Annotated in this window: 59 protein-coding genes and 1 tRNA gene (1 of these 60 only partly in view); 46 read left to right on the plus strand and 14 right to left on the minus strand. The window is 62.1% G+C overall.

The features are described 5' to 3' along the window. The 5 genes from B9N88_RS33395 to B9N88_RS26405 form a co-directional block, all read right to left on the minus strand. The coding region (locus B9N88_RS33395; RefSeq protein ID WP_371918179.1) for a helix-turn-helix domain-containing protein at positions 1–129 on the minus strand (129 nt) is incomplete at its 3' end. 135 nt (positions 130–264) lie between these two features. After that, entirely contained in the window at positions 265–669 is a 405-nt protein-coding gene (locus tag B9N88_RS26390) for an META domain-containing protein (protein WP_027607328.1), read from the minus strand. Next, positions 666–1,106 (minus strand): hypothetical protein, encoded by a 441-nt coding sequence (locus B9N88_RS26395; RefSeq protein WP_027607327.1) that lies wholly within the window; start codon positions 1,104–1,106, stop codon positions 666–668. The genes B9N88_RS26390 and B9N88_RS26395 overlap by 4 nt, the downstream gene beginning before the upstream one ends. A 71-nt stretch (positions 1,107–1,177) precedes the next feature. Continuing rightward, on the minus strand, positions 1,178–2,167 hold the full coding sequence (locus B9N88_RS26400; protein ID WP_027607326.1) for a 2-hydroxyacid dehydrogenase: 990 nt from the start codon (positions 2,165–2,167) through the stop codon (positions 1,178–1,180). Between the two features lie 23 nt (positions 2,168–2,190). Continuing rightward, positions 2,191–4,944: a response regulator gene (locus B9N88_RS26405; RefSeq protein WP_027607325.1), complete on the minus strand. Its 2,754-nt coding sequence runs from the start codon at positions 4,942–4,944 to the stop codon at positions 2,191–2,193. A 205-nt stretch (positions 4,945–5,149) separates the two neighbouring features. On the opposite strand from B9N88_RS26405, the gene B9N88_RS26410 reads away from it, so the two are divergent. Continuing rightward, positions 5,150–5,878: a response regulator transcription factor gene (locus B9N88_RS26410; RefSeq protein ID WP_027607324.1), complete on the plus strand. Its 729-nt coding sequence runs from the start codon at positions 5,150–5,152 to the stop codon at positions 5,876–5,878. After that, the gene (locus B9N88_RS26415) at positions 5,868–7,235 is read left to right on the plus strand and encodes a sensor histidine kinase (protein ID WP_043293730.1); all 1,368 of its coding nucleotides are present in this window, start codon (positions 5,868–5,870) and stop codon (positions 7,233–7,235) included. The genes B9N88_RS26410 and B9N88_RS26415 overlap by 11 nt, the downstream gene beginning before the upstream one ends. Positions 7,236–7,238: 3 nt before the next feature. Here the strand turns inward: B9N88_RS26415 and B9N88_RS26420 are convergent, their stop codons facing one another. Continuing rightward, positions 7,239–7,754 carry a DUF2062 domain-containing protein gene (locus B9N88_RS26420; RefSeq protein ID WP_027607322.1) on the minus strand — a complete coding sequence of 172 codons (516 nt, stop codon included), beginning with the start codon at positions 7,752–7,754 and terminating at the stop codon, positions 7,239–7,241. Positions 7,755–7,889: 135 nt separating this feature from the next. Between B9N88_RS26420 and B9N88_RS26425 the strand changes: the two genes are divergently transcribed. The 8 genes from B9N88_RS26425 to murB all read left to right on the plus strand — a co-directional run bounded on the left by B9N88_RS26425 (position 7,890) and on the right by murB (position 14,745). Next, positions 7,890–10,115, plus strand: a complete 2,226-nt coding sequence (locus B9N88_RS26425) for a ComEC/Rec2 family competence protein (RefSeq protein ID WP_027607321.1) — start codon at positions 7,890–7,892, stop codon at positions 10,113–10,115. 109 nt (positions 10,116–10,224) lie between these two features. Continuing rightward, complete coding sequence (locus B9N88_RS26430) at positions 10,225–10,860, plus strand: MotA/TolQ/ExbB proton channel family protein (protein WP_027607320.1); 636 nt, start codon at positions 10,225–10,227, stop codon at positions 10,858–10,860. Further along, positions 10,857–11,285 carry an ExbD/TolR family protein gene (locus B9N88_RS26435; RefSeq protein ID WP_027607319.1) on the plus strand — a complete coding sequence of 143 codons (429 nt, stop codon included), beginning with the start codon at positions 10,857–10,859 and terminating at the stop codon, positions 11,283–11,285. The genes B9N88_RS26430 and B9N88_RS26435 overlap by 4 nt, the downstream gene beginning before the upstream one ends. Next, entirely contained in the window at positions 11,285–12,295 is a 1,011-nt protein-coding gene (gene lpxK, locus B9N88_RS26440; protein ID WP_027607318.1) for a tetraacyldisaccharide 4'-kinase, read from the plus strand. Before B9N88_RS26435 ends, lpxK begins: the two co-directional genes overlap by 1 nt. 23 nt (positions 12,296–12,318) lie before the next feature. After that, the gene (locus tag B9N88_RS26445; RefSeq protein ID WP_003174668.1) at positions 12,319–12,504 is read left to right on the plus strand and encodes a Trm112 family protein; all 186 of its coding nucleotides are present in this window, start codon (positions 12,319–12,321) and stop codon (positions 12,502–12,504) included. Continuing rightward, on the plus strand, positions 12,501–13,265 hold the full coding sequence (kdsB, locus tag B9N88_RS26450; protein WP_027607317.1) for a 3-deoxy-manno-octulosonate cytidylyltransferase: 765 nt from the start codon (positions 12,501–12,503) through the stop codon (positions 13,263–13,265). The genes B9N88_RS26445 and kdsB overlap by 4 nt, the downstream gene beginning before the upstream one ends. Beyond that, complete coding sequence (locus B9N88_RS26455) at positions 13,265–13,729, plus strand: low molecular weight protein-tyrosine-phosphatase (protein ID WP_027607316.1); 465 nt, start codon at positions 13,265–13,267, stop codon at positions 13,727–13,729. The genes kdsB and B9N88_RS26455 overlap by 1 nt, the downstream gene beginning before the upstream one ends. Continuing rightward, positions 13,726–14,745: a UDP-N-acetylmuramate dehydrogenase gene (gene murB / locus B9N88_RS26460; RefSeq protein ID WP_027607315.1), complete on the plus strand. Its 1,020-nt coding sequence runs from the start codon at positions 13,726–13,728 to the stop codon at positions 14,743–14,745. The genes B9N88_RS26455 and murB overlap by 4 nt, the downstream gene beginning before the upstream one ends. Before the next feature lie 63 nt (positions 14,746–14,808). Here the strand turns inward: murB and B9N88_RS26465 are convergent, their stop codons facing one another. Next, positions 14,809–15,480 (minus strand): Bax inhibitor-1/YccA family protein, encoded by a 672-nt coding sequence (locus B9N88_RS26465; protein ID WP_027607314.1) that lies wholly within the window; start codon positions 15,478–15,480, stop codon positions 14,809–14,811. Positions 15,481–15,632: 152 nt separating this feature from the next. Between B9N88_RS26465 and B9N88_RS26470 the strand changes: the two genes are divergently transcribed. The 8 genes from B9N88_RS26470 (at position 15,633) to B9N88_RS26505 (ending at position 20,486) form a co-directional block, all read left to right on the plus strand. Further along, positions 15,633–15,723: transfer RNA gene (locus B9N88_RS26470), tRNA-Ser, on the plus strand. 102 nt (positions 15,724–15,825) lie between these two features. After that, positions 15,826–16,023: a hypothetical protein gene (locus tag B9N88_RS26475; RefSeq protein WP_139202111.1), complete on the plus strand. Its 198-nt coding sequence runs from the start codon at positions 15,826–15,828 to the stop codon at positions 16,021–16,023. Next, entirely contained in the window at positions 16,020–16,583 is a 564-nt protein-coding gene (locus B9N88_RS33020) for a hypothetical protein (RefSeq protein WP_223841603.1), read from the plus strand. The genes B9N88_RS26475 and B9N88_RS33020 overlap by 4 nt, the downstream gene beginning before the upstream one ends. A 312-nt stretch (positions 16,584–16,895) precedes the next feature. Continuing rightward, the gene (locus B9N88_RS26485; protein WP_027607311.1) at positions 16,896–17,792 is read left to right on the plus strand and encodes a hypothetical protein; all 897 of its coding nucleotides are present in this window, start codon (positions 16,896–16,898) and stop codon (positions 17,790–17,792) included. A gap of 30 nt (positions 17,793–17,822) precedes the next feature. Next, positions 17,823–18,107, plus strand: coding sequence for a hypothetical protein (locus B9N88_RS26490; RefSeq protein WP_027607310.1), 285 nt, complete (start codon positions 17,823–17,825; stop codon positions 18,105–18,107). A gap of 101 nt (positions 18,108–18,208) precedes the next feature. Next, entirely contained in the window at positions 18,209–18,841 is a 633-nt protein-coding gene (locus B9N88_RS26495; RefSeq protein ID WP_027607309.1) for a hypothetical protein, read from the plus strand. A gap of 501 nt (positions 18,842–19,342) precedes the next feature. Next, on the plus strand, positions 19,343–20,092 hold the full coding sequence (locus tag B9N88_RS26500; protein ID WP_027607308.1) for a hypothetical protein: 750 nt from the start codon (positions 19,343–19,345) through the stop codon (positions 20,090–20,092). A 124-nt stretch (positions 20,093–20,216) separates the two neighbouring features. After that, complete coding sequence (locus B9N88_RS26505; RefSeq protein WP_027607307.1) at positions 20,217–20,486, plus strand: hypothetical protein; 270 nt, start codon at positions 20,217–20,219, stop codon at positions 20,484–20,486. A 253-nt stretch (positions 20,487–20,739) separates the two neighbouring features. Here the strand turns inward: B9N88_RS26505 and B9N88_RS32715 are convergent, their stop codons facing one another. From B9N88_RS32715 to B9N88_RS32720, 3 genes are all read right to left on the minus strand, one after another. Then, complete coding sequence (locus B9N88_RS32715) at positions 20,740–21,246, minus strand: hypothetical protein (RefSeq protein WP_027607306.1); 507 nt, start codon at positions 21,244–21,246, stop codon at positions 20,740–20,742. A 64-nt stretch (positions 21,247–21,310) separates the two neighbouring features. Continuing rightward, positions 21,311–21,937, minus strand: coding sequence for a helix-turn-helix domain-containing protein (locus B9N88_RS26515; protein ID WP_027607305.1), 627 nt, complete (start codon positions 21,935–21,937; stop codon positions 21,311–21,313). Positions 21,938–21,941: 4 nt separating this feature from the next. Continuing rightward, positions 21,942–22,100 (minus strand): hypothetical protein, encoded by a 159-nt coding sequence (locus B9N88_RS32720; RefSeq protein WP_162844266.1) that lies wholly within the window; start codon positions 22,098–22,100, stop codon positions 21,942–21,944. Between the two features lie 240 nt (positions 22,101–22,340). Between B9N88_RS32720 and B9N88_RS26520 the strand changes: the two genes are divergently transcribed. From B9N88_RS26520 to B9N88_RS26530, 3 genes are all read left to right on the plus strand, one after another. Then, complete coding sequence (locus B9N88_RS26520) at positions 22,341–24,458, plus strand: TonB-dependent receptor family protein (protein WP_027607303.1); 2,118 nt, start codon at positions 22,341–22,343, stop codon at positions 24,456–24,458. Between the two features lie 131 nt (positions 24,459–24,589). Continuing rightward, positions 24,590–25,132, plus strand: a complete 543-nt coding sequence (locus tag B9N88_RS26525; RefSeq protein WP_027607302.1) for a sigma-70 family RNA polymerase sigma factor — start codon at positions 24,590–24,592, stop codon at positions 25,130–25,132. Further along, entirely contained in the window at positions 25,129–26,061 is a 933-nt protein-coding gene (locus tag B9N88_RS26530; protein WP_027607301.1) for a FecR family protein, read from the plus strand. The genes B9N88_RS26525 and B9N88_RS26530 overlap by 4 nt, the downstream gene beginning before the upstream one ends. Here B9N88_RS26530 and B9N88_RS26535 read toward each other — a convergent pair. Further along, positions 26,058–27,875 carry a sigma-54-dependent Fis family transcriptional regulator gene (locus B9N88_RS26535; protein WP_027607300.1) on the minus strand — a complete coding sequence of 606 codons (1,818 nt, stop codon included), beginning with the start codon at positions 27,873–27,875 and terminating at the stop codon, positions 26,058–26,060. The two genes, B9N88_RS26530 and B9N88_RS26535, sit on opposite strands and share 4 nt — an antisense overlap. 263 nt (positions 27,876–28,138) lie before the next feature. Between B9N88_RS26535 and B9N88_RS26540 the strand changes: the two genes are divergently transcribed. The 17 genes from B9N88_RS26540 to B9N88_RS26630 all read left to right on the plus strand — a co-directional run bounded on the left by B9N88_RS26540 (position 28,139) and on the right by B9N88_RS26630 (position 46,498). Further along, on the plus strand, positions 28,139–29,233 hold the full coding sequence (locus B9N88_RS26540; protein ID WP_027607299.1) for an ABC transporter ATP-binding protein: 1,095 nt from the start codon (positions 28,139–28,141) through the stop codon (positions 29,231–29,233). Next, the gene (locus B9N88_RS26545; protein ID WP_027607298.1) at positions 29,233–30,330 is read left to right on the plus strand and encodes an ABC transporter ATP-binding protein; all 1,098 of its coding nucleotides are present in this window, start codon (positions 29,233–29,235) and stop codon (positions 30,328–30,330) included. The genes B9N88_RS26540 and B9N88_RS26545 overlap by 1 nt, the downstream gene beginning before the upstream one ends. Next, positions 30,327–31,193, plus strand: coding sequence for a carbohydrate ABC transporter permease (locus B9N88_RS26550; RefSeq protein ID WP_025858174.1), 867 nt, complete (start codon positions 30,327–30,329; stop codon positions 31,191–31,193). Before B9N88_RS26545 ends, B9N88_RS26550 begins: the two co-directional genes overlap by 4 nt. A gap of 10 nt (positions 31,194–31,203) precedes the next feature. Next, positions 31,204–32,004, plus strand: coding sequence for a carbohydrate ABC transporter permease (locus B9N88_RS26555; RefSeq protein ID WP_003174634.1), 801 nt, complete (start codon positions 31,204–31,206; stop codon positions 32,002–32,004). Between the two features lie 10 nt (positions 32,005–32,014). Beyond that, a complete protein-coding gene (locus tag B9N88_RS26560) occupies positions 32,015–32,287 on the plus strand; it encodes a DUF2160 domain-containing protein (RefSeq protein ID WP_027607297.1) in 273 nt (90 codons plus the stop codon). A gap of 32 nt (positions 32,288–32,319) precedes the next feature. Beyond that, entirely contained in the window at positions 32,320–34,062 is a 1,743-nt protein-coding gene (locus B9N88_RS26565; RefSeq protein WP_027607296.1) for an ABC transporter substrate-binding protein, read from the plus strand. 1,574 nt (positions 34,063–35,636) lie between these two features. After that, positions 35,637–36,548 carry a methyl-accepting chemotaxis protein gene (locus B9N88_RS26580; RefSeq protein ID WP_371918180.1) on the plus strand — a complete coding sequence of 304 codons (912 nt, stop codon included), beginning with the start codon at positions 35,637–35,639 and terminating at the stop codon, positions 36,546–36,548. Positions 36,549–36,557: 9 nt separating this feature from the next. Further along, positions 36,558–36,926: a response regulator gene (locus B9N88_RS26585; RefSeq protein ID WP_027607294.1), complete on the plus strand. Its 369-nt coding sequence runs from the start codon at positions 36,558–36,560 to the stop codon at positions 36,924–36,926. A gap of 22 nt (positions 36,927–36,948) precedes the next feature. Then, on the plus strand, positions 36,949–37,236 hold the full coding sequence (locus tag B9N88_RS26590) for an STAS domain-containing protein (protein WP_027607293.1): 288 nt from the start codon (positions 36,949–36,951) through the stop codon (positions 37,234–37,236). Between the two features lie 40 nt (positions 37,237–37,276). After that, a complete protein-coding gene (locus tag B9N88_RS26595) occupies positions 37,277–39,313 on the plus strand; it encodes a chemotaxis protein CheA (protein WP_027607292.1) in 2,037 nt (678 codons plus the stop codon). Between the two features lie 29 nt (positions 39,314–39,342). Beyond that, positions 39,343–41,001 carry a methyl-accepting chemotaxis protein gene (locus B9N88_RS26600; RefSeq protein ID WP_027607291.1) on the plus strand — a complete coding sequence of 553 codons (1,659 nt, stop codon included), beginning with the start codon at positions 39,343–39,345 and terminating at the stop codon, positions 40,999–41,001. A 36-nt stretch (positions 41,002–41,037) separates the two neighbouring features. After that, positions 41,038–41,577 (plus strand): chemotaxis protein CheW, encoded by a 540-nt coding sequence (locus B9N88_RS26605; protein ID WP_027607290.1) that lies wholly within the window; start codon positions 41,038–41,040, stop codon positions 41,575–41,577. Positions 41,578–41,586: 9 nt separating this feature from the next. Then, a complete protein-coding gene (locus B9N88_RS26610; protein WP_027607289.1) occupies positions 41,587–42,396 on the plus strand; it encodes a CheR family methyltransferase in 810 nt (269 codons plus the stop codon). Further along, positions 42,393–42,923 (plus strand): chemoreceptor glutamine deamidase CheD, encoded by a 531-nt coding sequence (cheD, locus tag B9N88_RS26615; protein WP_027607288.1) that lies wholly within the window; start codon positions 42,393–42,395, stop codon positions 42,921–42,923. The genes B9N88_RS26610 and cheD overlap by 4 nt, the downstream gene beginning before the upstream one ends. After that, on the plus strand, positions 42,886–43,968 hold the full coding sequence (locus B9N88_RS26620) for a protein-glutamate methylesterase/protein-glutamine glutaminase (protein ID WP_027607287.1): 1,083 nt from the start codon (positions 42,886–42,888) through the stop codon (positions 43,966–43,968). The genes cheD and B9N88_RS26620 overlap by 38 nt, the downstream gene beginning before the upstream one ends. Before the next feature lie 200 nt (positions 43,969–44,168). Next, the gene (locus B9N88_RS26625; protein ID WP_027607286.1) at positions 44,169–45,542 is read left to right on the plus strand and encodes an iron-containing redox enzyme family protein; all 1,374 of its coding nucleotides are present in this window, start codon (positions 44,169–44,171) and stop codon (positions 45,540–45,542) included. An 11-nt stretch (positions 45,543–45,553) separates the two neighbouring features. Next, positions 45,554–46,498, plus strand: coding sequence for a class I SAM-dependent methyltransferase (locus B9N88_RS26630; RefSeq protein ID WP_027607285.1), 945 nt, complete (start codon positions 45,554–45,556; stop codon positions 46,496–46,498). 9 nt (positions 46,499–46,507) lie between these two features. On the opposite strand, the gene B9N88_RS26635 is transcribed toward B9N88_RS26630, so the two are convergent. Further along, a complete protein-coding gene (locus B9N88_RS26635; RefSeq protein WP_027607284.1) occupies positions 46,508–46,939 on the minus strand; it encodes a hypothetical protein in 432 nt (143 codons plus the stop codon). 165 nt (positions 46,940–47,104) lie between these two features. Between B9N88_RS26635 and B9N88_RS26640 the strand changes: the two genes are divergently transcribed. Next, on the plus strand, positions 47,105–48,118 hold the full coding sequence (locus B9N88_RS26640) for an ABC transporter substrate-binding protein (RefSeq protein WP_027607283.1): 1,014 nt from the start codon (positions 47,105–47,107) through the stop codon (positions 48,116–48,118). 40 nt (positions 48,119–48,158) lie between these two features. On the opposite strand, the gene B9N88_RS26645 is transcribed toward B9N88_RS26640, so the two are convergent. Next, the gene (locus tag B9N88_RS26645) at positions 48,159–49,055 is read right to left on the minus strand and encodes a LysR substrate-binding domain-containing protein (protein WP_027607282.1); all 897 of its coding nucleotides are present in this window, start codon (positions 49,053–49,055) and stop codon (positions 48,159–48,161) included. Positions 49,056–49,227: 172 nt separating this feature from the next. On the opposite strand from B9N88_RS26645, the gene B9N88_RS26650 reads away from it, so the two are divergent. From B9N88_RS26650 to B9N88_RS26680, 7 genes are all read left to right on the plus strand, one after another. Further along, positions 49,228–50,175, plus strand: coding sequence for a branched-chain amino acid ABC transporter permease (locus B9N88_RS26650; protein WP_027607281.1), 948 nt, complete (start codon positions 49,228–49,230; stop codon positions 50,173–50,175). Next, the gene (locus B9N88_RS26655) at positions 50,172–51,257 is read left to right on the plus strand and encodes a branched-chain amino acid ABC transporter permease (protein WP_027607280.1); all 1,086 of its coding nucleotides are present in this window, start codon (positions 50,172–50,174) and stop codon (positions 51,255–51,257) included. Before B9N88_RS26650 ends, B9N88_RS26655 begins: the two co-directional genes overlap by 4 nt. Continuing rightward, entirely contained in the window at positions 51,254–52,027 is a 774-nt protein-coding gene (locus B9N88_RS26660) for an ABC transporter ATP-binding protein (RefSeq protein WP_027607279.1), read from the plus strand. Before B9N88_RS26655 ends, B9N88_RS26660 begins: the two co-directional genes overlap by 4 nt. Next, positions 52,020–52,736, plus strand: coding sequence for an ABC transporter ATP-binding protein (locus tag B9N88_RS26665; RefSeq protein WP_027607278.1), 717 nt, complete (start codon positions 52,020–52,022; stop codon positions 52,734–52,736). Before B9N88_RS26660 ends, B9N88_RS26665 begins: the two co-directional genes overlap by 8 nt. 80 nt (positions 52,737–52,816) lie before the next feature. Continuing rightward, the gene (locus tag B9N88_RS26670; protein WP_027607277.1) at positions 52,817–53,956 is read left to right on the plus strand and encodes a branched-chain amino acid ABC transporter substrate-binding protein; all 1,140 of its coding nucleotides are present in this window, start codon (positions 52,817–52,819) and stop codon (positions 53,954–53,956) included. Between the two features lie 60 nt (positions 53,957–54,016). Next, complete coding sequence (locus tag B9N88_RS26675; protein ID WP_027607276.1) at positions 54,017–54,499, plus strand: L-2-amino-thiazoline-4-carboxylic acid hydrolase; 483 nt, start codon at positions 54,017–54,019, stop codon at positions 54,497–54,499. After that, positions 54,492–55,727 (plus strand): Zn-dependent hydrolase, encoded by a 1,236-nt coding sequence (locus tag B9N88_RS26680; protein ID WP_027607275.1) that lies wholly within the window; start codon positions 54,492–54,494, stop codon positions 55,725–55,727. Before B9N88_RS26675 ends, B9N88_RS26680 begins: the two co-directional genes overlap by 8 nt. A 102-nt stretch (positions 55,728–55,829) precedes the next feature. Here B9N88_RS26680 and B9N88_RS26685 read toward each other — a convergent pair whose 3' ends face one another. Further along, a protein-coding gene (locus B9N88_RS26685; RefSeq protein ID WP_027607274.1) for an AraC family transcriptional regulator crosses the window boundary here: on the minus strand, positions 55,830–55,953 show its 3' end. Its footprint extends 665 nt past the window's final position; only the last 124 of its 789 coding nucleotides appear in the window; its start codon lies beyond the right edge, outside the window — the gene reads right to left on this strand; its stop codon occupies positions 55,830–55,832.

Genomic DNA, 55,953 nt, shown 5'->3' on the forward strand with positions numbered 1-55,953 from the left:
CCACTTATCGACGGTAGGTCGGCTAACGTCAAAGCGGCGTGCCAACTGACTTTTAGTGAAGTTGCCAGAAAGCCAATCAGCTACCAGCTTGATTCTTTGATTCATGGGGGACTCTTGGTTCCAGGGCATGATCAGTTACCTCCTGATCATGCGTATTAGCCTGTAAACCATGTCCCCGGTTAGAAATGTAAACGATGTCCCCGGTTTGTACCGGGGCAAGCCCCCTCCCACATTTAAATCTCACCAACCTGTAGATCGGTGGAATCAGCCCTCTTCGAGCCACAGGCGAATCGGCTTGCCTTCGGCCGGCCAGAAGCGGGTCTGCTCGATCGGCGAGATGTCCCAGCGCTGTACGCCTTGCAGGGCCTGGAAGAAGCGCTGTTCCTGCTCCATCAGGGCCTCGGCGCAGAGCTTGCGGGTGCTGCCGAGCTTGCCGAAGCTGAGTTTGTCGCCCTCAAGGGTGTACGGCGCGAACCAGTGGTTGCAACCGCCGTTGCCGTAGGCACGCCCATCGGCGCCGAGGGTGACGGTCAGGTGTGCGTAATCCATCAACGGCCGCTCACCAATCCACTCCACCACGTAGCTGTGATCCTGCTTGAGCTTGGCCGCGTCACCGGCGCAGCCACTCAGGGCCGCACCGACGGCGGCGAGCAGAAGCAGGCCTTTCATTGCCCGGCCTTCTGGCATTTCGGGCAACGGTGCTTGTCGCCTTCGCTGGCCCAGCCCAACTCGGCAATGCGCGCGTTGGCGGCCGGTTGCAGCGGCTCCTTGGTCAGCTTGGTTTCCACCGCGAATTCAAACTCCAGCACGGTGTCGCAGCTGTCGCAGTTGACCTTCCAGGTGTGAATCTCCAGCTCGCCGAACTTCGGCCCGCGGGCCATGGCGACCCACTGGCCGGCAGGGCGGATGGAGTAGCGCGCGTCACCTTCGACGGTAAGGCGCATGGACAAGGTTTTACTGCCGCGCAGGGTGACGATCAGCACGTCGTCGTGCTTGATCGAGCCACCGTTGCCGGTGACCTGGTAACGGCCCGGCACCAGGGCACGGCATTCGATCAGGGTGTGTTGCGGGCTCAGCAAGCTGAAGCGGAAATCGTGTTCGGCCATGGATCCTCCAAATAGGCGCGGCATCCTATCACGGGTGCCTGCTGATCATGAGCCTGGTATGTGACCGCTGATCATCCTTCGACGAGGTTCTGCGCCCGGCCATCGGCCCATGCCGCAATATTGGCCAATGTGGTGCCGGCAATCGCCGCCAGGGCTTCGCGGGTAAGGAACGCCTGGTGTGCGGTGACGATCACGTTGGGGAAGGTCAGCAGGCGCGCGAGCACATCGTCTTGCAGGGGCAGGTCGGAGCGGTCCTCGAAAAACAGCTGGGCTTCCTCCTCGTACACATCCAGCCCCAGGTAGCCGAGCTGGCCGTCCTTGAGTGCTTCGATCAGCGCCGGCGTGTCGACCAGGCCGCCGCGACCGGTGTTGATCAGCATGACGCCGGGTTGCATCCGCGCCAGGGAGTGCGCATTGATCAGGTGCTTGCTGTCGGCGGTCAGCGGGCAGTGCAGGCTGATGATCTGCGCCTGGGCCAAGAGCTCAGGCAGGCTCACATAGTCAGCGCCGAGGGCCTGGACCTGCGGGTTGGGGAACGGGTCGTAGGCGAGCAGCCGGCAACCGAAGCCCGTCATGATCCTGGCGAACGTGGCGCCGATCTGGCCGGTGCCGACCACGCCGACGGTCCTGCCCACCAGGTCGAAGCCGGTGAGGCCATGCAGGCTGAAATCGCCGTCGCGGGTGCGGTTGTAGGCGCGATGCAGGCGGCGGTTGAGGGCGAGGATCAGGGCCACCGCGTGTTCGGCGATCGCATGGGGCGAATAGGCCGGGACGCGCACGATGGTCAGGCCCAGGCGTTTGGCGGCAGGCAGGTCCACATGGTTGTAGCCGGCCGAACGCAACGCGATCAACCGCGTGCCGCCCTTGGCCAGGTGTTCCAGCACCGGGGCACTGAGGTCGTCGTTGATAAAGGCGCAGACCACCTCGTGGTGTTCGGCCAGGGCGACGGTGTCGAGGTTGAGCCGGGCGGGTTGGAATTGCAGTTCCAGGCCGTGCGGCAAGGGCTCGCCGAGGAAACTGTCGCGGTCGTAGGTCTGGCTGCTGAAAAGAATCACGCGCATCAAAGGCTTCCTTTTTGATGAATTCAGGCGCTGACCCGCGCTTCACTGGCCAGCCGTGCAATGGCCATGTCCAGCTCGTCCAGCGCGGTCACGGCCTTGGCGTCGTCCTGCTTGAGCAGGGTTTCGGCGCGCTGGCAGGCGGCGCGCAGTTGCGGCACGCCACAGTAGCGGGTGGCGCCGTGCAGGCGGTGGACGCGTTCGATGAGGGCCAGGTTGTCCTTGGCCTCGCGGGCGACGTGAATGGCCTGGCGGTCGGCTTCCAGGGAGGCCAGCAGCATGGCCAGCATGTCGGCCGCCAGATCGGTCTTGCCGGCGGCCAGGCGCAGGCCTTCCTCGTGGTCCAGCACCGGCAATTGCACCCCGGGGCCCAGGCCTTCGACGGCGCGCTCCGGCACCTGGTTGCGCAGGGCCAAGCCGGTCCATTTCAGCACCACCTGGGCCAGTTGCCGTTCGCTGATGGGTTTGGTCAGGTAATCGTCCATACCGCTTTGCAGCAAGGCGCGCTTCTCGTTGGCCATGGCATGGGCGGTGAGGGCGACCACCGGCAAGGGCGTGCCATGGCGCTCGCTTTCCCACTGGCGGATCGCCTCGGTGCTCTGACGTCCGTCCATGCCCGGCATCTGCACGTCCATCAGCACCAGGTCGAAGGTGTCCTGTTTCACCGCGTCGACCGCCGCGTAGCCGCTTTCCACTGCACGGACCTGCGCGCCCATGTCTTCCAGCAGGGTCTGCACCAACAGCAGGTTTGCCGGGTTGTCATCGACACACAGTACGCGCGGCGCACGGCTGGATAGCGGCTCGCCCGGTTCACTGCGGGACGGCCGCGGGCTGATCAGGTCGGACAGGGCACGGCGCAGCTTGCGGGTACACGCCGGCTTGGCCTGCAACTGGCTGTTGGGGTTGGGTACCGACTCGTTGAACAGCATCTGTTCGGTGGTGGGGCACAGCACCAGCACTTTGCAGCCCAGGTGTTCGAGGTCCCACAGGTGCTGGTTGAGGCGCTCGGGCGGAATATCGTTGGCGGTCACCCCGAGTACCGCGAGGTCGATGGCCTGCTCGGTCTGGTGAGCGCTGGTGATGCCGTTGGTCAGGCTTTCCAGGGTATTGAACGGCGTCACTTCCAGGCCACAGTCTTCCAATTGGTGTTGCAGGGCCTGGCGCGCCAGGTCGTGGTTTTCCAGTACCGCCACGCGATGGCCCAGCAACGGCGCGCAGGGCAGGTCTTCGACGTCGTCGCGGGTCTTGGGCAGGTTCAGGCTGATCCAGAATTCAGAGCCTTCGCCCGGCGTGCTGTCGACGCCGATTTCACCGCCCATTTGTTCGATCAGGCGCTTGGAAATCACCAGGCCCAGCCCCGTGCCGCCGGGCTGGCGCGACAGTGAATTGTCGGCCTGGCTGAACGCCTGGAACAACGCCCGCACGTCCTGGCTGGACAGGCCGATGCCGGTGTCCTGCACGCTGATGCGCAGTTGCACGCTGTCTTCCTGCTCGTCCTCGATCATCGCCCGGGCCACGATGGTGCCTTCGCGGGTGAACTTGATCGCATTGCTGATCAGGTTGGTGAGGATCTGCTTGAGCCGCAGCGGGTCGCCCACCAGCGCCAGCGGCGTGTCGCGGTACACCAGGCTGACCAGTTCCAGTTGCTTGGCATGGGCGGCGGGAGCGAGGATGGTGAGGGTGTCTTGCAGCAGATCCCGCAGGTTGAACGGGATACTGTCGAGCACCAGCTTGCCGGCCTCGATCTTCGAGAAATCGAGGATTTCGTTGATGATGCCCAGCAGGTTGTCGGCGGATTTTTCGATGGTGCCCAGGTAGTCCAACTGGCGCGGGGTCAGCTCGCTTTTTTGCAGCAGGTGGGTAAAGCCGAGTATGCCGTTGAGCGGCGTGCGGATTTCATGGCTCATGTTCGCCAGGAACTCGGACTTGATGCGGCTGGCCTCCAGGGCCTCCTTGCGCGCCAGGTCCAGCTCGATGTTCTGGATCTCGATGGTTTCCAGGTTCTGGCGCACGTCTTCGGTGGCCTGGTCGATGCTGTGCTGCAATTCTTCCCGGGCATTTTGCAGGGTTTCGGCCATGCGGTTGATGCCCGATGCGAGTTGATCCAGCTCCTGGCTGCCCAAGGGTGGCAGGCGGGTTTCCAGGTTGCCGTCCTTGAGTTGGGCCACCGCTTGCTTGATCAGGCCAATCGGCGCGTTGATCGTACGGCTGATGCGCAAGGCCAGGGCCGCAGTGCAGATCAGGCCGATGGCAATCAGCAGCAGGCTGGCGAACAGGCTGCGATAGCCGCGCAGCAACATGCCGTTGTGGGACAACTCCACCTCGACCCAGCCGAGCAGGCGATCGGCTTCATCGGGGATCAAATCGCCCGCCAGGTTGCGATGGCGACCAAACACCGGCAGCAGGTAGCGCGTGGCGTCGTTGCCGGTGCGTTGCAGCAGGTGGGAGCTGTTGCCGACCGGCGGCTGGTTGAGCATGGTCGGGCCGGCGTGGGCCAGGGGCGTGCGGTCCGGCGCCAGGAATGCCACGGTGCGCACGTCCGTCTGTTCCAGGGATTGGGTGGCGATACGCTCCAGCAGGTCGGTGTTCCTGCTGCCCATGGCGGGGGCCACCAGGGGCGCCAGCTGCTCGGCGATCATTTCGCCGCGTTGCAGCAACTGGGCCTGTAACTCCGAGAGCTGCATCCAGGTGAAGTAACCCCCCAACAACAAGGCCATCAGGCTGGTCGGTAATAAGGTCAGCAACAGTACGCGGCCTTTTATCCCCATTCTTTTAAGCACGCCACTCTCCTGCTACCACACTGATATCAATCTTCCGCGCCGGCATCCGGCCCGCGCCACCTGCGCAGTGTAGCCATTTGCGCGGCCTGGAATCTTGCAAATTAATGACAGAGGGCAATCTTCGGGCCGTTGGACGCCGTGTGGCGATTGCCTGCGGCGGGGTTATCTTGAATAATCAGTGATTGAGAATGACTTGCAGACGCTAATGAATCCCGCGGCAGTTGGCCTACCCCGTATCCTCACAATTGAAGATGACCCCGTGCTGGGTGCCTATGTGCACGAGCATTTGGGGCGCTGTGGCTTCCAGGTCACCTGGTGCCAGAACGGTCAGCAGGGCCTGGAGATGGCGCGCGACCAGGCATTCGACGTGGTGTTGATGGATATTCTGCTGCCGGGCCTGGATGGCTTGTCGATCCTCACCCATTTGCGCCGGAGCCATTCGATTCCGGTGATCCTGATGTCGGCCCTGGGCGCTGAAACCGATCGCGTCAGCGGTTTTCGCCTGGGGGCCGATGATTACCTGCCCAAGCCCTTCAGCATGGTTGAGCTGCGCGTGCGTATCGAAGCCATCCTGCGTCGGGTGGCCCTGGATCGGCGCCCGTTGCCGACGCTTGCGCCCGTGCGCGAGGACACCCGCACGCTGCGTTTCGATGATGAGCTGTGCGATGTTTTTCATCAGGAGCGCTGGGCGGGCCTGACCCGTAGCGAATACCGCCTGCTGGAAACCCTGCATCGCAACGCTGAAGAAGTCCTCAGCAAAGCCTTCCTCTACCAGCACGTGTTGCAACGGGGTTATGCGCCCCATGATCGCAGCCTCGACATGCATATCAGCCAGATCCGCCGCAAGCTCAAGGCCATCGGCTACACCGAGCGTGAGGTGCGCACGGTGTGGGGCAAGGGCTATGTGCTGAGCGGTCACGACGATGGGCTTTGAGGCATCGCTGAAACGGCTGCCGGGCAGGCACTCGTTATTCTGGAAGCTCGCCTGCCTGCTGATCGCCTTCTGTTTGCTGATGATCTGGCTCAGTTGGTCCTGGGGTCGGTACATGGAGCAAAAGAACGCCTACCTGTCCGATGAGGCCAGGAGCACCTTGAGTGGTTATGCGGCAGGCGCCGAGCAGGCCTGGAACCAGGGCGGCAATGCCGGCGTCGATGCGTGGCTGCAGGCAATGGGCAAGCGCGAAAGCACGTGGGTCGGGGTGATCGGCAATGACTTGCAGTCGTTGAGCAGCTACCCGCTGACCGATACGGAAAGCCAGCGCCTGACCTTCCTGCGGGGCCTGGACTGGCCGGTCAGCCGCCACGTCAAGGGGTTGCCGTGGTTGAAGATCCCGTTTGCGGTGGATCCGGGCGCCGGTTCGCTGGTGATTGAACTGCCGCAGCGCTTTATGCCGGGGCGCTACCAACTGTTCTGGCGGGTGCTGACCAACGGCGTGATTCCCGGCCTTTTTACCTTGTTGCTGTGCATCGGCCTCTATCGGTTGCTGATCATGCCCCTCAATCAACTGCGCGAGCAGGCCAACGCATGGCGTGCCGATCAGTTGAATACGCGGATGTCCCACGACGCCACCAGCCGCCAGGACGAATTGGGCGAGCTGGGGCGCGCGTTTGATCATATGTCCGAGCGCTTGCAGGGTACGGTGATGCTGCAACAGCAGCTGTTAAGGGACATGTCCCATGAACTGCGCACGCCCTTGAGCCGTTTGCGGGTGGCCTGTGACAGTGAGCAGGATCTTGCGCGCCTGCGTGAGCGGCTGGGGCGGGAGATCGACGCCATGCAGCGCCTGGTGGAAGACAGTCTGCAACTGGCCTGGCTGGATACCGAGCGGGCGCCGCTGCCCAAAGAAGATATTCAGGTGCAGGCGCTGTGGGACATGCTGCGCGAGAACGCGTGCTTTGAAAGCGGTTGGCCGGCATCGCGGCTGCCCTGCCTTCTGGGCGCCGACAGTTGGGTGCGGGGCAACCTGAATGCCCTGGCCCAGGCCCTGGAGAATATCCTGCGCAACGCCATACGCCATTCCCCGGCGCAGGGGATCGTGTGCCTGGATGGATGCCGCGAGGGGGAGTATTGGCACCTTTGGTTGGAAGACCAGGGCGGGGGAATCGATGAGCAGGATCTGGAGCGAATCTTTGCGCCGTTTACGCGGCTGGACGGTTCGAGGCCCGGCGATGGTGGCTTCGGGCTGGGCCTGAGCATCGCGCGCAATGCCGTGCAACGCCAGGACGGCAGCCTGTGGGCGGAAAATACCGGCCAGGGCCTGCGTGTGCACCTGCGGTTGCCGGCGCGATAGGTCTCAGCCTCGGCGCTGCTTGCGCTTTTTCCATTGGTGCGCGACCCACCAGCGCCAGTACCCCATGGTCAGGCAGTAGGCCAGTGCGCCCAGCACCAGCCCCAACACCACCGAACCCAGCAGGAAGGGCTGCCACAGCGTGCTCAACTGGCCGCTGATCCATTCCCAGGTCAGGTCGTCGGGCAGGCTGCGCGGTGGCACATTCATCAGCCAGGCGCCGGTCATGTAGGTGCAGATGAACACCACCGGCATGGTGATCGGGTTGGTCAGCCATACCAGGCTGATGGCGATGGGCATATTGCCGCGCACGGTGATCGCCAGCACTGCCGCCAGCAGCATCTGCAACGGGATCGGGATAAACGCCGCGAACAAACCCACGGCCATGGCGCGTGCCACGGAGTGCCGGTTCAGGTGCCAGAGGTTCGGGTCGTGCAGCAACGTGCCAAGAAACTGTAATGACTTGTGTTCCCTGATACTGGTGGGGTCGGGCATGTACCGTTTGAATAAGCGCCGAGGCATAGGGGGTCCAGGTCAGTTCGAGGGGCAAGTATGCCCGCATTCTATAAACAGAAAATTCAGACTTTGTGACAAAACATCATAGGACACGCTGGGCCCTCGTCTAAGACTGAGTGGATCACTTGAAAAGGATGGTTCATGAAGACAGGGATGTTCGCGCTCGCGCTGGGGTTGCTTGCCTTGCGTTTTTTACCGGCGTTGCCGTCGACGGGGTGGCTGATAGCCATGTTGGTGCTGGCATTGATGCTATTGCCCTTTCGTACGTCGCCACTGGCATTTTTCCTGCTGGGCTTGAGCTGGGCCTGCATCAGTGCGCAGTGGGCGCTGGATGATCGACTACGGCCGGTGCTGGATGGCCAGACGCGATGGCTGGAAGGCCGTGTAACCGGGTTACCGCAGCAGACAGGGACGGGCGTGCGTTTTGAGCTGGCCGACAGCCAGGCGCGCAACGCCCGGTTGCCCAAGCGCATCCGGGTGTTTTGGCACGGCGGGCCGCCGGTACGCAGTGGCGAGCGCTGGCGTCTGGCCGTGACGCTGAAACGGCCTGCCGGGCTGCTCAATTTTCACGGTTTCGATCAGGAGGCCTGGCTGCTGGCCCAGCGCATTGGCGCCACCGGCTCGGTGAAGGATGGTGAGCGCCTGGCGCCGGCGCGTCATGCCTGGCGTGACACGGTCCGCCAACGCCTGATGGCGGTGGACGCCCAAGGCCGCGAGGCGGGCCTGGCGGCTTTGGTGCTGGGGGATGGCTCCGGGCTGGCGGCCGAAGACTGGCAGGTGTTGCAGGACACTGGCACGGTGCACCTGCTGGTGATTTCCGGCCAGCACATTGGCTTGCTGGCGGGGTTGATCTACGGCTTGGTCGCGCTACTTGCACGCTACGGCTGCTGGCCCCGTACCTGGCCGTGGCTGCCTTGGGCGTGCGGCCTGGCGTTTGCCGCCGCGCTGGGGTACGGCCTGCTGGCAGGGTTTGGCGTGCCGGTGCAACGGGCCTGCGTCATGGTGGGGCTGGTGTTGTTGTGGCGCCTGCGCTTTCGTCATCTGGGCTTCTGGTGGCCGTTGTTGCTGGCACTCAATGGCGTGCTGATCCTGGAGCCACTGGCCAGCCTGCAACCCGGATTCTGGCTGTCCTTCATGGCTGTCGCGGTGCTGGTCCTGGGATTTGGTGGGCGGTTGGGGCCGTGGAGTGTCTGGCAGGCATGGACACGTCCTCAGTGCTTGATTGCCGTTGGTCTGTTTCCTGTGTTGCTGGTGCTCGGCTTGCCCGTCAGCGTCAGTGCGCCGCTGGCCAACCTGGTTGCCGTGCCGTGGATCAGCCTGGTGGTGTTGCCCCTGGCCTTGCTGGGGAGCGCATTGTTGCCGCTGCCGTATGCGGGTGAGGGCTTGTTGTGGCTGGCGGGTGGGGCGCTTGACGGGTTGTTCCGGAGCTTGGCATGGCTCGCTGGGCTAATGCCTGCCTGGATACCGGCCGAGGTGCCCCTGGGTTACTGGCTGATCAGCCTGGTCGGCGCGGTGCTGTTACTGCTGCCCAGCGGCGTGCCGTTTCGGCCCCTGGGCTTGCCGCTGCTGTTGTTGGCCGTGTTTCCACCCCGCGAGCTCGTGCCCCATGGGCGGGTGGAGGTGGTGCAACTGGATGTCGGGCAAGGTCAGGCCTTGATCCTGCGTACCCGCCATCACACGTTGCTCTACGATGCCGGCCCGCGTTCGGGGACGGTTGACCTTGGTGCCCGTGTGGTAGTGCCTGCGTTGAAAAAACTCGGCGTCGGGACGCTGGATATGATGCTGCTGAGCCACGCCGACGCCGATCATGCCGGTGGGGCGTCGGCTGTGGCCCGAGGGTTGCCGATCCGGCGTGTCGTGGGCGGTGAAACCGAGGGGTTGCCCGGGTTTCTCGCCACCCAGCCCTGTGTCAGCGGCGAACGGTGGGAGTGGGACGGTGTGGCATTCGAGCTGTGGCAGTGGCCTGATGCGATTGATGGCAATCCCAAGTCCTGTGTTCTGCAGGTCCAGGCCAATGGTGAGCGGCTGCTGCTCACGGGGGATATTGATCGGGCTGCCGAGCGAGCATTTCTCGCGTCTTCGCTGGCAGTGCGCACCGATTGGCTGCAATCGCCTCACCATGGCAGCCGCAGTTCGTCGTCGTGGCCTTTTCTACAGCGGCTGGCGCCCACGTCGGTGCTGATTTCCCGTGGGCGTGGCAATGCGTTCGGCCATCCTCACCCGCAGGTAGTAGAGCGCTACCAGCGACTGGGCAGCCAGATATACGACAGTGCCGAGCAGGGCGCGGTGCGTGTGCAATTAGGGGCTTTCCAGCCACCGACTGTTGCGCGTAGTCAACGCCGTTTTTGGCGCGAAACGTTACCCTGAGCCGGCCATGCCAAAGACCGGCGCCTGGGACAGACGGGTCCATGGCCGACGAACCCCGCCGCCGAACCTATATGGTAAAGTGGCGCACTTTTTCGAGGGGACATTCACTGTGTGGGAATTGGTCAAATCTGGCGGCTGGATGATGTTGCCCATCATCCTGAGCTCCATCGCCGCACTCGGCATCGTTGCCGAACGTTTGTGGACCCTGCGCGCCAGTCGCGTCACCCCCGAGCATCTGCTGGGGCAGGTCTGGAGCTGGATCAAGAACAAGCAACTGGACAAGGACAAACTCAAGGAACTGCGCGCCAACTCGCCCCTGGGTGAGATCCTCGCCGCCGGCCTGGCCAATTCCAAGCATGGTCGCGAGATCATGAAGGAGTGCATCGAAGAGGCCGCCGCCCGGGTCATCCATGAACTTGAGCGCTATATCAACGCCCTCGGCACCATCGCAGCCATGGCGCCGTTGCTCGGCTTGCTGGGGACGGTACTGGGCATGATCGATATTTTCAGCTCGTTCATGGGCTCGGGCATGACCACCAACGCGGCCGTGCTGGCCGGCGGTATCTCCAAGGCCCTGATTACCACGGCGGCGGGCCTGATGGTCGGTATTCCTTCGGTGTTCTTCCACCGTTTCCTGCAGCGGCGCATCGATGAACTGGTGGTCGGTATGGAGCAGGAAGCCATCAAGCTGGTGGAAGTGGTGCAGGGCGACCGTGATGTGGACCTGGTTGGGGGCAAAGCGTGAAATTTCGCCGCAAGCAACGGGAAAATGTCGACATCAACCTCGCGTCGTTGATCGACGTGGTGTTTATCCTGCTGCTGTTTTTTGTCGTCACCACCACCTTCACCCGGCAGACCGAACTGCGCGTCGACCTGCCGGAAGCCGTGAGTGGTTCGCCGGCCGAAGACCAGGAAGTCAAGCAACTGGACATCGCCATCAGCGCCGACGGGGCGTTTTCGGTGAATAACCAGGTGCTGGAGAAAAACGACCTCGCCAGCCTCATGGCGGCCCTGGAGAAAGAGTCCGGCGGCGATACCAAGATGCCGTTGTCCATCAGTGCCGATGGCAAGACCCAGCACCAGGCCGTGATCACGGCGATGGACGCCGCCGGCAAGCTCGGTTTCAGCCATCTGCGCATGAGCACTGTCGAGGCGGCGAGCCAACCCTGATGGCCATGTCCGATCGTTTGCTCAAGGCCTGGTACGAGGGCCATCCGGCGCTGGCGTTGTTGCGGCCACTGGAGTCTTTGTATCGCCGGGTGGTGCAGCGCAAGCGCGCGCGGTTCCTGGCGGGAGAGGGCGAGATCTATCAATCGCCGGTGCCGGTGGTGGTGGTCGGTAATATCACCGTGGGCGGCACCGGCAAGACGCCGTTGATCCTGTGGTTGATCGAACACTGCCGACGCAGTGGCCTGCGCGTCGGTGTGGTCAGCCGCGGATATGGCGCCAAGCCGCCGCAGTTGCCATGGCGCGTCGAGGCGAGCCACAGCGCCACTGTGGCGGGCGACGAGCCTTTGCTGATCGTGCAGCGCTGCGGCGTGCCGCTGATGATCGATCCCGATCGCAGTCGTGCGGTGCAGGCCCTGCTTGCCAGCGAGACCCTCGACCTGATCCTCTCCGACGACGGGCTGCAACACTACCGCCTGGCCCGTGACCTGGAACTGGTGCTGATCGACGCCGCCCGGGGCCTGGGCAATCGCCGTTGCCTGCCGGCGGGGCCATTGCGCGAACCGGTTGAGCGTTTGCACAGTGTGGATGCGCTGCTCTACAACGGTGCCGGCTCGGATCGCGACGATGGCTTTGGGTTTCGCCTGCAACCTACCGCACTGGTCAACCTGCACAGCGGCGAGCGCCAGTCGCTGGCGTACTTTCCTGAGGGGCAGCAGGTACATGCGGTCGCCGGTATCGGTAATCCACAACGTTTCTTCAACACCCTTGAAACGCTACACTGGCAGCCGATTCCCCATGTTTTTGCCGACCACGCGCCCTACAGCGCCGAGGTCTTGAATTTTACCCCGTCATTGCCACTGGTCATGACCGAGAAGGACGCGGTGAAGTGCCGCGCCTTTGCCCAGCCCGACTGGTGGTACCTTGCGGTGGATGCGGTGCCGTCGCCGGCGTTCGTCGCCTGGTTCGACACGCAGCTGATGCGTCTGCTGCCCGCCCGTCTTTTGCCTTAAACGCTGCTATCCAGGAAACACTCATGGACACCAAACTGCTCGACATCCTCGCTTGCCCGATCTGCAAAGGCCCGCTCAAGCTCAGCGCCGATAAAACCGAGCTGATCAGCAAGGGCGCCGGCCTGGCGTACCCGATCCGTGATGGCATCCCGGTGATGCTGGAAAGCGAAGCCCGCACCCTGACCACCGACGAGCGCCTGGATAAATGACCACAGCCTTTACCGTTGTCATTCCTTCCCGCTACGCCTCGACACGCCTGCCGGGCAAGCCACTGCAACTGATCGGCAGCAAGCCGATGATCCAGCTGGTGTGGGAGCAGGCCTGCAAAAGCAGCGCTGAGCGTGTCGTGGTGGCCACTGATGACCCGCGCATCATCGAAGCCTGCAAAGGGTTCGGCGCCGAAGCGGTGCTGACCCGTGAAGATCACAACTCCGGCACCGATCGCCTGGCCGAAGTGGCCACGCAGTTGGGCCTGGCGCCCGACGCCATCGTCGTCAATGTGCAAGGTGACGAGCCGTTGATCCCGCCGGGCGTGATCGACCAGGTGGCCGCCAACCTGGCCGCCCATGGTGAAGCGCGTATGGCGACCCTGGCCGAGCCGATTGAAGACATCGACACCCTGTTCAACCCGAACGTGGTCAAGGTGGTCAGTGATGTCAACGGCCTGGCGCTGACTTTCAGCCGTTCGACCTTGCCCTGGGCGCGTGATGCCTTCGCCAGGAACCCTGACCTGTTGCCGCAAGGCGTGCCGTACCGTCGCCATATCGGCATCTACGCCTACCGTGCCGGTTTCCTGCATGACTTCGTCAGTTGGGGGCCTTGCTGGTTGGAAAACACCGAATCCCTGGAGCAGCTCCGAGCCCTCTGGCACGGTGTACGTATCCACGTGGGGGACGCCTTGGAAGCACCGCCTGCGGGTGTCGATACCCCGGAAGACCTTGAGCGCGTCCGTCGCCTGCTGGGGGCCTGATGGAGGTTCTGTTTGTCTGCCTGGGCAATATCTGCCGCTCGCCCACCGCCGAGGGCGTACTGCGCCATAAATTGCGCGAAGCCGGGCTGGCGGGGCAGGTCGATGTTGCGTCCGCCGGCACCGGCGAATGGCATGTCGGCAACCCGCCGGACCCGCGCAGCCAACGTGCGGCGCTGGTGCGCGGCTACGATTTGTCGGCCCAGCGGGCCCGGCAGGTCTCCCGCGCCGACTTTGCGCGCTACGACCTGATCCTGGCCATGGACCACAGCAACCTGCGCAACCTCAAGGCCATGCAGCCCGGCCAGGGCAAGGCGGAGCTGGACCTGTTCCTGCGCCGCTATGAGGCTGAAGTGGACGAGGTGCCGGATCCCTACTACGAAGGTGAACAAGGCTTCGAACGGGTCCTGGACCTGATCGAGCGGGCGTGCGATTTACTGGTGATCGAATTGAAGGGACGGTTATGACCTTGCAAGTGCGGACGCAGGTGTCGCTCAAGCCATTCAATAGCTTTGGCATTGATGTGCGTGCCCAACTCTTCGCCGAGGCCCGCAGTGACGCCGATGTGCGCGAGGCACTGGCCTATGCGTCGACCCAGGCGTTGCCCTTGCTGGTGATTGGCGGTGGCAGCAACTTGCTGCTGACCCAGGACATTCCTGCCCTGGTGTTGCGTATGGCCACCCAGGGCATTCGGGTGCTTCAGGATGATGGCATGCAGGTGGTGGTCGAAGCCGAAGCCGGCGAAGCCTGGCACCCGTTTGTACTGTGGACCCTGGAGCAGGGCTTCTGCGGCCTGGAAAACCTCAGCCTGATCCCCGGCACCGTCGGTGCTGCCCCCATGCAGAACATCGGTGCCTACGGCGTGGAGATCAAGGACGTCTTTGCCGGCTTGACCGCCCTCGATCGCCAGACGGGCGAGTTGCGTGACTTCAGCCTGGAAGAATGCAACTTTGCCTACCGCGACAGCCTGTTCAAGCACGAAACCGGGCGCTGGCTGATCCTGCGGGTACGCTTCGCCCTGAGTCGCGCCAGCCGCCTCAAGCTCGACTACGGCCCAGTGCAGCAGCGCCTGGCAGGGCAGGGGATCACCGAGGCGACACCGAGCGATGTCAGTCGCGCGATTTGCAGTATCCGTAGCGAAAAATTGCCCGACCCGGCAGTGCTTGGCAATGCCGGCAGCTTCTTCAAGAACCCGCTGGTGTCCAAGGCCCTGGCTGAAGAGTTACAGGCGCAGTATCCGGACCTGGTGGCTTACCCGCAGGCGGATGGGCAGATGAAGCTGGCCGCTGGCTGGCTGATCGACAAGGCCGGCTGGAAGGGCTTTCGTGACGGCGATGCCGGCGTGCATGTCCTGCAGGCGCTGGTGCTGGTCAACTATGGCGGCGCCACAGGGCACGATATTGCCAACCTGGCCCAGCGTATCCAGCGCGACATCGCCCAGCGTTTCAAGGTCGAGCTGGAAATGGAACCCAACCAGTACTAATGCAGTGAAAACAAAAATGCCCCGCATCTTTCGATACGGGGCATTTTTTATGCAACAAGTAAATCAGTCGTCGCGGCTCATGATGCCGAAGATCTGCAACAGGCTGATAAACAGGTTGTAGATCGACACATACAGGCTTACGGTCGCCATGATGTAGTTGCGCTCACCGCCGTGGATGATGGCGCTGGTCTGGAACAGGATGCACACGGAGGAGAACAGCACAAAACCCGCGCTGATCGCCAGTTGCAGGCCGCTGATCTGGAAGAACATGCCCGCCACCACCGCTGCCAGCAACACGAAGAAGCCCGCGGTGATGAAACCACCCAGGAAGCTCATGTCCTTGCGGGTGACCAGCACGTAGGCCGACAGACCACCAAACACCAGGGCGGTCATGGCAAACGCCGAGCTGACCACTTCCGCACCACCGGCCATGCCGAGGTAACGGTTGAGGATCGGGCCGAGGATAAAGCCCATGAAACCGGTCAAGGCAAACGCCGACACCAGGCCCCAGGCCGAGTCACGCAGCTTGTTGGTCAGGAAGAACAGGCCATAGAAACCGATCAGTACGACAAAGATATTCGGGTAGCCGACGTGCATCTGCTGGGCCACGAACGCCATTAAGCCGCTGAATGCGAGGGTAAGGGCGAGCAGTCCATAGGTGTTGCGCAACACGCGGCTGACTTCAAGCTGCTCAGCCTGCGCGTTACCATTCACTGCGTAATTCTGTTCGCGCATGGCGACACTCCTTCGGTTTTGAAACGTTCAGTCGCAAAGATCATAACAGACGCTCTGTAACAAGCGATGGCGAGAGTTTGACAGTGTGTTTCATTCGGGTATTATGGCGCCCGCTGAGACAGGATGGGCTATCCTAATCCTGTGATGCACAAGGGAAATTGGCAGAGTGGTTGAATGCACCGGTCTTGAAAACCGGCGAACGTTAATAGCGTTCCCAGGGTTCGAATCCCTGGTTTCCCGCCAAGATTCAAACGAAAGCCTCGCGAAAGCGGGGCTTTTGTGTTTCTGGGGTTTGGCGATCTTCTGCTTACTGTGCCCTGTAGCAGACTCGCGCAGCCAATACTGATGATTGCCGATGCAGCCCGGGACCTGAATCAAGCAATTGAAGCCACTTCCACTGGCTCATTTAATTCGTGGTTTTTCCAGCCAGCTTTTGCTCGTCATCTTTTTATTTTTTTACTACTATCGTTCATCTGCGCACTCAAGGAAGAGAGGCTGAGCGCCTTGAGGCTGGTAGAAAAATTACACTCGATCATTGAATGAGTTATTACTTTTACCCAGAACCTAACGACTCAGCCATCCGTAATTACCTCTTGGTGGAACCGATGGATAAAATGTGTGGCATCGTTGTAGTGGTAGGGCTTGCCCTCTCTGGATGCGCTACGAAAACTCCCGAAAAACCTGATGTGACTCCACCTCCTGCCGTCGTCCAGGAAGCACCGCCTGAGGTCGCACCTTCGACCCCAGAAAAGTGGACTGTGCGATACGAGGCTGCACCTGTGAACGCCAGTGCTGACGCCCCGAAAGCAGCTTCTCTGGAGTCTGCTCAGTCAGAAACAGAAACAAATTTGAACCAAAATCGCGCTGAGCAATGCCGTAAAGAACTGGATGTTTTAAAGGTCTACAACAAAGCGTCTTACGATAAATACGAGGCGCAATACCAGGCCATTGCTGCCAAGACTGCCAAATACATGGAAATTAAAGACTCATTGGGTCCCGATTTAAACTACATGGTTATGCCGGCTTATCAATTTCAAATTCGTGAGTTCTGCTTCCGAGTTAAGACCCGTCTGTCGGAGCTTGTGCTTCGCCAAGCCCGATAATGATTCCACGTCCGGGGACGTCTTTTGCCAGCTGGTGAAACAAGCGCTGCATTGTCCGAAAGATGACGAGGGTCCCAGGCGTGGTTTCCCGCCAGGACTTAAACGAAAGCCCCGCCTTAGCGGGGCTTTCGTGTTTCCGGCCCCAATGTCGCGAACGTTGTGAACCCGTTGGCATTAACCCATATGCGCAGGGAACGATGTTAATGGGCCATGTTCCAACCTGCCGTGCCAAGCCCGCCCAATGACGGCAGGGTTCAATCGTCCCCGCATAAACAGCGGTGCGCGCAACCCCATTACAAGGACGCAAGCGTTATGCAGTCATCCCCCTCCCAAGCGCCTTCCGCCACCGGCGAACTGATCGCCAGTTTCCGTCACGGCAAGGGTTTTCTGATTTTCAGTTTGATATTTGGCGTTGTGTTGTTAGGTCTCGCCGGGTTTGTGTTGTATCTGGGCACGATCCTGCCACCGGGCAATGAAGGGCCGGTCAGCCTCCAGACGTCCCGTGGCATGGCCTTCAGCTTCAGCAGCCCCCATACCTTGATTTACGCCACCAGCGCTTTGCTGGCGGTTCTCGGGCTGGGTGTATTTGCCGCTTACGCCTGGCACAGGAAACTGCGTGCGCCGCTTTACGACGTGTATGAGCATGGCATCGAGCGCATCATCAACGATCAGCGCGAATACACCGCCTTTGCCGAGATTGATGACCTGTATCTGTTCGGCTCCGGGCAAACCGTGCTGACCGGCATGATCACCAACGTGGCTTACCGTCGTAATGCCTCCGAGCCGTTTCATCGAGTGATCGAGAGCCTCAAGGGTTTTCACGATTTCCAGCAGTTGGTCCGTGAGCTGCACGTACGTGCACGTCTGCCGGGGGTGCTGGCGACGCTGGAGTCGGGTGGGGCAGTCAGGTTTAATTGCATCAGCTCCGGGCAGGTCTGGGGCAAGCGTGTCAGCGGCAACTTCCTCAAAATCACCACGACGCCGATTGTGGTGAGCCAGGATTTTCTCGAATACCAGGGGCGCAAGGTGCCGATGTCGTCGCTGCGTACCGTCGACCTTAACGCCTGGACCGAAAAGGTGGTGATCAAGGACGAGAGCGGCAAACCCGTGTTGTCGACCATCGCCACCGGCATTCTGAGCCACGACCTGTTCCTCAACACACTCGATGCCGTGTTTGCGGCTGAAGAGCAAGCACGCGAGCCGGCTTGAGCCAATCGTGTCATTCATGAGGATTAAACGATGATCTATCGCGGCGCAGGCTGGCTGACACTGTTCACGCCGGTGGCCATGGTGTTGTTGCTGATGGGGGTGTGGCCCGACCCCAGCGTCAAACCCGGCAATACCTCACTGATGCAACTGTTGATGGGGGTGGGGATTGGCTCGGCCATCAACACCGTGCTGGGCTTTGTCCTGAATCGGCAGGTGCATGAAGATGGCGTGCGCCATCACTTCTTTTTCATGCCCATGCAGTGGCCGGCGCTGGCGATCATGATTGTCTGCGCGGTGATTGCCCTGCTCAAGTAAGGCCGCCCTTAGGCGGGCGTCCAACTAACGGTTTGAGGGGAACGCGAAGGTTCCTGGCTTTTCGCCCATTATTGAACGCTGCAACCCCTGGAGCCCGTTGGATGAACCGTCAAGACCCACCTCACCTTGTCGCCACGCTTCCCGGAGCGCCAAGCGCTGCAAGCCCTGTCGCGCACCCACCCACCTGGTATTACGGCCCGGATCTACCGAGCGTTGGCGGCAGTGGTCGGGGGATCCTGGGGTTCTACATTGCGCTACTGATGCTGTTGCCGGGCTACGGGCTGGTGATGTTGCTCCTGGCCGGGCTCGGAGCGCTGCAGGGCACGCCGGCCAGCGCTGAATCGAGTTTTACGACGTCGGCGCTCATCCTGTTCATGCTCGGTACCGCAGTGCTCATCGGTGCGATGTTTGCCTGGATGGCCTCTACGCCTCATGTGGAGGCCTTTACGTTCGATGAAAACCAGCAACTGCTCAGCCTCACGGTTATCCGTCGTGGCCGCGGGCCCTACGAAGTGCGGGTGCCATTCAGCAACATCATTTACGTCTGCCCCTACGTCCTCGCCCGGTTTGATCGCCATGGGCATTTCCACCTCGTGGGTCAGGGACCCAAGGACAAGGTTTTCGAATATCGGTTGGGTGAGGGGATCTCTCTGGACGAAATGGCGTTTCATGCTGAGTGGTTGCGGGGAATGATAGGGGCGCGGATGCACGAACTGGTGAATCTGGATAAATGAAACATTCGCGTTAATACCAGACTCGTAGTGTCGGGCCGTCCGCGCTTGAAACCCGCGCGAACTCTACTGCGGCAGCAATGGCATTTAAGTTGATGGGCCCAAATACAGGGCGAAACCTGCCCCAGCCACACGCGCAGCTGATCTTAAAGGCAGTGAACCATGGCTCAGCAGAAAAGCTGAGCCACCGATAGCAGGCAAATCACCTGGACAAAAATCTGAGCTCGAATGGGATGTTTCATCTGTGCGACCCTCCTGTACAGCTGCGTGGGGAAGTGCCGTGCGCGATGTAGATCCTCCCTGGATCGCCAACAACACTCGCAACTGTTCCATTGAGTATAGGCCCTGAAACGAATCTTTCACGATTGGGCCGATTCAGTCCCCCGGCAGGCTCTGCTTACAACTATCTGCCCAGCCCATCGCACTTTTTTTCATTTATCCAATCTATCCTTGTCCCAGCCCTGCCGATTTCCCGCGTGGGCAAAAGAACCAGATCGGGTGCCGATGGATCGCACGTTACTTTTATTCAAGACTCGACGAGTGCCTCGGCCCCTGTGGCTGGCCGTGGTGTTGATACTCTGCGCCAGTGGCTGCACCCAGCAGCAGGGGCGGGACATCGCCAAGCAGTTCAGCGATGGCAAACCCGATGAATTCTTCCAGACCAGTGTCGATCGCATGGCGACCCTGGGCATGCGCGACAACTTGCAAAGCCTGTATTTGCTCATGAACAAGCTCTATTTGCGCAACCCCAACCAGTGGCGCCAGTCGGGTTATCCGGATGCGGTGAGCGCTGCGCGGGAGATCCGCCTGGCCATTGAGCAGCGCCGCTCATTGCCCGCCCTCGGGGAGCGTCGCGACCTGGCAGCGCTGAGCTACTCCTTGAGCCCTGAGTTTCAGGGCGACCGGGTCGGGGCGTTTATCTATGCCATCGGCAGTATGATCGTGACCGCCCACGGTGGGCGTACCGAGTTCTACATTACCGACTCGATCAACCCGCAGTTCGTCAGCAATGCCGCGCGCAATATCGAGAAGGCCACCTGGCTGCTCAGCAAGCGCCAGGATGCAAACGGTGTCCTGCTCCTGTTTTCCAACGAGATCTCGGAGGAGGGCAGCAACCTGAGTTTCGCCGTCGAGTTCGGCAAGATTGTTGCGCGTCTGGACCTGTTGACCCAGATGCTCGACGAACGCTACCGCCGTATTGGGCTTAACTATGCACAAAGCCTGTTGTTGATGAATTTCCTGCCGGTGCAGTAATTGGGTTGTTCGGTATGCTGTTTCTCCTTTGGATGTAGGAAGCGGCCTATCTTGCATTCCGATGCTTGAAACACCTCCCTGTGCGCAATAGCCTCGGATTTTTCTGAAAAAACGAGGCCCTACCTTGGGTAAGCGAAAAACGGCTTGGCCGACGGACCGCGAAATACGCCTGCGCTTTATCCTTTTCGCTGTGATCGACGCCGCGAGCGTTCACGGCGTCCCCTCTGAGCTGTTGCTGCCCGCGCATAAATTGCTGCGAGACTCGCCGACAGAGGCGCAGTTGCTCGCCGCCCTGGATGAAATTCTGGCCGCTGATGAAATGCATGGGTTCAGGTTGCCACCGGGGTCGGAGGCCGATGAATTGATGCAGTCGCTGGAAAAGCCCGACGGCTAGGCTCATCCGTTAGACCGTTTATTTCCTTAAGATTGGACGAGATTCCTCAATCGAATATCCATGACGTCCATATCCGCCAGGTAACGGAGATAAGTAACGCAATAGCGTCCTAATAACTGTTATTACGCCAAATACCGCTGTCTTGTTCGACTAAGCGTGCCTGGGAACACCCGTTCCTGCTGCTCTGCCGGCGTCTTGCGCAGCCTTCAGGTCTCTCTAGAATCGGCGCCAGAACCTAGCCATTTCCTGTCGATTACGGAGTTTCGAACATGATGAATGCAATGCAGATGCCGATGAACACCTCCATGCCAATGATGCCGATGATGGGCATGCCGATGATGATGGCCACCATGAAATGCGAAATGGCCGCTGACGCCATGATGTGCACCATGAAGCCGGCAGCCGGCATGGACATGGCCCAGTTCAAGACCAATGCCGAAATGATGGCGATGATGATGAACTGCGGCATGCCGATGATGATGCAGTGCGCCAACCTGTCGATGATGTGCATGTCGGCGGACGCCATGGCCATGATGACCGGCATGAACATGATGCCGATGATGGGCATGCCCATGCCCATGATGAAGTGCGTCATGGAATGCACCATGATGGCCGACGGCATGATGTGCAAAATGATGCCGATGCCGGGCATGAGCATGGACATGATGAACAACTGCTGCATGCTCATGAACAAAATGATGAACGACTGCGCCATGCCCATGATGATGAGCTGCAACGGCATGCCGATGATGTGCTGCACCTGCTGACAGGTCCCGCGCGATGAATAAACGCCCCGATAAGTCGGGGCGTTTTTTTTGCCGTGATTAATCCAGCCGCTCGGGGTAGGTGATCACCAGGAACGCCACGGCTTCGCTGTCCGCCGGGTTGCGGTAGCGGTGGGGCTGGTCGGCGTAGAACAGGATTGAATCGCCGGTGGACAGCAGGTAGCGCTCGTCATTGACGCTGACTTCCAGTACGCCTTGGGCCACCACCAGGTTTTCCTGGATGCCCGGCCCGTGGCCTTGGGAGACTTCCTCGCCGAGTGCCCGCAGGCGAATCTCGTAGAACTCGGACTGGCGTGCCGTATCGTAGGGAAACAATGCGCGGCTGATAAACGCGCCATCGGCACTCACCAGGCGCTTGCTCTGCTGCGCCGGCAACACTTCCACTCCTTCGAACGCGCGATCTTCCAGGAACGCCGCCACCGACACCTTCAAGCCCTTGGCAATTTTGCACAACACCTTGATCGACGGCACGCTGCGCCCGGATTCGATCTGCGCCAGCATTGCCCGGCTCACGCCGCAGGCGCGTGCCAGGGCGTCCAGTGACAAGTACCGTTTGCTGCGCAGGCGTTGCAGGTTATGCGCCACGCACAGGCTGATCACATCGTCATCGGTGTTGGGCTTGGGCAGCGGTTCGGGCGGTTCGGGAATCACATGCAGGAAATTCATTGGCCTACGCCCGGCGTGTATCGCTGGGCGTTGCGGCGTGGGTGGTAAACACCGCCAACCCTGCGCGCGCTGCGTACATCGCCCACATCAACTCGGCCGCAGCACGTGCCTGGCGGCGTTTGCGGTGGAGGGTAAAGTCGATGACGGTGGCGGATGCAGGCATGGGAGGCGATCTCGTAGGTGACTCGATGGCTCCACAGTAATGGGTACTGGTTATTTCTTTAAATACTGAGTTTGCATGTATTAATTCGATTTTGGACTTAAAAAATAAATCCGGTCCGACGCTGTTGTGGGAAGCGTCTGGTCCGTTATCAAGGCGTGACTTGGCGGGCATCGTTGTCTTCCCATCACTGTTCGCGTGACGGCCCAGCCTTTCACGCCCCCGAATTCCAAGGATCCGCCCATGCTGCTGCGCCCACCTCCGTTCCTGTTTGCCGCCCTGACCTTTAGCTCCCTGGTGCACGCCGAAGACCTGCAATTGGCACCGGTCGAAGTCACCACGCCCGAGGCCGGCGCCGGCGAAGTGGCCCAGGCGCAGCTCAAGAGCGTGCCCGGCGCCACCAATTACATCGACATGAGCAGCGTGCAGCAGGGGCGGGTGAGTACCAATGAAGACGTGTTCAAGTACCAGCCGGGTGTGTATGCCAAGGCGGCGAATAACGAAGGGGGGAAGCTGTCCATTCGCGGTTCGGGCTTGAACCGCAGCCCAGGAGCCCACGCCTCCGGGCTCTATGAGATGTTCGATGGCTTGCCGCTGACCGGCCCCGGCGGCACCCCTTATGAACTCAAGGACCCGCTGTGGCAAAGCCGCGTCGAGGTGCTGCGTGGCGCCAACGGTTTTGATCAAGGCGCGTTGGCCCTGGGCGGCGCGGTCAACTACGTGACCCATACCGGCTACGATGCGCCCAAGCTGCAAGTGCGCTACGAAGCCGGCAGCCGTGGCTATGCCCAGCGCGAGATCAGTTCTGGCCAGGTGCTGGGGGATGCCGACTACTACTTCAGCCTCACCGACTCGGAATCCGACGGCTACCAGCGCCAGAGCGCCGCCACCGGCAAGGGCATGGCCGCCAACTTCGGCTACCGCTTCAACCCGGACCTGGAAACCCGCTTTTATTTCCGCTACCGCGAAACCACCAACGACACCCCCGGCAAACTCACCCGCGCCCAGATCAGCCACGACCCGCGTGCCGCCAACAGTCTCAACGTTGCCCGCGATTCCAAGCGCCTGCAACCGGGTTCCACCTGGATCGCCAACAAGACCACCTTGCAGTTGGACGACAATTCGCGCCTGGAAGTCGGGCTGGCCTATCACGATTACCCGATGGACCTGCGCGAAGGCACCAACCGTCTCAAGGTGGCCTACACCGATATCAGCAGCACCCTGAATTACATCCGCCAGGACACGCTGTTCGGCCACGACAGCAAAACCACCCTCGGCCTGCGCACCACCCAGGCGATGCCCAACAACGGCACGTCGGAATACGTGCGCACGCCGGCCGGCAACACCGCAACCTATACCCCCGGCACCAAGACCCGCGACTACAGCTACCTGGGCTCCGACACCGTGCTGCATATCGGCAACGACCTGGAGCTGGTCCAGGACTTGTGGCTGACCACCGGCCTGGCCGCGATCTACACCCGCCGTGAAACCCAGGTCACCTATCCCGAAGGCCAGGCGCCGCTCAGCCAGCATGACTGGGACTACGCACCGCGCATCGGCCTGCGCTATGACTTCACTCCGCAGCTGCAGGTGTACGGCAACCTGAGCCGCTCGGTCGAGCCGCCGCATGCGTGGTCGATGATCTGGGGTTCCAACAAGTACTTTCCAGCGGGCAGCGGCCCGGCCACTGGATTACAGCGCGAAGGCGTCAGCCTGAAAAACCAGACCGCCACCACCCTGGAAATCGGTGGCCGTGGCGAAGCATGGCTCGGCCAGTGGGACCTGGCGCTGTACCGTTCCGAAGTGCGCCATGAACTGCTCACCGTGGAAACCCAGGCCCAGACCTCGACCAGCAATGCCATCGTCGCCGAATCCAACGCCAGCCCCACGGTGCACCAGGGCGTGGAACTGGGCCTGCTCAGCCCGCTGTGGGACGGTGGCCGCAGCGGTAAGCTCGACCTGCGCCAAGCCTATACCTTCAGCGACTTCCACTACCGCGACGACGACCGTTTCGGCGGCAACCGCTTGCCGGGCATCCCCCAGCACTACTATCAGGCGCAACTGCGCTATAGCCACCCGACGGGTTTCTACACCGGCCTCAATACCGAGTATTCCTCACGGGTGGCGGTGGACTACGCCAATTCCTATTACGCCGCGTCCTACACCCTTCTGGGCGCGACCTTCGGCTACGACGCACCCAAGCAGGACTGGCAAGCCTGGGTCGACCTGCGCAACCTCACCAACCGTCGCTACGCCAACACCGTCACGCCGGGCTACGACGACAAGGGCCTGGATGTCGCACGCTCAACCCCGGCCGATGGCCGCGGGATCTACACCGGTGTCTCATGGAGCTGGCGCTAAGAGGACACACAGTTACCTGCTGCATGGAGATCAACCTGTGGGAGGGGGCTTGTGCGCCCCTTGCCCCACTATCGTTTTACTGGCATTGTTTGCGCAATTGGTAACTCTTCCCATTTGAGACTCTTTTGCGCATGCATGATATTCCGGCCGCGCTGGGCGATTCAGTGCGTCAGCAGACCCTTACGGCGATGTACCGCGAGCACCACGGCTGGTTGCAGGGCTGGCTGCGCAGAAAACTGGGGTGTTCCCAGCACGCCGCCGACCTGGCCCACGATGCCTTCATCCGTGTGCTGATGCTGGCCGAGCCGCAAAATATCCAGGAACCCAGGGCCTTCCTGGCCACCACGGCGGGGCGCCTGCTGATCGATGGCGCCCGGCGTCGACGCATTGAAAAAGCCTACATGGAAGCCCTGGTGATCCAGAGCGAGGATGCCGGCATGCCCGACCCGGCCGCGATCCATGTGGCCCTGCAAGCCCTGGAACGCATCGCCGAAATGCTTGCCGGCTTGCCCGCCAAGGCTCGCGAAGCCTTCCTGTTGAGTCGCCTCGACGGGCTGACCTACAGCGAAATCGCCACGCGCCTGGAGGTGTCCGCCAGCACTGTCAAAAACTACATCTCCAGCGCCCTGGTGCACTGCTACCACAGCCTGCACGCGGCAGACCCGCTGGCATGAGTTCCGAACAGATCATCCAGCAAGCGGCGAATTGGCTGACCCGCCTGCACGACGAAGAGGTCAGCGACGCCGAGCGTCAGGCCTTCAACGCCTGGTGCCAGGCAGACCCTCGCCACGCGGTTGCCATCGACCGCATGCGCGCGCTGTGGGGCAGCCTCGATGCCTTGCCTGCACAACCCGCACGCGTGGCCCTGAACCGCGCATTTGCCCCGCGTCGCGCGCGCGGTGCCCAGGCGATGGGCGTGCTCGGCGTATTACTCTGCGGCTGGCTGGGCCTTACGCACCTGCCGGTGTGGATGGCCGACCAGCGCACCGACGTGGGCGAGCGGCGCCAGATCGCCCTTGAAGACGGCAGCCAGTTGCAACTCAACAGCAACTCGGCGGTGGACGTGAAATTCGACGGCCACCAACGGGTGATCGAACTGCTGCAAGGCGAACTCTGGGTCGACGTGGCCAAGGATGCGCAACGGCCCTTCGTGGTGCGTACCGACCAGGGCACGGCGACGGCACTGGGCACGCGTTATTTGGTCAGGCGCGCGCCAGACGGCACGACGGTGGTGACGGTGATCGAGTCCACCGTGGCGGTCAAAGGGGACAGCAGCGAAGGGGTCAAGGTCACTGCCGGCCAGCGTTCGATCCTCGACCATGGTCGCGCCCAACCGCCCCAGGCCACCGACGACACCGACCCGGACGCCTGGACCCGTGGCCTGCTCAAGGTCAACGACCAACCCCTGAGCGAAGTGCTGCAAACCCTGGCCGGCTACCGCCACGGCCTGCTGCGCTTCGACCCCCAGGCCTTGCAGAACCTGCGGGTGACGGGGGTGTTCAAGCTGGATGACACGGCGGCGGCGCTGTCGACCCTGGCGGATAACCTGCCGATCCAGGTGGAGTACTTCACCGACCTGCTGGTGGTGGTCAAGCCGCGCTAGCGTTCGTTCTGGCGCAGGCGCTTGTACAGGGTGTTGCGGCTCACGCCCAGCTCCCGCGCCAGGTGGGAAATATTCCCGCCGGCGGCCTTCAAGCGCTGGGTCAGGTCGATGCTGGCATCCAGGTGTTCACTGGCGGGCAGTGGCGCCGTCAGGTTCAAATCGACAAAAAAATCGTCCGGCAGATGCTCCGGACGGATCGGCTGTTCCTCGGCCATCGCCAGCGCCACCTGCAGCACGCTGCTCACCTGGCGCAGGTTGCCGGGCCACGGGTGCTGTTCGAACAGCGCCAGCACCTCGGCGCTGAGCCCTGCCCATTGGCTTGGCTCCCGGTGTTGCTGCCACAGCTGCTGGAACAGCGCCCGCTTGTCGCTGCGCTCGCGTAACGGCGGCAATTCAAGGGTCAGGCCGCCGATGCGGTAGTACAAGTCCTCGCGAAAGCGCCCGGCCTGGACCTGCTCGCGCAAGGCCCGGTTAGTGGCCGAGATGATGCGCAAATCCACCGGGAACAACTCGCTGCTGCCCACCGGTTGCACGCAACGCTCCTGCAATACCCGCAACAGGCGCGCTTGCGTCGGCAGCGGCATATCGCCGATTTCATCGAGGAACAGCGTGCCCTTGTCGGCCTTGCGGATCAGGCCGATGCTGCCTTTCTGGTTGGCGCCGGTGAACGCGCCTTTTTCGTAGCCGAACAGTTCCGATTCCACCAGCTCGGCGGGAATCGCCGCACAGTTCACCGCGATAAACGCCTGCTGGCTGCGGGAACTGGCCTGATGCAGGGCCTTGACGAAGACTTCCTTGCCCACCCCGGTTTCCCCGTGGATCAGCAGCGGGATGTCCTTCTCCAGCAGGCGCTCGGCCTGGTGCACGGCTTTTTCCACGCGCACATCACCAAAGTGCAAGGTCTTCAGGCCAATCGCGGCGGGCTTTGGCGCAATGGGCTCGCTGAACACGCGGGCCTGCACCGGCATCTGCTTCGGCCGCTTCAGCAGGCACTGGAAGCGATTGCGTCCGGCCGCCTGCAGCGAAAAGGGCAGGCCCTCCGGCTGATTGAGCAACTCCAGCAGCGACACCTTGAACAGACTGTCGATCATCACCCGCGACAGACTGATGCCCAGCAGGTTGTCGGCCCGGCGGTTGGCCGAGAGCACCTGGCCGCTCTCGTCAAAGATCAGCAGGCCCGCCCATTGGCTGTCGAGGTTGCTCAGGCCGGTGTTGAAGGTCAGCTGGAAGTGTTCGCCGCGAAACAGGTTGAGGATCAGCCGGTTTTCCACGGTCTGGCTCATCATCTTGACCATGCCCAGGGTGTGGGAGGGCGGCAAGTAGCTGTCGCTGGAGACATCCAGCACCGCGATGATTTCGCGCTGGGCATCGAAGATCGGCGCTGCCGAGCCGGTCATGAAGCGGTTGGCCTTGAGGAAGTGTTCGTCATGTTCGATATGCACCGCCTGGGCGCAGGCCAGCGCGGTGCCGATGGCATTGGTGCCGCTGGAACGCTCCATCCAGCTGGCGCCGGCGCTGAACCCCCGGGCCAGCTTGGGCTCGATAAAGCGCTGGGTGCCCCAGCTGGTCAGCACCTGGCCCTGGTTGTCGGCCAGCATGATCAGGCAGTTGGAATTGCTCAGGATGTTTTCGTAGTAGGGCAGGACTTCCTGGTGCGTGGTCTGCACCAGGGAATGCTGGCTTTCCAGCAATTGGCTGATGCCCTCGGCGGGCAGTTGATCGAAGCTGGGCGTGCTCTGGTGGTCCAGGCCGAAGGCGCGGCAACGGCGCCAGGATTCCTGGATAAGGGTGTCGTGAGCCAGGGGTTCGGCCATCGGGCGACCTTCTTTTTATTGTTTTGGGGTCTTGCACAATCCAGCGGATGTAACCAGATCAATCGGGTTCAAAGAGTGTTGTTCATAACTGTTCATTGTCAACCCCAGGATTGTTCAGTTGTTCAGCCTGATCTGTTCATTTCTGTTCGCTCCTGAACATCACGTTCAACCCATTTCCTTGCGGATCAAGCACCTGCCGTTTTTGGCATGAAACTCGCTCTGACGACTGGCCAGATTCATTCCAATAATAAAAAGGTCGTGTCATGTCATTGACCCTGGAACATGTCTCCCGCGTCGTCGAAGGCCAAACCTGGATCGACGACGCCAACCTGCGCTTCGAAGCCGGCTCCTTCAACGTCCTGCTGGGCCGCACCCTGTCCGGCAAGACCAGCCTGATGCGCCTGATGGCGGGCCTGGACAAGCCCGACAGCGGGCGCATCCTGATGAACGGCGTGGATGTCACCCACAAACCGGTGCGCCTGCGCAACGTGTCGATGGTGTATCAGCAGTTCATCAACTACCCGACCATGACCGTGTTCGAAAACATCGCCTCGCCGTTGCGCCAGGCCGGTGTGTCCAACGAGCTGATCCAGAGCAAGGTGCTGGAAACCGCGCGGATGCTGCGCATCGAGAAATTCCTGCAACGTCACCCGCTGGAGTTGTCCGGGGGCCAGCAGCAACGCACGGCCATGGCCCGCGCGTTGGTGAAAGATGCCGAACTGATCCTGTTCGACGAGCCGCTGGTGAACCTGGACTACAAACTGCGCGAAGAGCTGCGTCAGGAAATGCGCGAGCTGTTCAAGGCGCGGCACACCATCGCCATCTACGCCACCACCGAACCGAACGAGGCCCTGGCCCTGGGCGGCACCACCACCATTCTTCACGAAGGCCGGGTGATCCAGAGCGGCAAGGCTGCCGAGGTGTATCACCAACCACAAACGGTGTTGGCCGCCGAGCTGTTTTCCGAGCCGCCGATCAACCTGATGCCGGGACGTATCAGCGGTAACGAGGTGAGCTTCGCCAATTTCGTGCACTTCCCGCTGAACGTCGACCTGCGCCCCATCGGCGAAGGCGAATTCCGCTTTGGTGTGCGCCCCAGCCATATCAGCCTGGTGCCGAGTAACGACGACGACCTCGAACTGGCGGTGACCGTGGAAGTCGCCGAGATCAGCGGCTCGGAAACCTTCCTGCATGTGCGCAGCGAGCACTTCCTGCTGGTGCTGCACCTGCCGGGGGTACATGAGTACGACGTCGACGCGCCGATCCGTGTGTACATCCCCACCCATAAACTGTTTGTGTTCGATGGCCAGGGCCGTTTGGTCCAGGCCCCCGGGCGCCGCGTCGCGAGGGTTGCCTGATGGCCGAGATCCATTTGCAGAACCTGGCGCACAGCTACAGTCCCACACCGAGCGGCCCTGAGGACTACGCCATCCGGGCAATGAACCACGTGTGGGAGCAGGGCGGTGCCTACGCCTTGCTAGGGCCGTCGGGCTGCGGCAAGTCGACGTTGCTCAATATCATCTCCGGCCTGCTGAGCCCGTCCGAAGGGCAGGTGCTGTTCGATACCCGAGTGGTCAACGACCTCACCCCGGAAAAACGCAACATCGCCCAGGTGTTCCAGTTCCCGGTGGTGTACGACACCATGACCGTGTTCGATAACCTGGCCTTTCCCCTGCGAAACCAGGGCATGGCCGAGGCGAAAATTCACAGCAAGGTGCAGGAAATCGCCGAAGTCCTCGACCTGCAAAACCTGCTGAGCAAAAAAGCCCGCAACCTCACCGCCGACGAAAAACAGAAAGTCTCCATGGGCCGTGGCCTGGTGCGGGATGATGTGTCGGCCATCCTCTTTGACGAACCGCTGACGGTGATCGACCCGCACCTGAAGTGGAAGCTGCGGCGCAAGCTCAAGCAGATCCATGAGCAGTTCAATATCACCATGGTCTACGTCACCCATGACCAGCTTGAGGCCTCGACCTTCGCCGACAAGATCGCGGTGATGTACGGCGGGCAGATCGTGCAGTTCGGCACGCCCCGTGAGTTGTTCGAGCGGCCCAGCCACACCTTTGTCGGCTATTTCATCGGTAGCCCTGGGATGAATCTGATCGAGGTGCAGGCCGAGGCCGGTGGTGTGCGCTTTGCCAGCACGCTTCTGCCGTTGTCCGAGGCCTTGCAGCAACGCATTGCCGGCAGCGACTACAAGACGCTGCAGGTGGGGATCCGCCCGGAATTCATTCACGTATGGGACGAGTACAACCCTGACGCCCTGCAAGCCGATGTCACTCACCTCGAAGACCTCGGCACCTACAAGATCATGACCCTCAACCTTGACGGCACCACCCTCAAGGTGCGCCTGGCCGAAGACAAACCGGTGCCCGAGGGCAGGGCGTCCATCAGCTTTCCCGCGCAGTGGCTGATGGTGTATGCCGACGATTACCTGCTGGAGGTGCAGCCATGAACAAGGTGCAGAACAACAAGGCCTGGTGGCTGGTGTTGCCGGTGTTCCTGCTGGTGGCGTTCAGTGCGGTGATCCCGATGATGACGGTGGTCAACTATTCGGTGCAGGACATCTTCGACCAGTCCAGCCGCTACTTTGTCGGCGCCGACTGGTACAAACAGGTGCTGCTCGACCCGCGCCTGCACGACTCGCTGCTGCGCCAGTTCATCTACTCGGCCTGCGTGCTGCTGATCGAAATCCCCCTGGGCATCGCCATCGCCCTGACCATGCCGACCAAGGGCCGCTGGTCGTCGCTGGTGCTGATCATCCTCGCCATTCCGCTGCTGATTCCGTGGAACGTGGTGGGCACCATCTGGCAGATCTTCGGCCGCGCCGATATCGGCCTGTTGGGCTACAGCCTCAACGCCCTGGGCATCAGCTACAACTACGCGGCCAACACCATGGACGCCTGGGTCACCGTGCTGGTGATGGATGTGTGGCACTGGACCTCACTGGTGGCGCTGCTGTGTTATTCCGGGCTGCGAGCGATCCCGGATGTGTACTACCAGGCCGCACGTATCGATCGGGCTTCGGCGTGGGCGGTGTTCCGGCATATCCAGTTGCCGAAGATGAAAAGCGTGCTGCTGATCGCGGTGATGCTGCGCTTCATGGACAGCTTCATGATCTACACCGAGCCCTTCGTCCTCACGGGGGGCGGGCCGGGTAATGCCACGACGTTCCTCAGTCAGACGCTGACCCAGATGGCCGTAGGCCAATTCGACCTGGGCCCGGCGGCGGCGTTTTCCCTGGTGTACTTCCTGATCATCCTGTTGGTGTCCTGGCTGTTCTACACCGCCATGACCCACTCCGACGCCAACCGCTGAGGCCGCCAACATGAGCAAGCGCAAGGTTATTCCGCTGCTGATCTACATCCTGTTCCTGCTGGTGCCGATCTACTGGCTGCTGAACATGTCCTTCAAGAGCAACACCGAAATCCTCGGCGGCCTGACCCTGTTTCCGCAGGATTTCACCCTGGCCAACTACAAGGTGATCTTCACCGACCCGAGCTGGTACACCGGTTACCTCAACTCGCTGTACTACGTGAGCCTGAACACGGTGATTTCCCTGAGCGTGGCGTTGCCGGCAGCCTATGCCTTCTCGCGCTACCGCTTCCTGGGTGACAAGCACCTGTTCTTCTGGTTGTTGACCAACCGCATGGCGCCACCGGCGGTGTTCCTGCTGCCGTTTTTCCAGCTGTATTCGTCCATCGGCCTGTTCGACACGCACATCGCCGTGGCCTTGGCCCACTGCCTGTTCAACGTACCGCTGGCGGTGTGGATCCTGGAGGGCTTCATGTCCGGGGTGCCCAAGGAAATCGACGAAACCGCCTACATCGACGGCTATAGTTTTCCCAAGTTCTTCGTGAAGATTTTTATCCCGCTGATCGGCTCCGGCATCGGTGTGACCGCGTTTTTCTGCTTCATGTTTTCCTGGGTCGAGCTGCTGCTGGCGCGCACCCTGACCTCGGTCAACGCCAAGCCCATCGCCGCGGTGATGACCCGCACGGTGTCGGCCTCGGGTATCGATTGGGGCGTGCTGGCGGCGGCGGGGGTGTTGACCATCCTGCCCGGCATGCTGGTGATCTGGTTTGTTCGCAACCATGTGGCCAAGGGCTTTGCCCTGGGCCGGGTCTGAGGAGTCGATGATGGAATGGATGGCCTGGACCACCCCTACTGCACTGTTCTTTGGCGGCATTGCCCTGATTCTGGCGGGCATGACCACCTGGGAGCTGCGCTCGCCGAGCATTCCGCGGCGCGGCGTCCTGCCGATCAGCACCACCCGTGGTGATCGCTTGTTTATCGGTCTTCTCGGCAGCGCCTACCTGCATTTGCTGGTGATCGGCGTTACCGACTGGAGCATCTGGGTAGCGTCCGCGCTCTCCCTGGTATGGCTGTTGAGTGTGATGCGTTGGGGCTAGTGCCCTTATGAATAAACAACCAGGAGGTCTCTATGTTGAATAAGAACAATAAGCTGCGACATAGCATTTCATTGGCCGCCGTACTGGCCCTCAGCGGTTTGAGCGCTTCGGCCTGGGCTGATGCGTATGAAGATGCGGCGAAGAAATGGATCGGCAGCGAGTTCAAGCCGTCGACCCTTACGGCCGACCAGCAGCTTGAGGAGTTGAAGTGGTTTATCAAGGCCGCCGAACCGTTCCGTGGGATGAAAATCAACGTGGTATCGGAAACCCTCACCACCCACGAGTACGAATCCAAGGTGCTGGCCAAGGCCTTCAGCGAAATCACCGGCATCAAGCTGACCCACGACCTGCTGCAGGAAGGCGACGTGGTGGAGAAACTGCAAACCCAGATGCAGTCCGACAAGAATATCTATGACGGCTGGGTCAACGATTCCGATTTGATCGGTACGCACTTTCGCTATGGCAAGACCGAATCCATCACCGACCTGATGGCCAACGAAGGCAAGGCCTTCACCTCGCCCACCCTGGATATCAAGGACTTTATCGGCATCTCCTTCACCACCGCGCCGGACGGCAAGATCTACCAGTTGCCCGACCAGCAATTCGCCAACCTCTACTGGTTCCGCGCCGACTGGTTCGAGCGTCCGGAGCTGAAAGCCAAGTTCAAGGAAAAATACGGCTATGACCTCGGCGTGCCGGTGAACTGGTCGGCCTATGAAGACATCGCCAAATTCTTCAGCGAAGACGTCAAGGAAATCGACGGCAAGCGCATCTATGGGCACATGGACTACGGCAAGAAAGACCCGTCCCTGGGCTGGCGCTTCACCGATGCCTGGTTCTCCATGGCCGGCGGCGGCGACAAGGGCCTGCCCAACGGTTTGCCGGTGGACGAGTGGGGCATCCGCGTGGAGGACTGCCACCCGGTAGGCTCCAGCGTCACCCGTGGCGGCGACACCAACGGCCCGGCGGCGGTGTTCGCCACGCAGAAATACGTGGACTGGATGAAAGCCTATGCGCCACCGGAAGCGGCGGGCATGACCTTCTCCGAATCCGGCCCGGTGCCGTCCCAGGGCAACATCGCCCAGCAGATCTTCTGGTACACCGCGTTTACCGCCGACATGACCAAGCCGGGCCTGCCGGTGGTGAATGCCGACGGCACGCCGAAATGGCGCATGGCGCCGTCGCCGGTCGGGCCGTATTGGGAAAAAGGCATGAAGAAGGGGTACCAGGACGTGGGTTCCTGGACCTTCCTCAAGTCCACCCCGGAGAAACAGAAACTCGCGGCCTGGCTCTACGCGCAGTTCGTCACCTCGAAAACCGTGTCCCTGAAGAAAACCATCGTCGGCCTGACGCCGATTCGTGAGTCCGACATCAACTCCCAGGCCATGACCGACATGGCGCCGAAACTCGGTGGCCTGGTGGAGTTCTACCGCAGCCCGGCGCGGGTCGAGTGGACCCCGACCGGTACCAACGTGCCGGACTACCCACGTCTGGCGCAACTGTGGTGGAGCAATATCGCCGCCGCCGCCAGCGGCGAGAAAACCCCGCAACAGGCCCTCGACAACCTGGCCAAGGAGCAGGACGCGATCATGACGCGCCTGGAGCGCTCCAAGGTGCAACCGGTGTGCGGCCCGAAAATGAACCCCGAGCGTGACGCGCAATACTGGTTCGACCAGCCGGGCGCGCCGAAACCGAAACTGGCCAACGAGAAACCGAAAGGCGAGACCGTGGCCTATGGCGATCTGCTCAAGCAGTGGGAGGCAGCGCGTAAGTAAACGTGCCGGGGCGTCGAACACAAAACGGCACCCAGGTGCCGTTTTGTTTTGGTGCAAACATGAAGGCGCAGCTCTGTGACCGATGGCGCGCGGTGGTCAGGTAATCCTGAGTATGGGTGTCTACACAATTTTCATTGGTCTGTGGCGAGGAAGCTTGCTTCCGTGGCGGCCTTCGGGCCGACCATGTATTTGGAGTTGACCGAGTACATATCCGTTGCTGCGGTCACGGCTGCCTACGGTTCCGCTCTTACAGCGGGTCACTTTTGGAAAGACCCAAAAGTAACCAAAAGGTCTTCGCCCCAACACTCGGCACCTCGCCTAGGCTCGGTGTGCCCTCACTCCGGCTTTGGAGCGTGGGCCGCCGCGATGGGCCATCCCTGGCCCAGCGCGGCTAACCCGGCGTCCTGCCGGGTTACCCACGCTCCAAAGCCTGCGTTCGGCCAGCGTGTTTGACGGGGCGATTTGAGATCAAAAGCCGAAGCGCGGCGGCCTTAGAGCCGACCGGAGTTGGGTCTGGTGTACTCGGTTAAAAATGTGGGAGGGGCGGTGCGACGATTCGACTTGCCCCCGATAGCGCCGGGTCAGTTAAAAAATAAGTGACTGACACTCCCTCATCGGGGGCAAGTCGAATCGTCGCACCGCCCCTCCCACATTTGGATCTCCACATATCAGCTAGAACTCGGTCTGCTTTTGCTCTGCTTTTGCTCTGGCTTTTGATCTTGATCCTAGGCGCCCCGTTAACCACGCTGGCCGAACGCAGGCTTGAATCCGTGGGTAACCCGGCAGGACGCCGGGTTAGCCGTCCTGGGCCAGGGATGGCCCATGACGGCGGCCCACGGATTCAAGCCTGCGTTCGGGCATACCGAGCCTAGGCGAGGTACCGAGTGGTGGGGCAAGAGCCCTTTGGTTACTTTGGGGCTTTTCCAAAGTGACCCGCCGTAAGGGCGGAACCGTAGGCAGCCGTGACCGCAGCAACGGATATGTACTCGGTCAAACCCAACGACATGGTCGGCCCGAAGGCCGCCACGGAACCAACCGCCCTCACCACAAAGAGATTTTTCAGCCTGAAAGACAGACTCGCTAGCCAGCGCTTGCGACAACCCCCTGTTCGGTAAACCACCGCTGATCCTTCAGGAACAAGGACCCAGAATTGCCCGGCCTGTCACCCTGCGGTCATAAACCAGACGGAAGGCACTCAAGTCACCTCAAGTTGCGAGTTACAGCGCAGATAACAACTATGTCACTTACATCCGCAACAACGTTCAAGGATCGAACTCATGCCCCAGCGCCAATCCAGCCGCCTGCCTCTTCCCGTTTATCCGCGTTTTCGCTGGTTCGCTTTGATCCCGGTCGTGCCCGCCGTGTTGTGGATACTTGTGCAATCAACCTCGCCGGCCAATCTGCTGGCTTGCACGGTACTGGTGCTGATCGGCCTCGGTGCCTGTGCCTGGAGTGCGAGTTCGCAGCGCAACGCAATGCAGCAAGCGCTTGCACAGGCGGATCAGTCAGATGCGCACGCGGCGCACGACGGCATGGCCTCCCGTGCCCAGCTCGATGAGGTATTGCTGGGCGCCATGCCCATCTGGGCCAAGCAGGTGGAAAGCTCGCGCCATCAGACCGAAGAAGCGATCGTGAGCCTGGCCAACCGTTTCACCGGGATCGCCGCACGCTTGCAGGAAACGGTACAAGCCTCGCAGCACGCGGCCGGCGAACTGGACGGGCAGGCCGCCGACGGTGCGCTTGAGGTGCTGGCACGCAGTGACAGCGAGCTGAGCCAGGTGATCAATTCGCTCAAGGCCACCCAAACCAGCCGTGACCAGACCCTGGCCCAGGTCCGCAGCCTGACCGCCTACACCGGCGAACTGCGGACCATGGCCGCCGATGTGGCGGCGATCGCCGCGCAAACCAACCTGCTGGCCCTCAACGCCGCCATCGAGGCGGCGCGTGCCGGTGAGGCCGGGCGCGGTTTTGCGGTGGTGGCCGACGCGGTGCGCAGCCTGTCGAGCAAATCCAGTGAAACCGGCCAGCAGATGTCGGCCAAGGTCGACATCATCAACAACGCCATTACGCAATTGGTCCAGGCCGCGTCCAGCAGTGCCGACCAGGACAGCCATTCGGTGGCCGAGTCCGAAAACAGTATTCAAGTGGTGCTCGAACGCTTCCAGAACATCACCGGGCGCCTGGCCGAGTCCGCCGACCTGCTCAAGCAGGAAAGCTACGGCATCCGGGATGAGATGACCGAAGTGCTGGTCAACCTGCAATTCCAGGACCGGGTCAGCCAGATCCTCAGCCACGTGCGCGACAACATGCAGGCCCTGCATGAGCACCTCCTGCAGGCCAGCCAGGCCCCGGACCAGCCGGTGGCCGTCGACGCCCGCCAATGGCTGGCGCGCATGGAAGCCACCTATGCCACCGACGAGCAACGGCGCCTCCATCATGGAGAGGCGGCCGTGCAGCAGAATTCTCAAGACATCACCTTCTTTTAGGAGTACATCATGGCGAAGAGTGTATTAGTGGTCGACGACTCCAGCAGCGTGCGGCAAGTGGTCGGCATAGCCTTGAAAAGCGCCGGTTACGACGTCATCGAGGCCAGCGACGGCAAGGATGCCCTGGGCAAGCTGACCGGGCAGAAAGTGCACCTGATCATCAGCGACGTGAACATGCCCAACATGGACGGCATCACCTTCGTCAAGGAGGTCAAGAAGCTGGCCAACTACAAGTTCACCCCGATCATCATGCTCACCACCGAGTCCCAGGAATCGAAGAAGGCCGAGGGCCAGGCCGCCGGCGCCAAGGCCTGGGTGGTCAAGCCGTTCCAGCCTGCGCAGATGTTGGCAGCTGTGTCTAAACTGATCCTGCCTTGACCCCGGCGCCAGGGAGGCTCCCATGCCGATTACCACTGAAACACTCGACGACACGGCCCACGTGCGCATTGACGGCGAGCTTACGATCTACACCGTAGCGGAACTGGCGGCGGCGCTGCTGCCGCAGATGGGCGCGGCACCCCGCCTGGAGCTGGACCTGTCTGAGGTCACGGAAATGGATGGCGCCGGCTTGCAGTTGCTCGCGGTCATCCGGCGTGAGGCCGGTAATGCCGGCATAGCCTTGAGCGTGACCGGCCAGAGCCAGGCGGTCACGCAGGCGCTCCAACTGTGTCGCAGCGCGGCCTCATAGCCGCGCTTCCCAGGTTTTTTGATCGACAAGGAAAGTCACGGTGAGCATCAATCTCGATCAGGCACAACAGACATTCATCGTTGAGGCACGCGAGCTGTTGCAGGCCATGGAGCAATCCCTGCTGCAATTGGAAAGCGAGCCCGGCGACCAGGATGCCATCGGCGCGATTTTCCGCGCCGCGCACACCATCAAGGGTTCGGCGGGCCTTTTCGGCCTGGCGTCGATCGTCGGGTTCACCCATATCGTCGAAGACGTGCTTGACCGCCTGCGCGAAGGCAGTGTGGCGGTGGACGCCGCCTTGATCGCGCTGCTGCTCAAGTGCGGCGACCACATACTCGAACTGGTCGAAGTGGTCGCTGACCGCGGTGAAACGCCGACCCCTGCCGCTCTGGAGCGCGGCGAGGCATTGCGCGAGGCGCTGAGTGCCTACCAGCCGATGCGAACCGCCGTTGCCCGCGTCGAAACCGCCGAGGTGACCGACGACGTGGCGGTCGAAGTGCTTTGGCATATTTCCCTGCGCTTCGGCACGGATGTGTTCCGTAATGGCATGGACCCGCTGTCATTTCTGCGCTACCTCGAGACCTTGGGGCAGTTGATACAGGTCGCCACCCTGACCGACAGCATCCCGTCCATGGACAGCTGGGACCCGGAAAGCTGCTACCTGGGTTTCGAGATCGACCTGCGCTCGACCGCCAGCCACGCCAGCCTCAACGAGGTGTTCGATTTCGTGCGTGACGACTGTGACGTGCACATCAGTGCCGTCGATGAAGCGCCCGACAGCACCCAGGCCCCGGCGGGCGAGCCGGGCACGCAGGCCGAGCCAAGTCTTGTGACGGCTGCACCGCAGCGCCTGGCGGCCGGCGAAGCGAAAAGCCGCGACGGCAATTACGTGCGCGTCAACGCCGACAAACTCGACGAATTGATTAATCTGGTCGGCGAGCTGGTCATCGCCAGCGCCGGCGCGAACCTGCTGGCCCGGTCCTGTAACAACGACCCGTTGCACGAGGCCTCCTCGACAGTCTCGGGGCTGGTGGAAGAGATCCTCGATGGCGCCCTGCATTTGCGCATGATCCCCATCGGCGACACGTTCAACCGCTTTCGCCGCGTGGTGCGCGATATCAGCCAGGAGCTGGGCAAGGACATCGAACTGAGCATCAGCGGCGCGGAAACCGAACTGGACAAGACCGTGGTCGAGAAGATCGGCGACCCGCTGATGCACCTGTTGCGCAACGCCATGGACCACGGCATCGAAAGCGCCGATGCGCGGCGTGCGGCCGGCAAGTCGGCCAAGGGCCATCTGAGCCTCAATGCCTACCACGACTCGGGAAGCATCGTCATCGAGATCGCTGACGACGGCGCCGGCCTCAACCGCGATCGCATCCTGCAAAAGGCCCAGGAGCGCGGGCTGGTGGCCAGCGGTGCGGTGCTCACCGACCAGGAGATCTACAACCTGATCTTCGAAGCCGGGTTCTCCACCGCCGAGGCGGTGACCAACCTGTCCGGGCGCGGTGTCGGCATGGACGTGGTCAAGCGCAATATCACCTTGCTGCGCGGCACCGTCGACCTCGACAGCCGCCCCGGCCAGGGCACCGTGGTGCGTATTCGCTTGCCGCTGACCCTGGCGATCATCAATGGGTTCCTGGTCGGCATCGACCAATCCACCTACGTGATTCCCCTGGACATGGTCCAGGAGTGTATCGAGCTGGATGAACAGCAGCGCCAGTCCAGTCGCGACACGGGCTACCTGGACCTGCGTGGCCAGGTGTTGCCGTTGGTGCACCTGCGCGATCACTTCAGTCACGAAGGCCCCGCGTCCCGACGCCAGAATGTGGTGGTGGTGCGTTACGCCGAGCATAAGGCCGGGCTGGTGGTGGATGACCTGCTCGGCGAGTTCCAGACCGTGATCAAACCCCTGGGCAAGCTGTTCGGTGCACTGCGTGGCATCAGCGGCTCGACCATATTGGGCAGCGGCGCGGTGGCCCTGATCCTGGATGTACCGGTACTGCTCAACCAAATCGTACAACTGGAAGCCCGCACGGCCCAGGCATCTCAGTCGCCACCGGCCGTCGCTCGCTGACGCATTTGCAATTCCATGGAGGTTCCCCGATGAAATGGTTCTACGATCTTAAGATTTCCACCAAGTTGATCTGTTCATTCCTGGTGGTCCTGGTGCTCACTGGAGCCATGGGCGGCTTCGCCATCCTCCAGCTCGGTGCCGTCAACCAGGCCGCCCAGGACATCAAGGGCAACTGGATGCCCTCCATGCGTGCCGCGGCAGGCATGCGCTTTTTTGCCGCCAACTATCGCTTGAAAGAGAACCGCCACATCGGCACCGAGATTGCCGAGGAAAAGGCCCAGGCCGAACGCGAGGCCGCCGACGCGCGCCAACAGTTCGAAACCCGCATGGGCACCTACGAGCAATTGCTGTCGAACGATGAAGATCGGCAGCTCCTGGCCAGCGTGAAAAGCGCTTGGGACGCCTACCTTGCAAGCAGCAAGCAGGTGCTTGAGTTTTCTCGCCAGAACCAGGAAGCCCAGGCGCGCGGTTTGCTCAGGGGAGAATCCAAGGGGCATTTCGATGAGGTGACGGCCCGTCTGCAGAAAATGGTCGAGCTCAATGATGCCGGCGCAACGGCCGCAGGTGACAAGGGCTCGGCGCTGTATGAAAGCGCGCGGGTGTCGATCATCGCGGTACTGGTCGCGGCCCTGTTGATTGGCCTGGGCCTGGCGATGTTCATCGCGCGGATCATTTCTCGCCCATTGCGCCAGGCCGCGAGCGCCGCCGAGCAATTGGCCGAAGGCAACCTCAACGCGCACATCGAGCCGGGCGGGAAGGATGAAACCGGCATGGTGCTCAACGCCATGCGCAACATGGTCGGCAAGCTGGCGCATATCATCGGTGAGGTGCGTAACGCCGCCGATAACCTGGCCAGCGCCTCCGAGGAGGTCAGCGCCACCGCGCAATCGATGAGCCAGGCCACCAGTGAACAGGCTGCCAGCGTCGAGGAAACCAGTGCGTCGGTCGAGCAGATGAGTGCCAGCATCAACCAGAACACCGAAAACGCCAAGGTCACCGATGGCATGGCCAGCAAGGCCGCCAAGGAAGCCACCGAGGGCGGCGAATCGGTGCAGCAGACCGTGGTGGCGATGAAGAAAATCGCCCAGCGCATCAGCATCATCGATGACATCGCCTACCAGACCAATCTGCTCGCGCTCAACGCCGCCATCGAGGCCGCTCGGGCCGGCGAGCACGGCAAGGGATTCGCCGTGGTGGCCGCCGAAGTGCGCAAGTTGGCCGAACGCAGCCAGGTTGCCGCCCAGGAAATCGGTGAACTGTCCTCCAGCAGCGTGGACATGGCCGAGAAAGCCGGCAAGTTGCTCGACGAAATGGTGCCCTCCATCAACAAGACGTCCGACCTTGTGCAGGAAATCAGCGCCGCGTCCGAGGAACAGGCCGCCGGTGTCGCGCAGATCAACACCGCGATGACCCAGCTCAACCAGGTGACCCAGCAAAATGCCTCGAGCAGCGAGGAACTGGCGGCCACGGCGGAAGAAATGAGCAGCCAGGCCGAGCAACTGCAACAGGCCATGAGCTTTTTCGTGCTGGATTCAGCGCCCAAGGCTGCGGTTCAAAGCAACAGCGTGGACAGCCCGGGCAGCAAGCCCAACCGTCAGGCGCCACAGCCAAAACTACCGGCGCAGCGCAAGGCGTTCGCCTACACCATGGCCAGTGCCCCGGACGAAGCGGATTTCACCCGCTTCTGATCCCACGATCAATACGGGCCTACTAGGGAGAGTGACATGGGTGCAGCAATGACGACTCGGCAGACCGCAGCAGCGGTCGACGAGGATGCGCAGTATCTGACCTTCATGCTCGGCGGCGAAATGTTCGCCATCGGCATTCTGGGGATCAAGGAAATTATCGAATACGGCAGCCTGACCGTGGTGCCGATGATGCCCGCGTTCGTACGCGGGGTGATCAACCTGCGCGGCGCGGTGGTGCCGGTGGTCGACCTGTCGGCGCGCTTTGGCCGGGCCAACTCGGCGATCACCCGGCGCTCCTGCGTGATTATCATCGAGGCGAGTACCGAAGATGGCCAGGCCCAGGACATCGGGCTGCTGGTCGATACGGTGTCTGCGGTGCGGGAGATCCCGGCGACGCAGATCGAGCCGCCACCCAACTTCGGCGCACGAATTCGCGCCGATTTCATCAGCGGCATGGCCAAGGTCGACGGCAAGTTCGTGATCGTGCTGGAGGTGGACAAGGTGCTGTCCATCGATGAGATGTCCAGCCTCGCCGAGGCCGGCCAGGCGCCGGCCCTCGACCTCGACCCGCGTTGAGACCCGACCATGGCAGACACCGTGTCCATCGATGACCATGAATTCGGTCAGTTCCAGACCTGGCTGTACCGCGCGGCGGGCATCAACCTGTCGCCGACCAAGAAAGCCCTGGTGGCCGGGCGCCTGTTCAAGCGCCTCAAGCACTATGAGCTGCACAGCTATGGTGAGTATTTCAAGCTGATCATGAATGACCAGCGCAAGGGCGAACTGCAGGTTGCGCTGGATTTGCTGACCACCAACGAAACCTATTTTTTTCGCGAGCCCAAGCACTTCGACTTCCTGCGTCAGCACGTGCTGCCCCGGGCCGCGCCGGGCAAGGTGTTTCGCGTGTGGAGCGCGGCCAGCTCCTCCGGGGAAGAACCCTACAGCCTGGCAATGACCCTGGCCGAAAGCCTCGGCAGCACGCCCTGGGAAGTGGTCGGCTCGGACATCAGCTCCCAAGTGCTGGCCAAGGCGCGCACCGGCCATTACTCCCTGGAACGCACCGAGACATTGCCCCAACCGCTGCTGGCCAAGTACTGCCTCAAGGGCATTGGTCGCCAGGAGGGCACCTTGCTGATCGACAAGGCCTTGCGTAGCCGCGTCAATTTTGTACAGGTCAACCTTAACGAAGCGCTGCCGGCCCTGGGTGAGTTCGAGGTGATCTTCCTGCGCAACGTGATGATTTATTTCGACCAGCAGACCAAGAGCCAGGTGGTCGCGCGCCTGTTGCCGCTGCTCAAGCCGGGCGGTTACCTGATCATCAGTCACTCGGAAAGCCTCCAAGGTGTCAATGACACCTTGAAGCTGGTGGCTCCGTCGATTTACCGCAAGCCATGAAAAAGCCCGTCGGTACGGCCGAAGTGGTATTGGCGCCTGGCCAGGTCAGCTTTGCGACGCGGCCGACGCGCCTGCGCACCTTGCTCGGCTCCTGCGTGGCGATCACCTTTTGGCACCCGCAACGGCTGATCGGCGGCATGTGTCACTTCATGCTGCCGGGGCGCGTGCGCGACCATCAGCCCCTGGACGGCCGATATGCCGACGAAGCCCTGGAACTGCTGCTGCGCCACGCCGAGATCAATGGCACCCATGCACAGGATTACCAGGTCAAGTTGTTCGGCGGCGGCAAGATGTTTCCCCAGCTGCGCCGCCTGCCGACGCAGGACGTGGCCAGCCTGAATATTCGCGCGGCGCTGGCCCTGGCCGAGCGCTATCACCTGCACCTGACGGCCCAGGACATGGGCAGTACCGGTTACCGCACGATCATGTTCGACCTGTGGAACGGCAACGTCTGGGTCCGGCACCAACCAATGGGAACAATTCAACAAGATGCCTACCAAAAAAATCAGTGTGCTGCTCGTCGATGATTCGGCCGTGGTGCGCCAGGTACTGCTTGCGATTCTCAGCGATACGCCGGATATACACGTCATGGGCGCCGCCTCCGACCCGATTTTCGCCATGGATAAACTCGCCCGGGAATGGCCGGATGTGATCGTGCTGGACGTGGAAATGCCGCGCATGGACGGCATCACCTTTCTCAAGAAAATCATGAGCGAACGGCCGACGCCGGTGGTGATCTGTTCCTCGCTGACCCAGAAAGGCGCGGAAACCTCCCTGCAGGCGCTGTCGGCGGGCGCGGTGGAAATCATCACCAAGCCCACTACCGGGTTGAAGAGTTTCCTGATCGAGTCGGCGGCCGAGCTGGTGGCCGCGATCCGCGCCGCAGCGAACTCCAACGTCAGGAACCTGGGCAAGCGCAGCGCCAGCCCGGCGCCGGCACTGGCCCCGGCCAGCAAGCTCACCGCGGATGCGATCCTGCCTGCCGCCAATGGCCATGCCATGGCACAGACCACCGAGCGTATCGTCGCCATCGGCACGTCCACCGGCGGTACCCAAGCGTTGGAGGCGGTTCTGACGGCACTGCCGAGGGTGTGCCCAGGCATGGTGATCGTGCAGCACATGCCGGAAAAATTCACCGCCTCGTTTGCCGAGCGCCTCAACAGCGTATGCGAGATCGAGGTGCGCGAAGCCCGCAACAACGACCGCATCCTGCCGGGCCTGGCCCTGATCGCGCCGGGTGGCAAGCACCTGATGGTGACCCGCAGCGGCGCCTATTATCACGCCCAGGTCATTGATGGGCCCTTGGTCAACCGGCACCGGCCATCCGTGGATGTGCTGTTTCGCTCGGTGGCCAAGTTCGCCGGCAGGAACGCCACCGGCATCATCATGACCGGCATGGGCGACGACGGCGCGCGCGGGCTCAAGGAGATGCTCGAGGCCGGAGCCGCCACGGTGGCCCAGGACGAGGCCAGTTGCGTGGTGTTCGGCATGCCCAAGGAGGCCATCAAGCTGAATGCCGCCCAGCGCATCATGGCGCTGGAGGATATCCATCAGGCGATCTTGTATAAGTGACGTCGCGCGCCGGCTTTTGCGCTGCGCCAGAATCCGCGGCGTGGGCTACTGACGACCACTGATCCGCAGCCGCACAACCCCGATTGAATTTTCCCCATGCCCGCAGGTTCTGCATTTTAGACGCGTGTGCTGTTGAGCGCGCTTGCGGGGCCTCCTTGTGGGGAGGCCTGGTTGGATCGGACTTTGCGGAAACTGCCATCATGACGCTTCTCACAGCGCTGTCGGGCCAGCCGGCCTCCATCACCCAACCGGGTCAGTACCAGTGGTTGTACCAACACCTGTATGGCGAAGCCCCTGGCGCTGAAGAGGTTGCGCAGGAGTTTCTACACACGCACTTGGCGCAGGTGCGCGACGCGCCCAGTGAGTTGCCGCAGATGTCCGAACAACTGCCGGCCTGGATCGAACAGCGCTGTGCCGACGTGGCCCAGGCCTATGCCGATTACCTGGAACAACGCCAGCAAGGCCGGCCACGTCGTTATTTCCAGAACAAGGCCCATGCGCTGTATTTCCTGCAGCGCGTGGCGCCGACCAAACAGGTCGACGGGGCCTGGCTCAATGGCCTGCTGCGCTATTGGCACGACCCGCGTTTCGACGGCCTGCTCACCACCTACCTGGAAGAGCTGGGTAACGGCGAAGCGGCGCAGAACCATGTGGTGATCTACCGCAAATTACTCAGCGAGCATGATGCCGACAGCGACGCCGGCCTTGAGGACAACCATTACCTGCAAGGCGCCCTGCAACTGGCGCTGGGCCTGTGCGCCGACGACTTCCTGCCGGAGATCATCGGTTTCAACCTCGGTTATGAGCAGTTGCCGTTGCACCTGCTGATCACCGCGTATGAGCTGAGCGAACTGGGCATCGACCCGTATTACTTCACCCTCCACGTCACCATCGACAATGCCAGCAGCGGCCACGCCTGCAAGGCGGCGCAGTCGGTGTTGAACCTGCTGCCGCTGGGGGAGGGCAGGGAGGAGTTCTATCGCCGCGTGGCCGAGGGGTATCGCCTGAATGACCTCGGCCCGGGGACCAGCGCGGTTATCCACGACTTCAACCTGAATGACGAAGTGGTCGCCATGCTTGAACGCAAGCGCACGTTCGGCCAGCACATGCATTCGGATTACTGCCGCTTCGAAGGCAAGACCGTCAACCAATGGCTGGCGCGGCCGGGGCAGATCGGCGCCTTTCTCCAGGCCCTGGAAGACAAGGGCTGGATCAAGCGCAACCAGGATCCGGCCGAGAGTCGCTTCTGGCAATTGATCGAAGGCGCGGGCGCGGCGATGTTCGGCGTGTTCAGCGGCTATGAGAAACAGCTGCTGCGCGACTGGATCGCGGGTGACTGGATCAGCGCTCAACGTGTGGCGCCCGTGCGGCCCGGACGCGGCAGCCGCTTCTCCCGCGAGCAGCATCGCCCGTCCGACCCGGACACCCAGGCGCTGGTGGATTCGCTGTGGAACCTGCCCGATGAACAGCAGCTCAATGCGCTGATCCCGTGGCTGTCGGCGCAGCGTCACTGCACGCCCGCCGGGTTGTATGCCACTCGCCGCTTTATCCAACTGCGTTCGCGCCTGCGCTAAGGAAATCACCCATGTCTGCACAACAACTCGCCGACCGCGCCCTGCTGAACCTGGGCCGGGGGTTGAAGGAAAATGGCTACCGGTTCATCACGCCAACGCCCTTGACCCATGAGCGGTTTTTCCAGCGCCAGGGGGCGCCGCTGGCGAAGGACCTGCGGGACGTCTTCGGCTGGTCGCTGCCGTTTGACCGCGAGCTGTTGCCGGAGGCGTTTCGAGAGGAGCTGCAGCAGGCCGATGTGGTCGAAAAACACGAGGCGCTGTGGCGCAGTGCGGTGCGTTGGTCGAGCCTGGACGACCTGCTGTTTGCCCACTCGGCGTACCCCACCACGCAAGCGGACGCGGTGTTTTTCGGGCCTGACAGCTATCGGTTTGCCCAACTGATCGAAGCCCATATGCAACAGCGCTTCGAGCCGATCAAGCGCGCCGTGGACATTGGCTGCGGCGCCGGTGTAGGCGCGTTGGTGGTCGCCCGGGCGCGGCCTGACGCCGAGGTGCTGGCGGTGGACATCAACCCGCGCGCCTTGCGCCTGACAGCGGTGAATGCCGAGCTGGCCGGGTTGGCGAACGTCACGGCGTACCACAGCGATGTGCTGGTCGGCGTCGAAGGCACGTTCGACCTGATCGTCGCCAACCCGCCCTATATGAATGACGACCGCCAGCGGGCCTACCGGCATGGCGGCGGGGCACTGGGCGAGCAACTGTCGGTGCGCATCGCCGGCGAGGCCGTTGGGCGCCTGGCCCTGGGCGGCAGCCTGGTGCTCTACACCGGCGTGGCGATTGTCGCCGGGGAGGATCCGTTCCTGGCCGCCGTCACGCCGTTGCTGGACAGCGATGCCTTTGGGTGGACCTACCGCGAACTTGACCCCGATGTGTTCGGCGAAGAGCTGGAAAAGCCCGGCTATGAGCGTGTGGAGCGGATCGCCGTGGTGGCGCTCACCGTCACCCGTTTGCGCTGACGATTAGGTTCAGGCCGCAGCTTGTGGCTGCAGGTGCAACTCGCCGTCCACCTCCTTGACCAGCCCACTGGCCAGGAACAGCGGCGCCAGGCGCTTGTGCAACTGCGGTTCGACAAATTCCTTCACCGTCTCCAGCGCCAGCGCGCCACTCGAAGGCAACTCAGCCTTGGTGAAAGACAACCAGGCCTTTTTCAGCGCCATCAACACATCACTGCCCGCCGTGGAGGCAAAGCGGCGCTGGGTCGGTTTGCCGTCGAAGCTGAAGGTGTGCTGGAACGCGTAGCCGGTTTCGTCACCGCCGCTGGCGGTGCAGCGTATGCAGGTGCACGGGCCGTCGCCGAAAGCGCTGCGCAGGTAGCTGTTGAAGTCCACCACGGGTTTGAGTGACAGGCGCTTATCCACCTCGAACAGGTCCCCGGTCATTTTTTCGTCAGTGTTCAACGTGCAGTTCCTCACAGTGTGCGGCAGTTTTTTCAAAGCGCGGCACGATACCAGCCGCGCGCTGTTTTAGGGGTATTTGCATAACAATAGACCCAGATATTCTTTTGCTGTCTAAAAAACCGCGGCTACGCTCCATCACCTTCTCGAAAACGCGGCAGATTCCCCATGACGTTCAAGCGTTCCTCCCTGACCCTCCTGGCCGCGTCCCTCGCCGCCGCCAGCGTGTTGCTCAGCCCCGGTGCCCAGGCCGAAGGCAAGATCAGCATCGCCCAGCAATTCGGCATCGGCTACCTGATCCTCGATGTGGTGCGCGACCAGCACCTGATCGAAAAACACGGCAAGGCCCAGGGCCTGGACATCCAGGTGGAATGGAACAGCATTTCCGGCGCCACCGCCATGAACGAATCGCTGCTGGCCGGCGCCCTGGATGTGGTGTCCGCCGGTGTGCCGCCGATGCTCACCCTGTGGGACCGTACCAGGGGCAAGCAGAACGTCAAGGCCATCGCCTCCTTGGGCTCGATGCCCAACTACCTGCTGACCAACAACCCCAACGTGAAGACCCTCAAGGACTTCAGCGAGAAGGACCGCATCGCCGTGCCTGCCGCCGGGGTGGGTTTCCAGTCGCGGACCTTGCAGATCGAAACCGCCAGGCAGTTCGGCGATGCCCACTACAAGAAATTCGATGACATCTCCATCAGCCTGGCCCACCCCGACGCCACCGCCGCGTTGATTGCCGGTGGTTCGGAGATCAACGCACACTTCTCCAGTCCGCCGTTCCAGTACCAGGAGCTGCTGAGCCCCAACGTGCACAAGGTGCTCAGTTCCTACGACATCCTCGGCGGTCCGGCGACGTTCAACGTGCTCTACACCACGCAGAAATTCCACGACGAAAACCCCAAGACCTACCAGGCGTTCTACGCCGCGCTGGCCGAAGCCGAGCAGATCATCAAGGCCGACAAACCGGCAGCGGCCAAGACGTATATCCGTGTAGAACAGTCAAAGCTGCCGTTGGACCTGGTGGAAAAAATCGTCCAGGACCCGGAAACCGACTTCACCATCGTGCCGCAGCGTACCTTCATCTACGCCGAGAAATTGCAGGAACTGGGCGTACTGAAAAACAAGGCGGCGAGCTGGAAGGACTACTTCTTCGAAGAGGCCCATGGCGGTAACGGCAGCTGACCTGTAAACCGCCCCTCCCACATTTGGATCTCCACAATGCCTATACCGCATTCAAGCTGCGCTTGATCCAGTCATACAAGTCATTCCCCTCGCTCGACAACTCACTGTTGGCTCGCCGGCACAGGTAGTACTGGCGGCCATCATTGACCTCCAGATCAAACAGCTTCACCAGCTCGCCATTGGCCACATGGGGCGCTACCAGCGGCGCGCGCAGCAACGCGCAGCCCAGGCCGGTGAGGGTGGCGGTGAGTGCCAGTTGGCCGTCTTCGAGCAGCAAGCCATTCAGCGCCGTGGTGTCGACCTCGGCTGCCTCGAACCATTGGCCCCAGGTGCCGCGTTCTTCATCGTGCAGCAACGGCAGTTCGCTCAAGGCCTGGGGCGTGTCGATGGGGCCGTGTTGGGCGAGAAAGCTGCGGCTGCAATAGGGGGTCACCGCGCCGGAGAACAGGGGTTCGCTGTGATAGCCCGGCCAGTGCCCGGTGCCGAAGCGAATCGACAGGTCGGCGGCATCGCTGGGGTAGCTGCGGTGGTTGGCGTAGGTCACGTTGATGTCCAGCGCCGGGTGGTCTTTGAGGAAGTTCTCCAGGCGCGGGATAAACAGGTTGATGCCAAACAGCGGGATCAGGCTGATGGTCACCTGGCGGGTGGCGCTTTTCTCGCGCACATGTTCGGTGGCGCTGCGCAGCACGGCAAAGGCCGAGCGGATGGCACGGTAATACTCGCGCCCTTCATCGGTCAGCACCAGGTTGCGGCCCTGGCGCAGGGTCAGTGGCTGCTGCAGGAAGTCTTCCAGCAGGTGCAGTTGATGGCTGATGGCAGAGGCGGACACATCCAGCTCGCGTGCGGCAGCATTGACCCCGCCATGGCGCGCAAACGCTTCGAACGTCCGCACGGCACGCAGGGGAGGGTCATTGGCTAACTGTTCTGATTTATTCATGTATTGAATTAAACACCAAGTTTTAGCCCAAATAAAGAGCCATAAGTGCCGTATTTGCGGCACAAATACCCTGTCATTGCTTTGGCATAACCCTATAACTTTCTGATATTTGATAAAAACAGAATAGATGCTTAGTGTGCCGCCCTTGTACGCACTGAGGTCGACGGTCTTCATGGATGGGTTTATCCAACAACTGCTCAACGGCTTGATGACGGGCAGTCTCTACGCGCTGGTGGCCCTGGGGTACACCATGGTCTACGGCATCCTGCGCATCATCAACTTCGCCCACGGCGATGTGCTGATGATCGGTGCGCTCGTGGGCTTGTCGATGATTCGCCTGTTGCAGGCGACTTGGCCGGCGTTGCCACCGCTGCTGGTGTTGCTGACGGCCACCCTGGTCGCCATGGCATTTTGTGCGGCGCTGGCGGTGGTGATCGAGCGCGTCGCTTATCGCCGGTTGCGTCACGCGCCGCGCCTGGCGCCGTTGATCAGCGGCATCGGGGTGTCGCTGCTTTTGCAAACCATCGCGATGCTGGTCTGGACCCGTAACCCGCAAATGTTCCCGCAACTGCTGCCGCTGGAACCCATCGAAGTACTGCCCGGGGTCTCCGCGCACCCGGCTGTCACCAACGCCACGGCCCTCACCACCATCGCCATTGCGCTGTCAGTGATGGTCGCGCTGCTGGTGCTGGTCGAGCGCACGCGCTTTGGCCGGGCCATGCGTGCCGTGGCGGAAAACCCCCAGGTCGCGAGCCTGATGGGCATCAACCCGAATCGGGTCATCGTGCTCACCTTCGCCATCGGCGGCGCCCTGGCGGCATTGGCCGGGGTAATGATGGCCAGCAACTACGGCAGCGCGCATTTCTACATGGGCTTCCTGCCGGGGATCAAAGCCTTCACCGCCGCGGTGCTGGGCGGTATCGGCAACCTCAAGGGCGCCATGCTCGGCGGCCTGTTGCTGGGGCTGATCGAAGCCCTGGGCACCGGCTACCTGGGCGCCGCCACCAACGGGGTGTTCGGCAGCAATTATCAGGATGTGTTTGCCTTCATCGTGCTGATCGCGGTGCTGGTGTTCCGTCCTTCCGGGCTGTTGGGCGAACGTCTGGCGATCCGCGCATGATCAACCCACTCACTGCCAATCAACGCGCCAGCCTGGGCCTGCTGCTGTTTGCCGTGGCCCTGGTGCTGGCACCGTGGATCGTCGGCCACGCCGGTGGCAACACCTGGGTGCGGACCCTGGATTTTGCCCTGCTGTACATCATGCTCGCCCTTGGCCTGAACATCGTGGTCGGTTATGCGGGGCTGCTGGACATGGGTTTCATCGCGTTCTACGCGGTGGGCGCCTACCTGGCCGCGTTGCTGTCGTCGCCCCATCTGCTGCAACAGTTTCCAGCCCTGGCGGCGTTGCTGCCGGCGGGCATGCACACCTCGATCTGGTTGATCCTGCCCCTGGGCGCCTTGCTCGCGGCGGGATGCGGTGTGGTGTTGGGTGCGCCGACCTTGCGCCTGCGCGGCGACTACCTGGCCATCGTCACCCTGGGCTTTGGCGAGATCATCCGTATCCTGCTGCGCAACCTCGACCGCCCGGTGAATATCACCAATGGCCCCAAAGGCATCGCCCAGGTCGATCCGGTGAACCTGCTCGGCGTGAACCTGGGCCGTACCCAGGAACTGTTCGGCCTGCGCCTGCCGTCGGTGTACCTCTATTACTACCTGTTCGCCGCGCTGGTGGTGCTGATTCTGTTTGCCTGCATTCGCCTGGAGCACTCGCGCATCGGCCGTGCCTGGGTGGCGATCCGCGAGGACGAAGAAGCGGCCCAGGCCATGGGCGTGAACACCGTGCGCCTCAAGTTGCTGGCGTTTGCAATAGGCGCCGCGTTCGGCGGGGTGAGCGGCGCGCTGTTCGCCTCGTTCCAGGGCTTTGTCTCGCCGGAATCGTTCACCCTCAACGAGTCCATTGCGGTGCTGGCGATGGTGGTGCTCGGCGGCATGGGCCATATCCCGGGGGTGATCCTTGGCTGCGTACTGCTGGCGGCATTGCCTGAAGCGTTGCGCGCGAGCATGGGCCCGTTGCAGCAGGCGTTGTTCGGCCAAGTGCTGGTGGACCCGGAAATCATCCGCCAGCTGTTCTACGGCCTCGCGTTGATCCTGGCGATGCTCTATCGACCCGCCGGGCTGTGGCCCAAAGGAGTGGCACGATGAACGCACCTCTGCTGCAGATTGACCGGGTCAACAAACACTTCGGGGGCGTGGCGGCGTTGACCGATGTGAGCCTGAGTATCCAGGCCGGCGAAATCTACGGGCTGATCGGCCCCAACGGCGCGGGCAAGACCACCTTCTTCAATGTCATGACCGGCCTCTATACCCCGGATTCCGGGCGCTTCCAGCTCGATGGCCGGGAGTACCGGCCGACCAGCGTGCATCAGGTGGCCGAAGCCGGCATTGCCCGCACGTTTCAGAATATCCGCTTGTTCAATGCCATGAGCGCCCTGGAAAACGTCATGGTCGGGCGCCATGTGCGCACCCGCAATGGCCTGTGGGCCGCCTTGAGCCGGCATCGCCGTGCTCGCGACGAGGAAGCCCAAACCCGTGCCCACGCCCATCGCCTGCTGGCGTATGTCGGGCTGGCGGGGTTCGCCCATTATCGCGCCGACAGCTTGAGCTACGGCCATCAGCGCCGCCTGGAAATCGCCCGCGCATTGGCCACCGAACCGCGCCTGCTGGCCCTGGATGAGCCGGCGGCGGGTATGAATGCCAGTGAAAAAGTGCAGTTGCGCGGCCTGCTGGAAAAGATCCGCGACGACGGCCATACCCTGCTGTTGATCGAGCACGACGTGAAGCTGGTGATGGGCGTATGCGACCGCATCAGCGTGCTCGATTACGGCCAAGTCATCGCCGTAGGGCCACCCGTCGAAGTGCGCCAGCACCCGGCAGTGATCCAGGCCTACCTGGGAGCCAGTGCCCATGTCTGAAGCCTTGTTGAACGTCGAGGGTTTGCAGGTGCGCTACGGCGCCATCGAGGCGGTCAAATCCCTGGATTTGCACATTGCCGAGGGTGAGCGCGTCACGCTGATCGGTGCCAACGGTGCGGGCAAGACCTCCAGCCTCAAGGCGCTGACGGGTCTGCTGCCGGCCAGTCAGGGTGCAATCCGCTTTGCCGGGCGCTCGATCCTCGGCCAGGCGCCGGACCAGTTGCTGCGCCAGGGCATCGCCATGGTCCCGGAAGGGCGCGGGATTTTTGCGCGCATGAGCGTGCTGGAGAACCTTCAGTCCGGTGCGTTTTTGCGCCGTGACAACGAGCAGGTGCAGCGCGAAATGCGCCAGTTGTTCGAACACTTCCCGCGCCTGGAAGAGCGCCTGCAGCAGTCCGCCGGCCTGCTCTCGGGCGGTGAGCAACAGATGCTCGCCCTGGCCCGTGCGCTGCTGTCACGCCCGCGTTTGCTGATCCTCGATGAGCCGTCCATGGGCCTGGCGCCGATCATGGTGGAAAAAATCTTCCAGGTGATCGACGACGTGTGTCGCCAGGGCATGACCCTGCTGTTGGTGGAACAGAACGCACGGCTGGCCCTGCAAGTGACCGACCGCGCCTATGTGATGGACACCGGCCGCATCAGCCTCAGCGGGCCCTCCGCAGATTTGCTTGAACACCCCGAGGTGCGCAGCGCCTACCTCGGTGAATAACGGCTCGATGAAAAAACACCCATGACGCTACCGGACGCCCGGCGTGTTCCGACCCGCCCGAAAAGAAACAGGAACGACTGATGAAGACTTTCAACAAAACCGCACTGATTGGCCTGGCCCTGAGCAGCCTGGCGAGCGCCATGGCCCAGGCCGACCAGACCGTGCTGATCGGCCTGGCCGGTCCCTTGACCGGGCCCTCGGCCCGGATTGGTAAAGACCTGGAAAATGGCGCGCAACTGGCCATCGACCAGGCTAACGCCAAGCACCCGACAATCAAAGGTGAGGCGGTGACCTTCAAGCTGGTGTCCGAAGACGACCAGTCCGACCCGCGCACCGCCGTGACCGTTGCCCAACGCCTGGTGGATGAGGGCGTGGTCGGCGTGGTCGGCCACTGGAACACCGGCACCAGCATCCCGGCAGCGCGGGTCTACCACGACGCCGGTATCGCCCAGGTGGCGCCAGTCGCTACCGGGCATGCCTACACCCAGCAGGGCTTCGACACCAGCTTTCGCATCATGGGCCACGACGACGATGGCGGCCAGGTGGCCGGCCGCTATGCGTTGAACACCTTGAAAGCCCAGCGTATTGCCGTGATCGACGACCGCACCGCATTCGGCCAGGGCCTGGCGGACCAGTTCGTCAAATCCATCGAGGCCGGGGGTGCCAAGGTGGTTGCCCGCGAATACGTGGACGACAAGACCATCGACTTCAGTGCCGTGCTGACCAATATCCGTAGCCAGAACCCTGACCTGATCTTCTTCGGCGGCGTCGACGCCCAGGCTGCACCGCTGGCCCGGCGTATCAAGCAGTTGGGGCTCAAGGCACCGCTGATGGGCGCCGGTGGGTTTGTCAGCCAGACCTTCCTGCAACTGGCGCAGAACGAAGGCGAGGGCGTGATTGCCCTGGAGCCGGGCCTGGCGATTGCGCAGATGCCGGGTGGCAAGGCGTTCGAACAGGCCTATAAAGAACGCTACAAAACCGCGATCGAACTGCATGCACCGTTTGCCTATGACGGCGTTGGTGTGTTGGTGGCGGCCATCGAGAAGGCCGGATCCACCGACCCACAGAAGTACCTGCCGGTGCTGCGCGCCATCAGCTATCCGGGCGTGACTGGCACGATTGCGTTCGATGCCGAGGGCAACTTGAAGCAACCGTCGTTCACCGTTTACCAGGTCAAGGCCAATCAATGGCAGCCGGTGAGTGTGGCGGGCGGCCAATAAACCCACCCCCTCTGCAGGTGCGAGCTGGCTCGCTCCTGCAAGGGTCAATGGAGAGATGCAATGAGCAAACTGGAAGGTGAACTGGGCATCCTTGCCCGGCGCCGGATCGAGGCGGAAATCATCAAGCCCATCTACGAGATCCTCAAGCGCGAGCAGGGCAAGGACTTTGCCGCCGCCGTGATCGGCGAAGCCGTGGGCAATGCGGCGATCCAGGCCGGCAAGCATTTTGCCGCACTGGAAGAGCAGGGCGCCGACCTCAAGAGCTTTGTGGAGTTGCAAGTGCTGTGGGAGAAGGATGACGCGCTCAAGGTCGAGATCATCGCCAGCGATGCCGAGCACTATGACTACGACGTCAAGCGCTGCCGCTACGCCGAGATGTACCACGAGATGGGCCTGGGCGAGATCGGCCACTTGCTGTCGTGCAACCGCGACGAGCTGTTTATCGTCGGCTACAACCCGAACATCGAACTGACCCGCACCCAGACCATCATGGGCGGCGCGCACCACTGCGACTTCCGTTATCGGGCCAAACCCCATGAGTAACCTGGCACGGGTCAACGGCGAACGCCTGTGGGCTTCGTTGATGGAGATGGCGCAGATCGGTGCCACCGAAAAGGGCGGTGTGTCGCGCCTGGCATTGACCGACGAGGACCGGCGTGGCCGCGATCTGTTCGTGCACTGGTGCACTGCGGCCGGTTGCACGGTACGGGTGGACGCCATGGGCAATATATTTGCGCGTCGCGCCGGGCGCCATGACCACCTGGCGCCGGTGATGACCGGCTCCCACGGCGATTCCCAACCCTTCGGCGGCAAGTACGACGGCATCTATGGCGTACTCGCCGGAGTGGAAGTGCTGCGCACCCTGAACGACCTGGGGATTGAAACCGACCGGCCCATCGAAGTGGTCAACTGGACCAACGAAGAGGGCTCGCGCTTTGCCCCGGCGATGATTTCCTCCGGCGTCTACGCTGGCGTGTTCGACCTGGAATACGGGTTGTCCCGTGTGGACAAGGCCGGCGTGACCATCGGCCAGGCCTTGCAGCAGATCGGCTATGCCGGCCCCCACCCGGTGGGTGGCCAGGCGGTGCATGCCGCCTTTGAACTGCATATCGAACAAGGCCCGATCCTTGAAGCCCAGGGCATCACCATTGGCGTGGTCACCGGTGCCCAGGGCCAGCGTTGGTACGAAGTCGAATTGAGCGGGCGCAGCGCCCATGCCGGCACCACCCCGATGGACCATCGCCTGGATGCGCTGCTCGGTTTTGCCCGTGTGGTCGAGGCCGTGAATGGGCTGGGCCTGGAGCAGGGCGCGGAAGGACGGGCCACGGTGGGCATGGCGAATATCTTTCCCAACTCGCGCAACGTGGTGCCGGGACGGGTGTTTTTCAGCGTGGAATTCCGGCACCCGGACGAGGCCGTGCTGGCACGCCAGGACCAGCAGTTGCGCGACGCCGTGGCGCACATCGCCGAAGGCATCGGCTTGCAGCACAGCGTTAAGCAGATCTTCCAGTACGCACCGATTGCCTTCGACAGCGATTGTGTAGAGGTGGTACGCGCGTCCGCCGAGGCGTTGGGCTACAGCCATCGGCCGATGATCTCCGGCGCCGGGCACGACGCCTGCTACCTGAACCAGGTGGCGCCGACCGCGATGATCTTCGTACCGTGCGTGGACGGGCTGAGCCATAACGAAGCGGAGGAGATCTCCCCCGAGTGGTCGACGGCAGGGGCGGATGTGTTGCTCCAGGCCATCCTGGCCAAGGCTGGGATCTGAAGGTACATACAAGTCTGATGTGGGGGGAGCAAACTCCCTCTAGACGCGCTACGTCGAAGAGGTAGGGGGCCTCCCCACAGTGATTCTTCATCGTCGGTGAGGTCAGCGGAAGAACTCACCGGGCGTGGCATCGAACTGCTGCCGAAACGCGTTGATGAACGCCGAGGTGGACTCATAGCCACAATTCAACGCCACATCGGTGACCCGTTCGCCTTGCTCCAGGGCG

It is taken from the genome of Pseudomonas sp. LAMO17WK12:I1 (assembly GCF_900177315.1).
Taxonomy (GTDB): domain Bacteria; phylum Pseudomonadota; class Gammaproteobacteria; order Pseudomonadales; family Pseudomonadaceae; genus Aquipseudomonas; species Aquipseudomonas marginalis.

Bases quoted from the DNA above. Each gene is read 5' to 3' on its own strand.
- B9N88_RS26390 (WP_027607328.1), bottom strand. From the start codon at position 669: ATGAAAGGCCTGCTTCTGCTCGCCGCCGTCGGTGCGGCCCTGAGTGGC.
- B9N88_RS26395 (WP_027607327.1), bottom strand. From the start codon at position 1,106: ATGGCCGAACACGATTTCCGCTTCAGCTTGCTGAGCCCGCAACACACC.
- B9N88_RS26400 (WP_027607326.1), bottom strand. From the start codon at position 2,167: ATGCGCGTGATTCTTTTCAGCAGCCAGACCTACGACCGCGACAGTTTC.
- B9N88_RS26410 (WP_027607324.1), top strand. From the start codon at position 5,150: ATGAATCCCGCGGCAGTTGGCCTACCCCGTATCCTCACAATTGAAGAT.
- B9N88_RS26415 (WP_043293730.1), top strand. From the start codon at position 5,868: ATGGGCTTTGAGGCATCGCTGAAACGGCTGCCGGGCAGGCACTCGTTA.
- B9N88_RS26420 (WP_027607322.1), bottom strand. From the start codon at position 7,754: ATGCCTCGGCGCTTATTCAAACGGTACATGCCCGACCCCACCAGTATC.
- B9N88_RS26425 (WP_027607321.1), top strand. From the start codon at position 7,890: ATGAAGACAGGGATGTTCGCGCTCGCGCTGGGGTTGCTTGCCTTGCGT.
- lpxK (WP_027607318.1), top strand. From the start codon at position 11,285: ATGGCCATGTCCGATCGTTTGCTCAAGGCCTGGTACGAGGGCCATCCG.
- B9N88_RS26445 (WP_003174668.1), top strand. From the start codon at position 12,319: ATGGACACCAAACTGCTCGACATCCTCGCTTGCCCGATCTGCAAAGGC.
- kdsB (WP_027607317.1), top strand. From the start codon at position 12,501: ATGACCACAGCCTTTACCGTTGTCATTCCTTCCCGCTACGCCTCGACA.
- B9N88_RS26455 (WP_027607316.1), top strand. From the start codon at position 13,265: ATGGAGGTTCTGTTTGTCTGCCTGGGCAATATCTGCCGCTCGCCCACC.
- murB (WP_027607315.1), top strand. From the start codon at position 13,726: ATGACCTTGCAAGTGCGGACGCAGGTGTCGCTCAAGCCATTCAATAGC.
- B9N88_RS26465 (WP_027607314.1), bottom strand. From the start codon at position 15,480: ATGCGCGAACAGAATTACGCAGTGAATGGTAACGCGCAGGCTGAGCAG.
- B9N88_RS26475 (WP_139202111.1), top strand. From the start codon at position 15,826: ATGATTGCCGATGCAGCCCGGGACCTGAATCAAGCAATTGAAGCCACT.
- B9N88_RS33020 (WP_223841603.1), top strand. From the start codon at position 16,020: ATGAGTTATTACTTTTACCCAGAACCTAACGACTCAGCCATCCGTAAT.
- B9N88_RS26485 (WP_027607311.1), top strand. From the start codon at position 16,896: ATGCAGTCATCCCCCTCCCAAGCGCCTTCCGCCACCGGCGAACTGATC.
- B9N88_RS26490 (WP_027607310.1), top strand. From the start codon at position 17,823: ATGATCTATCGCGGCGCAGGCTGGCTGACACTGTTCACGCCGGTGGCC.
- B9N88_RS26495 (WP_027607309.1), top strand. From the start codon at position 18,209: ATGAACCGTCAAGACCCACCTCACCTTGTCGCCACGCTTCCCGGAGCG.
- B9N88_RS26500 (WP_027607308.1), top strand. From the start codon at position 19,343: ATGGATCGCACGTTACTTTTATTCAAGACTCGACGAGTGCCTCGGCCC.
- B9N88_RS26515 (WP_027607305.1), bottom strand. From the start codon at position 21,937: ATGAATTTCCTGCATGTGATTCCCGAACCGCCCGAACCGCTGCCCAAG.
- B9N88_RS32720 (WP_162844266.1), bottom strand. From the start codon at position 22,100: ATGCCTGCATCCGCCACCGTCATCGACTTTACCCTCCACCGCAAACGC.
- B9N88_RS26520 (WP_027607303.1), top strand. From the start codon at position 22,341: ATGCTGCTGCGCCCACCTCCGTTCCTGTTTGCCGCCCTGACCTTTAGC.
- B9N88_RS26525 (WP_027607302.1), top strand. From the start codon at position 24,590: ATGCATGATATTCCGGCCGCGCTGGGCGATTCAGTGCGTCAGCAGACC.
- B9N88_RS26530 (WP_027607301.1), top strand. From the start codon at position 25,129: ATGAGTTCCGAACAGATCATCCAGCAAGCGGCGAATTGGCTGACCCGC.
- B9N88_RS26535 (WP_027607300.1), bottom strand. From the start codon at position 27,875: ATGGCCGAACCCCTGGCTCACGACACCCTTATCCAGGAATCCTGGCGC.
- B9N88_RS26540 (WP_027607299.1), top strand. From the start codon at position 28,139: ATGTCATTGACCCTGGAACATGTCTCCCGCGTCGTCGAAGGCCAAACC.
- B9N88_RS26545 (WP_027607298.1), top strand. From the start codon at position 29,233: ATGGCCGAGATCCATTTGCAGAACCTGGCGCACAGCTACAGTCCCACA.
- B9N88_RS26550 (WP_025858174.1), top strand. From the start codon at position 30,327: ATGAACAAGGTGCAGAACAACAAGGCCTGGTGGCTGGTGTTGCCGGTG.
- B9N88_RS26555 (WP_003174634.1), top strand. From the start codon at position 31,204: ATGAGCAAGCGCAAGGTTATTCCGCTGCTGATCTACATCCTGTTCCTG.
- B9N88_RS26560 (WP_027607297.1), top strand. From the start codon at position 32,015: ATGGAATGGATGGCCTGGACCACCCCTACTGCACTGTTCTTTGGCGGC.
- B9N88_RS26565 (WP_027607296.1), top strand. From the start codon at position 32,320: ATGTTGAATAAGAACAATAAGCTGCGACATAGCATTTCATTGGCCGCC.
- B9N88_RS26580 (WP_371918180.1), top strand. From the start codon at position 35,637: ATGCCCATCTGGGCCAAGCAGGTGGAAAGCTCGCGCCATCAGACCGAA.
- B9N88_RS26585 (WP_027607294.1), top strand. From the start codon at position 36,558: ATGGCGAAGAGTGTATTAGTGGTCGACGACTCCAGCAGCGTGCGGCAA.
- B9N88_RS26590 (WP_027607293.1), top strand. From the start codon at position 36,949: ATGCCGATTACCACTGAAACACTCGACGACACGGCCCACGTGCGCATT.
- B9N88_RS26600 (WP_027607291.1), top strand. From the start codon at position 39,343: ATGAAATGGTTCTACGATCTTAAGATTTCCACCAAGTTGATCTGTTCA.
- B9N88_RS26605 (WP_027607290.1), top strand. From the start codon at position 41,038: ATGGGTGCAGCAATGACGACTCGGCAGACCGCAGCAGCGGTCGACGAG.
- B9N88_RS26610 (WP_027607289.1), top strand. From the start codon at position 41,587: ATGGCAGACACCGTGTCCATCGATGACCATGAATTCGGTCAGTTCCAG.
- cheD (WP_027607288.1), top strand. From the start codon at position 42,393: ATGAAAAAGCCCGTCGGTACGGCCGAAGTGGTATTGGCGCCTGGCCAG.
- B9N88_RS26620 (WP_027607287.1), top strand. From the start codon at position 42,886: ATGCCTACCAAAAAAATCAGTGTGCTGCTCGTCGATGATTCGGCCGTG.
- B9N88_RS26625 (WP_027607286.1), top strand. From the start codon at position 44,169: ATGACGCTTCTCACAGCGCTGTCGGGCCAGCCGGCCTCCATCACCCAA.
- B9N88_RS26630 (WP_027607285.1), top strand. From the start codon at position 45,554: ATGTCTGCACAACAACTCGCCGACCGCGCCCTGCTGAACCTGGGCCGG.
- B9N88_RS26640 (WP_027607283.1), top strand. From the start codon at position 47,105: ATGACGTTCAAGCGTTCCTCCCTGACCCTCCTGGCCGCGTCCCTCGCC.
- B9N88_RS26645 (WP_027607282.1), bottom strand. From the start codon at position 49,055: ATGAATAAATCAGAACAGTTAGCCAATGACCCTCCCCTGCGTGCCGTG.
- B9N88_RS26650 (WP_027607281.1), top strand. From the start codon at position 49,228: ATGGATGGGTTTATCCAACAACTGCTCAACGGCTTGATGACGGGCAGT.
- B9N88_RS26655 (WP_027607280.1), top strand. From the start codon at position 50,172: ATGATCAACCCACTCACTGCCAATCAACGCGCCAGCCTGGGCCTGCTG.
- B9N88_RS26660 (WP_027607279.1), top strand. From the start codon at position 51,254: ATGAACGCACCTCTGCTGCAGATTGACCGGGTCAACAAACACTTCGGG.
- B9N88_RS26665 (WP_027607278.1), top strand. From the start codon at position 52,020: ATGTCTGAAGCCTTGTTGAACGTCGAGGGTTTGCAGGTGCGCTACGGC.
- B9N88_RS26670 (WP_027607277.1), top strand. From the start codon at position 52,817: ATGAAGACTTTCAACAAAACCGCACTGATTGGCCTGGCCCTGAGCAGC.
- B9N88_RS26675 (WP_027607276.1), top strand. From the start codon at position 54,017: ATGAGCAAACTGGAAGGTGAACTGGGCATCCTTGCCCGGCGCCGGATC.
- B9N88_RS26680 (WP_027607275.1), top strand. From the start codon at position 54,492: ATGAGTAACCTGGCACGGGTCAACGGCGAACGCCTGTGGGCTTCGTTG.